At 63.0% G+C, this 57671-nt stretch carries 47 protein-coding genes (2 of these 47 cut by a window edge); 20 read left to right on the top strand and 27 right to left on the bottom strand.

Features of this window, described 5'->3' with window-relative positions; all coding sequences use genetic code 11:
• The 4 genes from pyk to tkt form a co-directional block, all read right to left on the bottom strand.
• On the bottom strand, positions 1-276 hold the 5' end (the start) of the coding sequence (pyk, locus tag VIZ63_RS10610; RefSeq protein WP_331609568.1) for a pyruvate kinase. The gene continues 1158 nt to the left of window position 1, outside the view; the window shows 276 of its 1434 coding nt (coding positions 1-276); its start codon is at positions 274-276; its stop codon lies beyond the left edge, outside the window.
• Positions 277-404: 128 nt separating this feature from the next.
• Complete coding sequence (locus VIZ63_RS10605; protein ID WP_331609567.1) at positions 405-1583, bottom strand: phosphoglycerate kinase; 1179 nt, start codon at positions 1581-1583, stop codon at positions 405-407.
• A gap of 122 nt (positions 1584-1705) precedes the next feature.
• Complete coding sequence (gap, locus tag VIZ63_RS10600; protein ID WP_331609566.1) at positions 1706-2704, bottom strand: type I glyceraldehyde-3-phosphate dehydrogenase; 999 nt, start codon at positions 2702-2704, stop codon at positions 1706-1708.
• A 112-nt stretch (positions 2705-2816) separates the two neighbouring features.
• Positions 2817-4823 (bottom strand): transketolase, encoded by a 2007-nt coding sequence (tkt, locus tag VIZ63_RS10595; RefSeq protein WP_331609565.1) that lies wholly within the window; start codon positions 4821-4823, stop codon positions 2817-2819.
• Positions 4824-5278: 455 nt separating this feature from the next.
• Here tkt and VIZ63_RS10590 point away from each other — a divergent pair, with 455 nt between their 5' ends.
• Both VIZ63_RS10590 and VIZ63_RS10585 read left to right on the top strand, forming a co-directional pair.
• Positions 5279-6079, top strand: coding sequence for a metallophosphoesterase (locus tag VIZ63_RS10590; RefSeq protein ID WP_331609563.1), 801 nt, complete (start codon positions 5279-5281; stop codon positions 6077-6079).
• Between the two features lie 52 nt (positions 6080-6131).
• Positions 6132-7019 carry a TraB/GumN family protein gene (locus VIZ63_RS10585; protein WP_331609562.1) on the top strand — a complete coding sequence of 296 codons (888 nt, stop codon included), beginning with the start codon at positions 6132-6134 and terminating at the stop codon, positions 7017-7019.
• A gap of 4 nt (positions 7020-7023) precedes the next feature.
• Here the strand turns inward: VIZ63_RS10585 and crcB are convergent, their stop codons facing one another.
• A complete protein-coding gene (gene crcB / locus VIZ63_RS10580) occupies positions 7024-7413 on the bottom strand; it encodes a fluoride efflux transporter CrcB (RefSeq protein ID WP_331609561.1) in 390 nt (129 codons plus the stop codon).
• A gap of 55 nt (positions 7414-7468) precedes the next feature.
• Positions 7469-7633 (bottom strand): rubredoxin, encoded by a 165-nt coding sequence (locus VIZ63_RS10575; protein WP_324316787.1) that lies wholly within the window; start codon positions 7631-7633, stop codon positions 7469-7471.
• Positions 7634-7772: 139 nt separating this feature from the next.
• Here VIZ63_RS10575 and hemL point away from each other — a divergent pair, with 139 nt between their 5' ends.
• Complete coding sequence (hemL, locus tag VIZ63_RS10570) at positions 7773-9041, top strand: glutamate-1-semialdehyde 2,1-aminomutase (RefSeq protein ID WP_331609560.1); 1269 nt, start codon at positions 7773-7775, stop codon at positions 9039-9041.
• A gap of 4 nt (positions 9042-9045) precedes the next feature.
• On the opposite strand, the gene VIZ63_RS10565 is transcribed toward hemL, so the two are convergent.
• The 3 genes from VIZ63_RS10565 to VIZ63_RS10555 all read right to left on the bottom strand — a co-directional run bounded on the left by VIZ63_RS10565 (position 9046) and on the right by VIZ63_RS10555 (position 12642).
• A complete protein-coding gene (locus VIZ63_RS10565; RefSeq protein ID WP_331609559.1) occupies positions 9046-10983 on the bottom strand; it encodes a capsule assembly Wzi family protein in 1938 nt (645 codons plus the stop codon).
• Positions 10984-11066: 83 nt separating this feature from the next.
• Complete coding sequence (locus tag VIZ63_RS10560; RefSeq protein WP_331609557.1) at positions 11067-12089, bottom strand: hypothetical protein; 1023 nt, start codon at positions 12087-12089, stop codon at positions 11067-11069.
• Positions 12090-12420: 331 nt separating this feature from the next.
• Positions 12421-12642 (bottom strand): hypothetical protein, encoded by a 222-nt coding sequence (locus VIZ63_RS10555; RefSeq protein WP_331609555.1) that lies wholly within the window; start codon positions 12640-12642, stop codon positions 12421-12423.
• Positions 12643-12794: 152 nt separating this feature from the next.
• Here VIZ63_RS10555 and VIZ63_RS10550 point away from each other — a divergent pair, with 152 nt between their 5' ends.
• Positions 12795-13682, top strand: a complete 888-nt coding sequence (locus VIZ63_RS10550) for a type II CAAX endopeptidase family protein (RefSeq protein WP_331609553.1) — start codon at positions 12795-12797, stop codon at positions 13680-13682.
• A 1-nt stretch (position 13683) separates the two neighbouring features.
• Here the strand turns inward: VIZ63_RS10550 and VIZ63_RS10545 are convergent, their stop codons facing one another.
• Genes VIZ63_RS10545 through VIZ63_RS10535 form a run of 3 tightly spaced genes read right to left on the bottom strand, consistent with a single transcriptional unit; the run spans position 13684 to position 16281 of the window.
• Positions 13684-14343 (bottom strand): LON peptidase substrate-binding domain-containing protein, encoded by a 660-nt coding sequence (locus VIZ63_RS10545; RefSeq protein ID WP_331609552.1) that lies wholly within the window; start codon positions 14341-14343, stop codon positions 13684-13686.
• Positions 14340-15734, bottom strand: coding sequence for a UDP-N-acetylmuramate:L-alanyl-gamma-D-glutamyl-meso-diaminopimelate ligase (gene mpl / locus VIZ63_RS10540; protein ID WP_331609551.1), 1395 nt, complete (start codon positions 15732-15734; stop codon positions 14340-14342). The genes VIZ63_RS10545 and mpl overlap by 4 nt, the downstream gene beginning before the upstream one ends.
• Positions 15735-15765: 31 nt before the next feature.
• On the bottom strand, positions 15766-16281 hold the full coding sequence (locus VIZ63_RS10535; protein ID WP_331609550.1) for a hypothetical protein: 516 nt from the start codon (positions 16279-16281) through the stop codon (positions 15766-15768).
• 27 nt (positions 16282-16308) lie between these two features.
• Between VIZ63_RS10535 and rnd the strand changes: the two genes are divergently transcribed.
• The gene (rnd, locus tag VIZ63_RS10530; protein ID WP_331609549.1) at positions 16309-17451 is read left to right on the top strand and encodes a ribonuclease D; all 1143 of its coding nucleotides are present in this window, start codon (positions 16309-16311) and stop codon (positions 17449-17451) included.
• A 95-nt stretch (positions 17452-17546) separates the two neighbouring features.
• On the opposite strand, the gene VIZ63_RS10525 is transcribed toward rnd, so the two are convergent.
• Positions 17547-18485, bottom strand: coding sequence for an adenylate kinase (locus VIZ63_RS10525; protein WP_331609548.1), 939 nt, complete (start codon positions 18483-18485; stop codon positions 17547-17549).
• A gap of 185 nt (positions 18486-18670) precedes the next feature.
• Between VIZ63_RS10525 and VIZ63_RS10520 the strand changes: the two genes are divergently transcribed.
• Both VIZ63_RS10520 and VIZ63_RS10515 read left to right on the top strand, forming a co-directional pair.
• A complete protein-coding gene (locus VIZ63_RS10520) occupies positions 18671-19942 on the top strand; it encodes a 6-phosphofructokinase (protein ID WP_331609547.1) in 1272 nt (423 codons plus the stop codon).
• A 147-nt stretch (positions 19943-20089) separates the two neighbouring features.
• The gene (locus VIZ63_RS10515) at positions 20090-22141 is read left to right on the top strand and encodes a sodium-translocating pyrophosphatase (protein ID WP_331609545.1); all 2052 of its coding nucleotides are present in this window, start codon (positions 20090-20092) and stop codon (positions 22139-22141) included.
• A 156-nt stretch (positions 22142-22297) separates the two neighbouring features.
• On the opposite strand, the gene VIZ63_RS10510 is transcribed toward VIZ63_RS10515, so the two are convergent.
• On the bottom strand, positions 22298-24610 hold the full coding sequence (locus VIZ63_RS10510; RefSeq protein WP_331609544.1) for an EAL domain-containing protein: 2313 nt from the start codon (positions 24608-24610) through the stop codon (positions 22298-22300).
• Positions 24611-25138: 528 nt separating this feature from the next.
• On the opposite strand from VIZ63_RS10510, the gene VIZ63_RS10505 reads away from it, so the two are divergent.
• The 3 genes from VIZ63_RS10505 to VIZ63_RS10495 all read left to right on the top strand — a co-directional run bounded on the left by VIZ63_RS10505 (position 25139) and on the right by VIZ63_RS10495 (position 27764).
• Positions 25139-25789 (top strand): protein-L-isoaspartate O-methyltransferase, encoded by a 651-nt coding sequence (locus VIZ63_RS10505; protein ID WP_331609543.1) that lies wholly within the window; start codon positions 25139-25141, stop codon positions 25787-25789.
• Positions 25758-26165 carry a rhodanese-like domain-containing protein gene (locus VIZ63_RS10500; protein ID WP_331609542.1) on the top strand — a complete coding sequence of 136 codons (408 nt, stop codon included), beginning with the start codon at positions 25758-25760 and terminating at the stop codon, positions 26163-26165. Before VIZ63_RS10505 ends, VIZ63_RS10500 begins: the two co-directional genes overlap by 32 nt.
• Before the next feature lie 150 nt (positions 26166-26315).
• Complete coding sequence (locus VIZ63_RS10495; protein WP_331609541.1) at positions 26316-27764, top strand: TolC family outer membrane protein; 1449 nt, start codon at positions 26316-26318, stop codon at positions 27762-27764.
• A 15-nt stretch (positions 27765-27779) separates the two neighbouring features.
• On the opposite strand, the gene waaA is transcribed toward VIZ63_RS10495, so the two are convergent.
• A complete protein-coding gene (gene waaA, locus VIZ63_RS10490; RefSeq protein ID WP_331609540.1) occupies positions 27780-29054 on the bottom strand; it encodes a lipid IV(A) 3-deoxy-D-manno-octulosonic acid transferase in 1275 nt (424 codons plus the stop codon).
• Positions 29055-29225: 171 nt separating this feature from the next.
• Here waaA and VIZ63_RS10485 point away from each other — a divergent pair, with 171 nt between their 5' ends.
• Together VIZ63_RS10485 and lpxL are read left to right on the top strand one after the other, a co-directional pair.
• Positions 29226-30197, top strand: coding sequence for a hypothetical protein (locus VIZ63_RS10485; RefSeq protein WP_331609539.1), 972 nt, complete (start codon positions 29226-29228; stop codon positions 30195-30197).
• A gap of 54 nt (positions 30198-30251) precedes the next feature.
• Entirely contained in the window at positions 30252-31163 is a 912-nt protein-coding gene (gene lpxL, locus VIZ63_RS10480) for an LpxL/LpxP family Kdo(2)-lipid IV(A) lauroyl/palmitoleoyl acyltransferase (protein ID WP_331609538.1), read from the top strand.
• 71 nt (positions 31164-31234) lie between these two features.
• Here lpxL and VIZ63_RS10475 read toward each other — a convergent pair whose 3' ends face one another.
• Positions 31235-31951: a 3-deoxy-D-manno-octulosonic acid kinase gene (locus VIZ63_RS10475; RefSeq protein WP_331609537.1), complete on the bottom strand. Its 717-nt coding sequence runs from the start codon at positions 31949-31951 to the stop codon at positions 31235-31237.
• 164 nt (positions 31952-32115) lie between these two features.
• Here VIZ63_RS10475 and VIZ63_RS10470 point away from each other — a divergent pair, with 164 nt between their 5' ends.
• On the top strand, positions 32116-33180 hold the full coding sequence (locus VIZ63_RS10470; RefSeq protein ID WP_331609536.1) for a glycosyltransferase family 9 protein: 1065 nt from the start codon (positions 32116-32118) through the stop codon (positions 33178-33180).
• A gap of 69 nt (positions 33181-33249) precedes the next feature.
• On the opposite strand, the gene VIZ63_RS10465 is transcribed toward VIZ63_RS10470, so the two are convergent.
• On the bottom strand, positions 33250-34281 hold the full coding sequence (locus tag VIZ63_RS10465; protein ID WP_331609535.1) for a CDP-glycerol glycerophosphotransferase family protein: 1032 nt from the start codon (positions 34279-34281) through the stop codon (positions 33250-33252).
• 64 nt (positions 34282-34345) lie between these two features.
• On the opposite strand from VIZ63_RS10465, the gene VIZ63_RS10460 reads away from it, so the two are divergent.
• From VIZ63_RS10460 to VIZ63_RS10450, 3 genes are read left to right on the top strand one after another with little or no spacing between them, the layout of a single operon-like run.
• Positions 34346-35164 carry a glycosyltransferase family 2 protein gene (locus VIZ63_RS10460; RefSeq protein ID WP_349261167.1) on the top strand — a complete coding sequence of 273 codons (819 nt, stop codon included), beginning with the start codon at positions 34346-34348 and terminating at the stop codon, positions 35162-35164.
• Positions 35165-35178: 14 nt separating this feature from the next.
• A complete protein-coding gene (gene asnB / locus VIZ63_RS10455) occupies positions 35179-37185 on the top strand; it encodes an asparagine synthase (glutamine-hydrolyzing) (protein ID WP_331609533.1) in 2007 nt (668 codons plus the stop codon).
• Positions 37146-37538 (top strand): DUF6165 family protein, encoded by a 393-nt coding sequence (locus tag VIZ63_RS10450; protein ID WP_331609532.1) that lies wholly within the window; start codon positions 37146-37148, stop codon positions 37536-37538. The genes asnB and VIZ63_RS10450 overlap by 40 nt, the downstream gene beginning before the upstream one ends.
• Before the next feature lie 76 nt (positions 37539-37614).
• Here the strand turns inward: VIZ63_RS10450 and VIZ63_RS10445 are convergent, their stop codons facing one another.
• Together VIZ63_RS10445 and glnE are read right to left on the bottom strand one after the other, a co-directional pair.
• Positions 37615-37818, bottom strand: a complete 204-nt coding sequence (locus tag VIZ63_RS10445; protein ID WP_331609531.1) for a zinc-finger domain-containing protein — start codon at positions 37816-37818, stop codon at positions 37615-37617.
• A gap of 231 nt (positions 37819-38049) precedes the next feature.
• The gene (gene glnE, locus VIZ63_RS10440) at positions 38050-40917 is read right to left on the bottom strand and encodes a bifunctional [glutamate--ammonia ligase]-adenylyl-L-tyrosine phosphorylase/[glutamate--ammonia-ligase] adenylyltransferase (RefSeq protein WP_331609530.1); all 2868 of its coding nucleotides are present in this window, start codon (positions 40915-40917) and stop codon (positions 38050-38052) included.
• Positions 40918-41492: 575 nt separating this feature from the next.
• On the opposite strand from glnE, the gene VIZ63_RS10435 reads away from it, so the two are divergent.
• The 3 genes from VIZ63_RS10435 (at position 41493) to VIZ63_RS10425 (ending at position 44117) form a co-directional block, all read left to right on the top strand.
• Entirely contained in the window at positions 41493-42434 is a 942-nt protein-coding gene (locus VIZ63_RS10435) for a trypsin-like peptidase domain-containing protein (protein ID WP_331609529.1), read from the top strand.
• Between the two features lie 183 nt (positions 42435-42617).
• Positions 42618-43151: a glycine zipper 2TM domain-containing protein gene (locus VIZ63_RS10430; protein WP_331609528.1), complete on the top strand. Its 534-nt coding sequence runs from the start codon at positions 42618-42620 to the stop codon at positions 43149-43151.
• 165 nt (positions 43152-43316) lie between these two features.
• Positions 43317-44117, top strand: coding sequence for a Sir2 family NAD-dependent protein deacetylase (locus VIZ63_RS10425; protein WP_331609527.1), 801 nt, complete (start codon positions 43317-43319; stop codon positions 44115-44117).
• Between the two features lie 112 nt (positions 44118-44229).
• Here the strand turns inward: VIZ63_RS10425 and VIZ63_RS10420 are convergent, their stop codons facing one another.
• From VIZ63_RS10420 to VIZ63_RS10390, 7 genes are all read right to left on the bottom strand, one after another.
• Positions 44230-45534 carry an amidohydrolase gene (locus VIZ63_RS10420; protein ID WP_331609526.1) on the bottom strand — a complete coding sequence of 435 codons (1305 nt, stop codon included), beginning with the start codon at positions 45532-45534 and terminating at the stop codon, positions 44230-44232.
• Positions 45535-45611: 77 nt separating this feature from the next.
• A complete protein-coding gene (locus VIZ63_RS10415; RefSeq protein WP_331609525.1) occupies positions 45612-46640 on the bottom strand; it encodes an FAD:protein FMN transferase in 1029 nt (342 codons plus the stop codon).
• Positions 46641-46699: 59 nt separating this feature from the next.
• A complete protein-coding gene (locus tag VIZ63_RS10410; protein ID WP_331609524.1) occupies positions 46700-48148 on the bottom strand; it encodes a hypothetical protein in 1449 nt (482 codons plus the stop codon).
• 108 nt (positions 48149-48256) lie between these two features.
• Positions 48257-49855, bottom strand: a complete 1599-nt coding sequence (locus VIZ63_RS10405) for a c-type cytochrome (RefSeq protein ID WP_331609523.1) — start codon at positions 49853-49855, stop codon at positions 48257-48259.
• Positions 49836-51932, bottom strand: a complete 2097-nt coding sequence (locus tag VIZ63_RS10400; protein ID WP_331609522.1) for a hypothetical protein — start codon at positions 51930-51932, stop codon at positions 49836-49838. Before VIZ63_RS10400 ends, VIZ63_RS10405 begins: the two co-directional genes overlap by 20 nt.
• A 21-nt stretch (positions 51933-51953) precedes the next feature.
• Positions 51954-52853 (bottom strand): hypothetical protein, encoded by a 900-nt coding sequence (locus tag VIZ63_RS10395; protein WP_331609521.1) that lies wholly within the window; start codon positions 52851-52853, stop codon positions 51954-51956.
• Between the two features lie 65 nt (positions 52854-52918).
• The gene (locus VIZ63_RS10390) at positions 52919-55498 is read right to left on the bottom strand and encodes a hypothetical protein (protein ID WP_331609520.1); all 2580 of its coding nucleotides are present in this window, start codon (positions 55496-55498) and stop codon (positions 52919-52921) included.
• Positions 55499-55706: 208 nt separating this feature from the next.
• Between VIZ63_RS10390 and VIZ63_RS10385 the strand changes: the two genes are divergently transcribed.
• The gene (locus VIZ63_RS10385; protein WP_331609519.1) at positions 55707-57473 is read left to right on the top strand and encodes a sensor histidine kinase; all 1767 of its coding nucleotides are present in this window, start codon (positions 55707-55709) and stop codon (positions 57471-57473) included.
• A gap of 18 nt (positions 57474-57491) precedes the next feature.
• Here the strand turns inward: VIZ63_RS10385 and VIZ63_RS10380 are convergent, their stop codons facing one another.
• Positions 57492-57671: the 3' portion of an OmpA family protein gene (locus tag VIZ63_RS10380; RefSeq protein WP_331609518.1), read on the bottom strand. 906 nt of this gene lie beyond the right edge of the window; 180 of the gene's 1086 nt are visible here — the last part of the coding sequence; the start codon falls outside the window, past its right edge; the stop codon is at positions 57492-57494.

The following is a 57671-nucleotide window of genomic DNA, read 5'->3' as shown; positions in this document are numbered from 1 at the left end:
CGTGAAGCGCTCGCCTTCGATCAACTGGATCGGCCCCGTGGCAAAGCGCTCGATGCGGATTTTGGGACCCTGCAGGTCGCCGAGGATCGCGATCTGCTTGCCGACCTGCTCGGCCACCTCGCGCACCATCTGTACGCGCTGCGCGTGCGCCTGCGGCTCGCCGTGGGAAAAGTTGATACGCACGACGTCGGCGCCGGCGACCAGGAGGTCCGCCAGGACCTTGGGGTTATCGGTGGCCGGACCGAGCGTAGTCAGGATCTTGGTGCGACGGAGCATGAGGATAGAACCCGCTGGATGAGTCAACAGCGGACAGTCTAATCCGTCCGCGCCGGCGCAATAAGCACGGATTGCAGGATCGACCGATCAGACGCAGCGATATGCACCCGCCGCGGCAGCAACGGACGTCAGCCGGCCGCACGCTCTTCCAGAACAGCAACCGCCGGCAGCGTCTTGCCCTCGAGGAATTCGAGAAAGGCGCCGCCGCCAGTCGAGATATACGAAATATCGTCCTCGACCCGGTATTTTTCGATCGCGGCCAGCGTGTCGCCGCCGCCGGCAATGGAGAACGCCGAACTGCGCGCGACCGCGTGCGCGAGGGTACGCGTGCCTTCGCCGAACTGATCGAACTCGAATACACCCACCGGGCCGTTCCAGACGATGGTGCCCGCATCGGCACATAGCCTGGAGAAGTGCTCGGCCGTGTCGGGGCCGATATCCAGAATCATTTCGTCGGCGCCGACCTGGCTCACTTTCTTTACGTCGGCTTCGGCGTTGGCAGAAAATTCCTTCGCAACGACCACGTCGGTGGGCAACGGAATCTCGACCTTGAGTTCTGCAGAGCGCTTGAGCAGGCCTTTCGCGATGTCCAGCATCTCCGCCTCGACCAGCGACTTGCCGATGGGATGTCCCGCCGCCGCCAGGAACGTATTGGCAATGCCGCCGCCGACGATCAGTTTGTCGACCTTGGACAGCAGCGTCTCGAGCACGGTGAGCTTGGTCGACACCTTGGAACCCGCCACGATCGCCACCAGCGGCCGCTTCGGTTTCTGAAGCGCGGTCTCGAGAGCCACGAGTTCATTCATGAGCAACGGACCAGCGCAGGCGACCTTGGCGAACCTGGCCACGCCGTGAGTGCTGGCCTCGGCGCGATGCGCCGTGCCGAACGCGTCCATCACGTACACATCGCAGAGTGCCGCCATCTTGCGCGACAGGTCTTCCTTGTCCTTTTTCTCGCCCTTGTTGAAGCGGACGTTCTCGAGCAGCACGACTTCGCCAGGCTCGCAGGCAACACCTTCGAGCCAGTCCTTTTCGAACCTGACCTTGTAGCCGAGCAGTTCCGACATGCGCTGCGCCACGGGCGCGAGCGAGAATTCCTGATCGTAGACGCCTTCCTCGGGACGACCGAGATGCGACATGAGCATGACGCGGGCACCCGCCTTCTTCGCCGCCTGAATCGTCGGCAACGAAGCGCGAATGCGCGCATCGCTGGTCACGACGCCTCCCTGCACCGGTACATTGAGATCCTCGCGGATCAGTACGCGCTTGTCGCGCAGGTCGAGATCGGTCATGCGGAGGACGGGCATGGGAGCTCCAGGAAAGGCTGGCTGGCCAACTGGCGGACTGGCCAGCCGGCCAGAGGGAAGAACAACGCTCTGCGAATTCGCTCTGGCCAACTGGCTGGTGAGCCAGTTGGCCAGTCAGCCGATTACTTCGAAATGACGCGAGCCATCTCCAGAACCTTGCTGGAATAACCCCACTCGTTGTCGTACCACGACACGATCTTCACGAAGGTGCCGTCGAGCGCGATGCCAGCCTCCGCATCGAAAATCGAGGTCCGTGCGTCACCGCGGAAATCGGTGGAGACCACTTTCTCGTCGGTGTAGCCGAGCACACCCTTCATCGCGCCTTCGGACGCGGCCTTCATGGCAGCGCAGATCTGCTCGTAGGTCGTGTCGTTCTTCAACTCCACCGTCAGATCCACTACCGAGACATCCGAGGTCGGGACGCGGAACGACATGCCGGTCAGTTTCTTGTTCAATTCCGGGATCACGACGCCAACGGCTTTCGCTGCGCCGGTCGACGACGGAATGATGTTCTCCAGAATGCCGCGACCGCCGCGCCAGTCTTTGTTCGACGGACCGTCGACGGTCTTTTGCGTCGCCGTCGTGGCGTGCACCGTCGTCATCAGGCCGCGCTTGATGCCGAAGCTGTCGTTCAACACTTTGGCGATCGGCGCCAGGCAATTGGTCGTACACGACGCGTTGGAAATGATCGCCTGGCCGGCGTAGGTCTTGTCGTTCACACCAAACACGAACATCGGCGTGTCGTCCTTCGAGGGCGCCGACATGATCACTTTCCTGGCGCCGGCGCTGATGTGCTTCTGCGCGGTCTCTTTCGTGAGGAACAACCCCGTCGATTCGACGACGATATCGGCGTCCACGTCGCCCCACTTCAATTCAGCCGGATCTTTGATGGCGGTGAGACGGATCTTCTTGCCGTTCACGACCAACGTGTTGCCGTCGACCGCCACCGTGCCCTTGAACTGACCGTGCACGGAATCGTACTTCAGCATGTAGGCGAGATAGTCCGGCTCGAGCAGATCGTTGATGCCGACGATCTCGACGTCCGGAAAATTCTGCGTGGCCGCACGAAATACCATGCGCCCGATGCGGCCGAACCCGTTGATACCGACTTTGATGGGCATATTCGTTCCTCTCCAGGAAGGCACTAGGCGCTAGGCGCTCGAGCGCTAGCCGGAAACGATTCCGCTACCTTCCGTACTCTGGACTAGCACCTAGGGCCTAGAGCCTAGGGCCTTATTTTTCACTCAGTACCCGCTCCACGGTCGCGACGACATTGTCCACCGTGAAACCGAAATGCTTGAACAGATCCTTGCCGACGCCGGAGGCGCCGAAGCTGTGCATGGCGACGACGTCACCGTGCGAACCGACGTAGCGCCACCAGGTGTCGGGAGCGGCGGCCTCGACGGCCACCCGCTTATCCACCGCACGTGGCAACACCTGTTCGCGATAGGCAGCATCCTGCGAATCGAACACGTTGTTGCTGGGCATCGAAACCACGCGGATGCGGCGACCTTTTTGCTGCAGTGCCTGAGCGGCGTCCATCGCCAGGCCGACCTCCGAGCCGGTCGCGATCAGGATCGCCTCAGGCGTTCCTTCGCAATCCTTCAGCACGTAGCCGCCGCGGCGCACGGCTTCGATCTGCGCGGCTGTGCGGGTCTGCGCCGGCAGGCCCTGGCGCGTCAACGCCAGCACTGACGGACCATTGCGACGTTCGATTGCATCTGCCCAGGCAACGGCCGTTTCCAGCGTGTCGCAGGGGCGCCAGACCGTCATGTTCGGGATGATGCGCAGGCTTGGCAGATGTTCGACGGGTTGATGGGTCGGACCGTCTTCACCCAGGCCGATCGAGTCATGCGTCATCACGTAAATGACGCGCTGCTTCATGAGGGCAGACATGCGCATGCCGTTGCGCGCGTAATCAGAGAACACCAGGAACGTGCCGCCGTAGGGAATTTCACCGCCGTGCAGCGCGATGCCATTCATGATGGCCGCCATGCCGAACTCACGAACGCCGTAGTGCAGGTAGTTGCCGGAGGCATCGTCGCCGGTAAGAGACTTCGAATCCTTGCGATTCGTGTTGTTCGAGCCGGTGAGGTCCGCAGAACCGCCGAACAACTCCGGCACCGTCGGGCCGTACGCGTTCAATGTCTGCTGCGAAGACTGTCGCGTTGCCAGGTTGCCGCCGGCCTTGTCCACCTGCGCGACGTAGCTACGCACGAGCTCGGGCCACGCGGCGGGCAGATCGCCCTTCATACGACGATCGAATTCGGCGGCGAGCTCAGGAAACTGCGTGGCATAGACCTGGTAGCGAGCCTGCCAGCCGGCCTCGGCCTTCTTCCCACGTTCGCGGGCATCCCAACCCTGACGGACTTCTTCAGGAATGACGAAGGGTTCTGCCGTCCAGCCAATATGCTTGCGGGTGGCGGCCACTTCATCCGGACCCAGTGCGGCACCGTGGGTCGCCTCCGTCCCCTGCTTGTTGGGAGCACCCCAGCCAATCACTGTCTTGCAGCAGATCAGGCTCGGCCGATCGGTCACGGCCGTGGAGGCGGCAATGGCCGCCTCGATCGCCTGCGGATCATGGCCGTCGACGTTCGGCACGACGTGCCAGCCGTAGGCTTCGAAGCGCTTCGGCGTATCGTCGGTGAACCAGCCATGGACTTCGCCGTCGATGGAAATGCCATTGTCGTCGTAGAAGGCTATCAGCTTGCCGAGCTTGAGCGTGCCGGCGAGCGAGCACGCCTCGTGCGAAACGCCTTCCATGAGGCAGCCGTCACCGAGAAATACCCAGGTGCGGTGATCGACGATCTCGTGTCCCGGCCGGTTGAACCTGGCTGCCAGCATCTTCTCCGCCAGCGCCATGCCAACGGCGTTCGCGAGACCCTGGCCCAGCGGACCGGTCGTGGTTTCGATGCCGAGGTGTGCATCGTGTTCCGGATGCCCTGCCGTGTGCGACCCCAACTGGCGGAAAGCCTTGAGGTCGTCGATCGTCAATGGATAGCCGGTCAGGTGCAGCAGTGAATACAGCAGCATCGATCCGTGGCCATTGGAGACGACGAAACGATCGCGATCGGACCACTGCGGATTGCCGGGATTGTGCTTGAGGTGGTCGTTCCACAAGACTTCGGCAATGTCGGCCATGCCCATCGGCATGCCCGGATGGCCGGAATTGGCTTTCTGAACAGCGTCCATCGACAGTGCCCGGATTGCATTGGCAAGTTGCCTGCGCTGCGATGTCATCGACCAAACCCCTCAAGGAATCCAAGCTTTCAAGAGCCGCGCATTCTGGACCAAGGGGGCGTCAGCAGCAATGGAACTTGACGATGGATCGCGACCATTCAGCGGCACAGATTCGGGAAACCCTTGCGAGCGGCGCAGCGTATCTCCGTCCGCCCTGTCGGCGGGGCACTAGCCTGGGCCGGCCCGGGGAACCCCTCTGAGCACACCCTGTCGGAACAGTACGCACGGTCGCGTTCGCAGTGGCGAGGCAACCGGATCCGGATTGGCAATGAGACGGACCGCAAAAAATCCGGCGATGGGCAGGAAAGCGGTCGGGCGATTAGAGATCGATCACCTTTTGCGATCGCACCGCATTGTTAGGATTCGCACGCAATCGGAGGGCCCGATGATTATGTCGAGCGCGAGCAACGCACGACATTGACGAGCCGCCTTCCGCACCACGACCAAGGGCACTGATGAAGTCGTTTCGCCTCATTCATTTCACGGACACGCATCTGACAGGCGACGCATCCGCGACCATTCGCGGAGTGTCGAGCTTGCCGGCGCTGCGTGCCGTCGTCGCGGACGCGCAGCATCGTTGCCATCGTCCGGATGGCCTGCTGCTGACGGGCGATCTGGTGCAGGACGATCCAGCAGGATATGCACTGATCCGCCAGGTGTTCGGCACCTCGACCGTGCCGGTCCTGTGTCTCGCCGGCAATCACGACCTGCCCGACCACATGCGCGCCACATTGCGCGAAGCACCTTTCCAGGTCGGCGGCGAAGCGGAGTTCGGCCGCTGGCTCGTCGTCCTGCTGGATACGTGGGTCGACCACAGCGCCGTCGGTCGCATTGGCGAAGTGCAGCTCGCACGGCTGCGCAAGACACTGCTCGAGCATCGCAATCATCATGTGCTCGTGTGCCTGCATCACCATCCCATCCGGATGCGTAGCGAATGGCTCGATCAGGTCGGCCTCGAAGACGCAGACGAATTCCTGGCGATCGTGCGTACGCACTCGAATGTGCGCGGCGTGCTCTGGGGGCACGTCCATCAGTCCCTCGATAGTTTCGTCTCCGGCGTGCGCTTCATGGCGAGCCCGGCCACGTGCGCCCAGTTCCTGCCTCACAGCGATGAATTCGCCATCGACGATCGCCCGCCGGGCTATCGGGTGCTGGAGCTGCTGCCGGACGGCACTATCGCCACCGAAGTGATCTGGCTGGAACGGTACGCGCAGCGCGGCTTCGCCGCGCTTCAGGCTGTAGGCCCTAGGCTGTAGGCTGTCGCCAGAGGGGTCGCACATCCGCGATCAAGTCATCGCACCACACTCAATGCGCAAGCTCACTAAGTTCGCGGCTTGGATCCTTCTAGGATCGATCTACGGCCTACAGCCTGCAGCCTACAGCCAGTCGACGCCTCCCGCGTCGACTCTCTGGTCGGTGCAGGGCAAGACCAACACCGTTTACCTGCTGGGATCAGTCCACTTCCTCAAGCCCTCCGATGAGTTGCCGCAGGCGATCGACGCCGCGTACCGCGATGCCGAACGGATCGTGATGGAAATCGACATGGACGATCTCGATGCAGGGGCCGCCCAACAGGCGACGATGGAACTGGGTTTGCTGCCTGACAACACGACGCTTGAGTCCGAGCTGGGCTCCGCCGCGTACGAGCAGGTCGCGAAACAGGCGCGGATCATCGGCATCGACCCGGCGCTGCTCAATCGCTTCCGGCCCTGGCTCGCCGCCATGACCCTGGTGCAGCTGCAGCTCATGAAGCAGGGGCTGGACCCCCAGTCAGGCGTCGAGCAACGGCTTACTGCACGGGCAGTCGCCGATAAAAAGGAAATCACCGGCCTCGAAACCATGCGGCAGCAATTGGAAATGCTGGCCGGATTGCCGCCGGTGCAGCAACGCGAGTTCCTCATGTACAGCGTCGAGGACGCGGAACGCGCTGCGGAGGAGATCGATGAGCTGATCAGCGCATGGCGCCATGGCGATACCGCCGCGCTCGCACGTCTTCTGGAAGAGGGCTTCGACCAGTATCCGGATCTGTATCGTCCGCTGACCGTCGATCGCAACAAGCAATGGCTGAAGCCGATCGAAGCACTATTGACGTCGCAGGACGACTACCTGGTCGTCGTCGGCGCGTTGCACCTGGTCGGCAAGGACAGCGTCATCGACCTGCTCGAAGGCCGGGGACACAAAGTCACCCAGCACTGATGGCTCAGGCCGAGGCGCCCCTGAGCGCGGCGCCGAGCACAAAGCCCAGAAAAACGGCAAGCATACAAACGACCAGGGACAGCGCCACGTTGAGGGCAGCACCAGCCAACCTGCCGTCTCGCATCAGCATCAGCGTCTGCAAGCTGAACGCAGAAAAAGTCGTGAAGCCGCCCATCACCCCGACCATCAGGAAATCGCGCGCCAGCTGAGCGGTCTGCGAATTCCTGAATAGAGTGAAGGCGGCGATCAGACCGATCAGAAACGATCCGATCCCATTGACCAGCAGCGTCCCCCACGGCATCGCCGTGCCCCAACGGCTCGCGACAGCCAGACCGCACCAATGCCTCGCGACGCCCCCCAGGGCGCTGCCGATGGCAATGGCCAGCCAGTTCACGTCATTGCCCCGCGGGGAAAACCTGAACCAGGGAAACGATCCAGGGCGCGTTCATTCAGACCTCGACCATCTCGAAATCTTCTTTGCCGGCGCCGCAATCCGGGCAGCGCCACGACAGGGGCACATCATCCCAGCGTGTACCGGGGGCGATGCCGGAGATGGGGTCGCCCTTCTCCTCTTCGTAGACATAGCCGCAGATCACGCACATGTAAGCTTTCATCAACAATCACGCCGGGAAGTTAGGAGAAGGCGGCGATTATAGGGAAATGACCTCGCCGCCGGGTCGAAAAGCGCGTTTATCTCCCCTTCCCCGCGCGACCCTCTTACTATCGCGCCCCTGATCCCGCGGAGTTCCAGCCTTGACCCTCTTTACCGATGCCTCGCAGTACATCCCCGGCGGCGTGAATTCGCCCGTCCGCGCGTTCCGTTCCGTCGGCGGAGATCCGATCTTCATCGAGCGGGCCAAGGGACCGCACGTGTTCTCTGAGGAAGGACGGCAGTATCTCGATTACGTCGGCTCGTGGGGTCCGATGATCCTCGGCCACGCGCATCCCGACGTCATCCGTACCGTGCAGGAGCGCGCGGCGCTCGGACTCTCGTTCGGCGCGCCGACGCAGATCGAAACCCGGCTGGCCCGCAAAGTCTGCGAACTCATGCCCTCGATCGAACTGGTGCGCATGGTCAGCTCGGGAACCGAAGCGACCATGAGCGCGATACGCCTCGCACGTGGCTTCACCGGACGCAGCAAGATCGTGAAGTTCGAGGGTTGCTACCACGGTCACTCGGATTCGCTGCTGGTGAAAGCAGGTTCCGGCGCGCTGACCCTGGGCGTGCCCACCTCACCCGGAGTACCGCCCGAATTGGCAGCGCAAACGATCACGCTCGCCTACAACGACATCGCGCAGGTGCAGCAGACCTTCGCCGACATGGGCCGCGAAATCGCCTGCATCATCGTGGAACCGATTGCCGGCAATATGAACTGCGTGCTGCCCGTTCCAGGATTTCTCGAAGCACTGCGTGCCGCCTGCGATCGCTATGACAGCGTGCTGATCTTCGATGAAGTTATGACCGGCTTTCGTGTGGCGCTCGGCGGAGCACAGGCGCTGTACGGCATCAAACCGGACCTGACGACGCTCGGCAAGATCGTCGGCGGAGGCATGCCGGTCGGCGCCTTCGGCGGCCGACGCGACATCATGGAAAAGATCGCGCCGCTCGGCCCCGTCTATCAGGCGGGTACGTTGTCAGGCAATCCGGTCGCCATGGCCGCGGGGCTCGCAACACTGGAAGCTATCAGCGCACCGGGCTTCCACGCCGATCTGGGCGAGCGCACCAACCAGCTCATCGAAGGTCTGGATCGCGCTGCCCGCGCAGCCAACATCCCTCTCAGCACCAACCATGTCTGCGGCATGTTCGGCCTGTTCTTCACCGACAAGTCGCCGGTGCGCTACTTCCGCGAAGTCATGGACTGCAACGTCGAGCGCTTCAAGCAGTTCTTCCATGCGATGCTGGACGAAGGCGTCTATCTCGCGCCCTCGGCATTCGAAGCGGGATTCGTATCGGCGGCGCATTCGGCCGCCGACATCGAGCAGACGATCGCAGCAGCGAAACGCGCGCTGGCGAAAATCTGATTCCTCAGCGGAATCTGTAGCTCAAGTACAGATTGGCGCTGTAGATCTGGTAGGTCACATCACCCCACGCGCTATTGGGATCGCCTGGGACCAGCGGCGCGTCCCGCGCCACTTTGTCGGTAGCGCGCAGATCGAGATTGACGTCCATGCGCGGCAACGCGTCGCGCCAGTGGGCACCGGCGCCACCGTAATAGCCATACGCGGCCGTCGGCCCGTCGTAGCGCGTGGCGCCTGCAAAGGCGCTTACCGCGAACTTCTTGCCGAACCGGTAGCGATAGTCGATGGCGCGCACACCGATCATCGACTGACCATCGACGGTGTCGAACTCCGCGCGCACGCCAAGATCCACTGAGCGCGACATTGCGCGGCGCGCGCCGACAGCCAGATGCGGCCCGGTCGTGCTCACATCGGTTTCCGGCGTGACACCCTTATCGGACGGGTTGTACTTCAGCTGACTGGCGTTGATGCCGGCATCGATGAAGATCTCCACGCTGTCAGCGATGCGGCTGCGGGAATCACTGAGGGGCACCGCGATGCGATCGAATGCCGGTTGTCCGGGCACGTAACGGGCGAATGCAGCGAAGCGACCGAAGTCTTCGCCGAACACATCCTTGCCGGAATGCACCTCTGCGCCGAACACGAAATCGCGCCAGGCGCGTGAGTAGCGCAGTGCGAGCTCGTACTCTCGCTCGTAGTCGACGCCGTAATATTCCTCGTTCTTGAGCGATCGGAAGCGCATCTCGAACTTGCCGCCGAAGCGCGGTACCCAACCCACGCGAAGACTCTGGCTCTGCGCTCCGACGGCATTCCCGAGCACCCGGTCATCTCCGCCCCAATGACCGATGACGTGTCCGTCGTTCGATGTGCCGTCGGCGTAGACGTTGTTCACGTACCAGAGGTTCTGCCAATCTGAAATCTCCAGCGTCAGGTCGAACTGATCCCAGATTCTGGGAATATCGATGCCGGCCGACAACGACGCGTTACCCAGCCGCCAGCCTTCGCCGCGCGAACTGTCTTCTCCGGCGTACTCGAAGTAGACGGCAAACGGCGTACGTGCCGGGAATACGAAGCGCGTCGCCAACGCGGCGACCTGATTGCCGAACTGATCCTGCGTCGGGTCTGCAACGTTGTCGTACTTCACCGGATTGAAGAAGGCATCGATGAAATCGCCGAACGAATCCGGTCGGGGTCCGCCGCCGTACTGCAGCAGGCGACTCACCGACAGCGACCAGCCAGGCGCGGGCTCGATCGCCACCAGCGCGCCGCCAATGCGAGGCTTGCCAGTGACCGGCTCTCCCAGGTACGTGAAGTTGTCACGGTGGGACATCTCGGCCGCGTACAACTCGTATTGAAAGCCGAAACGCGATATCGGCTTGTAGTTGGAAATCGTTATGCCCGGCATCGTGGGCGCATGCGTGGAGATCAGCATGCTGCTGTCCGTCATCGGCGACCACCAGTGATCGCGATAACCGATGTCGACCTGGGCGTATTCGAAGCCCATGCTGATCCACGAACCTACCGGACTGGTTTCATCGGGATACGCCAGCCCCCCACCCTGGATGAGAATGTAATCACTGAACTGGAACAGCCCCTGCGCCGATGCATTCCAGGTGTCTTCGGCGCCCATGCCGTGCCGATTCGGCAACGTCTTGTCCGAGTCGCGCGTTGCGGCGATCTCGACGCTCGCGTGCGTGAGCGCGAGACGATTCATGTAGGCATCCAGATAACGACGCACGGCAGTGCAAAGCGCCTTGTCCACGTTGCACGCCGCCGGCAGCGCATCGAGCACTTCGGCAGCGGCAAACGGCCGCTTGATGATCGGACGCCCCGCCAGCAGCATCACCTGCTCGACCTGACGCTCGATTTCCGGAGAAAGGTTCAGCGGCAGATACGGCGATGCGCCGCGAGCCTGCGCCGTCGGTGAAAGGCAGACGGCCAGCAAGAGACCGGCACATGCCCCGAGAGTGTTGCGAATCAGGATGATGGCTCCTTGGATTGGCGCGTAGCTTAGCCCGTTCTTCGCCTTCAGGCGCCGGACTCCGCCAGAGCCTCTACTGCCTCGCGAAGACGCTGTGGAAAAGTCCGCTGATTCTCCAGGAACCAGCGGCGCGAATTCTGGCTCAACTGCGTCCGCTGCGCCTCCGTGAGCGCGAGCAATCCTGCAACCGTCGCCTCGAAGTGTCCTTCATCGAAGTAGTAAGTCGTCGCGAGTCGCTGAGCACCGACACTCTCATGCCGTACCAGCGCGCCTCTATCACAGGTGACCAGTTCGTTCATCGGCGCAGCGTCGATCGTCACGGTGATCGCGCCCACACCGAGCGCCTCGACGATGTAGTGTCCCCAGCCCTCGGTCAGTGACAGGCACAAGTGGAACTGACTGGTGTTCTGCAGTCGCCGCAGTTCGCCATCGTCCACGTAGCCAACACGTCTGTCGATATTGGCAGCAGCTATTTCGGGTGCATTGGTATCGGCCTGGTGCTGCACGACCGTGAGAACCGGCCATTCAGGATGACGCGCCCAGACTCGCAGCAGCCGATCCGTTCCCTTCATGGAACTCTTGCCAGCCAGGTGAAAAAACGTCGCGTGTCGCGGCACGGCCGCATCGTGGCGATCATCGCTGTCGAAGCCTGTATAGCGAACCCGCGAGCCATGGGACTCGAACACCTGCTGGGTATAGGCGGTTTTCGCCCACACCACATCGATCGCACCGAGCATTCGCCGGTCATGCACGTCGAACCATTCTGGATTGGGGATGGCAACGTTCACATCCGCCGCAGACAGGTATTCGGACCATACGTGTTCGAGCATCACATTGATGCTGGCGTCGGTCGGATGGCGGCGAAAGAAGCGGCGACGGAGCAGCGCACATCGCACCAGCAACTGCGACCACGGAGAACGGCGCCGGCGCGCCTGGGCCGCATCGATTTTCGTTACCCGAACATCGTAGCCGGACTCCCGTAAAGCCGATTCGAGCAACGCAAGATCACGAGAGAGCCCGACGCCGTTGGCCTTGCCGATGATATTCAGAGTTGGCTTTGGGATCGCCACGTCGTTTGAGTCCGCCGCGGGGAACGGGCGAGCCGCGTCCCCTCGCCAGCCGCACCGGAGAGATTGAGTGGGTGAAATCTATCATTCACTCCCCGGCAAGAGCGACCCGCCGCGGTTCACGGTCGTCACGACGACGCATGAACTGCTGTCATCAGCGACTGGTCGCCTCGCCGGATGCTCCGGAATGCCAGCGATCGCGATTCCTGCTCGTTGCGGACGCCTGCAGCCTGCCATGCTTTTCCAGCCTGGCCTGAATGCCTGCCGGGGTTCTGCCATGAGCCTGCGCCAGGTCGGTAACGCTGACGCCGCGATCAAACTCGCGCAGCAGCTTCTAATCCTCATCCGCGGTCCAGGGCTTGCCGGCATTGCCGGGTGTCGCAGGCCGCTCGCGGGCTTTCGTGGGCCTGGCTTCCAGCAGGCGCGTGACCAGAAACAACGCGCGGACCACGTCGGCGCTCTGGTAGGGACTGTCCCCAGGGAAAATCTCGCCGGTCGACGGATTGACGCCATTGGCGAGTGCCGACACGATAGCGATGGCTCTTGCTTCTTCCATGATTCGTTCCCTCTCAGGATGAATGACGCAGACACCTGTCTTCGCCAGGCATTCTGACCACGTCGCAGCGACCCACATCGCGCGATAACTGGCGTCTTCATCGAGAAACGCGGGATCAGGATCGCCCTCGCCTGGCCGAAGGATTTGTGACGATGCGATCGTTTGGTTCCGTCCTGCTGCTGTTTGCAGTCTGTCTGCTTGTCGCTGCTGCGCTTTCGTATCCCGCCTGGCTCCTGGTGGGCCTGATCGATGAGCAACCGATTCACCGCGTTCTGCATCGGCTCGCAATGCTGGCCGCCGTCATCGGCCTGGTCTGGCTGGTACGTCGTTGGCGCCTGACAGACAAACAGTCGGCAGGGTTCGGCGCACCTCGCCGCCGGTTCGGGACCCAACTACTGGCAGGACTCTTTGCAGGAGCTGTGATCATCACGCCCCTGCTCGTCGCACTGCAGGTGCTGGGTGTGCGATATGCCGACCCACAGGTCGAACTCACCGCCGCTCTCGCCCTGAAAGTCCTGGCGAAGGGTCTGGCCACTGGCCTGGTGGTCTCGCTCATCGAGGAGATTTTCTTTCGCGGCTACCTTTTCAGTGCGGTCGAGCGCGAATCCGGCCGCGTGCTGGCGGTGGTGCTGCCGAGCTTGCTGTACGCCGCCGTGCATTTTCTGGACGGCCGGTTACGGGTGCCGGCGGACCAGATCGACTGGAGCAGTGGCTTCACGGTGCTCAGTCGCATGTTCATCGCCTACAACGAACCACTGCGGATTCTCGACTCGTTCCTCGCGCTGTTCGCCGTCGGCGTGCTGCTGGCGCTGGCCAGGATACGCACGGGCAACATCGCGCTCTGCGTCGGCATGCACGCCGCCTGGGTCTGCCTTCTCTACTATTACGAAGTCATCACCCAGTTCAATGCCGGCGCGCCCATGGGCTGGATGTCCGGCTCGTACGACAACGTGATCGGCTGGGGAACGGTGCTATGGATGGGTGTCATCGCTGTCAGCTACCTGCTCTTCGCGCGTCGACCACAGGCGGCGACGCGCTGATCTATTGCAGATCCTTTTCCTGCTCGACCGCTTCGACCTTTACCCGCATGCGCAGGTGATCGAGGCGTTGCAGCGGATCCTGCATTTCCAGGCAGTGCTGCTTTTCGTCCAGCGGCAACGGCAGAATTTCGACGAGCCGCGCACTCACCCAGGCCGCATCGTCATAGCGGATCGGCGTGAAATCGTAGATCGGCGCGAGCTGCGGCAGCGCGTGCTGCAACAGACGCACGAGGTACTCGCAGTCGGCGGGCACAGGCAGTGCCGCCGCGGCCGGCAGCCACTCGACCGTCGCGACATTCAATCCATCCGGCTGACGCGAGACCGAGCGGATTTCAAACGAACGCTCGCCGAGCGCAGTGACGCCGAGCAGTCCGTCCTGCAGCTTTTCGAAATCGACGATGCGGGCGGACGTGCCGATCGATGCCGCCTGTGCTTCACCTCCAGCCTCCACCCCCTCGACGATGAGAGCGATGCCAAAGCTGGTCCCCTCGCGCAGGCAACGTCCGATCATGTCCACGTAGCGAGCTTCGAAGATGCGCAGTTTGAGGGGCCCCTCCGGGAACAGGACCGCATTCAGCGGAAACAGCGGGATGCGCGTCAGGACGGCGCTTGCAGAATCGGCAGGCGATTGTGGTGCCGGCTCCTCCCCTCGCGCCTTCATCGGGAATGGGATCGCCCGGCAGCGCGCTCGCCCAGATTCGCGAGCAGCTTGCCGTGAATTCCATCGAAGCCGCCGTTCGACATGATCAGCACGTGATCGCCTTCGCGCACGGCCTCGCCGATCTCGCCGACCAACGCATCGATGTCATGGACGACGCGCGCGCGGTCACCGAGGCTTGCCACCGATCCGGCCACGTCCCATTTCACAGCCTCTCCCTGATACAACCAGACTCGATCCGCATGAGCGAGCGATCCCGCAATGGCCTCCTGGTGTGACCCGAGCTTCATCGTGTTGGAACGCGGCTCCAGGACGGCGAACAATCGCGCCTTGCCGATACGCCGTCGCAGGCCATCGATGGTCGTGGCGATGGCCGTGGGATGATGCGCAAAGTCGTCATAGACCGTCACGCCATCCACCAGGCCCCGCACCTCCATGCGCCGACGCACCCCTTTGAACTCACGCAGGGCCGCGACGGCTGTCTGCAATTCAACGCCGGCATGGCGGGCTGCGAGAACGGCGGCGAGGGCATTCTCGGCGTTATGACGGCCGAGCAGCGACCAATCCACTTCAGCCGTCTTGCGATCGCCTTCCATGACCGTGAACGCGGAATAGTCGCCGCCGGGTTCAACGGCCACGTACCAGGCGGTATCGCCCTGCACGCCGCTCGCGAAGCGCTCGACGGGCGTCCAGCAACCCATGTCGATCACGTGCATGACATTGGCGTCGCCAGCGTTGGCAACGACGAGACCATTGCGGGGCACCATGCGCAGCAGCTGGTGAAACTGCCACTGAATGGCGGCGACATCGGGATAGATGTCGGCGTGATCATGCTCGAGGTTGTTGAGGATGGCGGTGCGCGGCCGGTAGTGCACGAACTTGGCGCGCTTGTCGAAGAACGCGGTGTCGTATTCGTCGGCTTCGACGACGAAATACCGGCCACCCCCGGCGCGGGCCGTCACATTGAAATTCCCCGGTACGCCGCCGATGAGAAACCCCGGGTTCAAGCCAGCGTACTCGAGAATCCAGGCCAGGATGCTCGACGTCGTGGTCTTGCCGTGGGTGCCGGCGACCGCGAACGTCCAGCGATCCGCCAACAAGTGGCGCGACAGCCATTCAGGACCGGAGGTGTACGGGATGCCGCTTTCGAGCAGCGCCTCGATCAGCGCATTGCCGCGACTCATGACGTTGCCGACGACGACCACATCGGGTTTGAGCGACAACTGCTCCGGATCGTAGCCCTGGATCAACTCGATGCCGAGCGCGGCCAGCTGGTCGGACATCGGCGGGTAGACGTTCTGGTCCGACCCCGTGACGCGATGGCCGGCGGCGCGCGCCAGCGCGGCAATGCCCCCCATGAATGTGCCGCAGATACCAAGAATATGAACGTGCATGTGTCGATTCTGTTATGTGTCCGTGACGGCCTCAGCCATGCAGGCGAGTGACGATCATCTGCGCCACCGCACCGGTCGAATAGACGATGGCGATGGTGAGTGCCATGCCGGTCAGCAGGCCACGATCGAGCGCGTGCATGAAGATACGCCCCATGATCAGGGCAATGGCGAAGAAACGCAGCATGAGCCAGAGGCTCGAAGGATTATCGACGGGGCTGCCGGCCAGCAACTGCACGCCAGCCACGACGATATCGATCGCAGCCAGCAAGGCGCCGACACCGAACATGGCTGTCAATGTCTGGATGAAGCGCTGGCTGCGCGCGAAGAACGCCAGCACGACCCAAAGCCACACCATCATCATCGTGACATCGACACCGACAATGACGAATGCTGTACTCAGCCGCAGATCCAGCAGTTGCACCTGCACGAAGCTCGAGGCGATGTAGATGACCAGCACCAGCGTCAACAGGAAACGCGAGGCCGGCAAATCCTGCGGACCCTTGCGCCACAGCGCAATGTCGATGAAGGTTTGCAATAATTTCAGCATGAGAATTCACAGTCGATTGTACACGTCATGACACCCGCACTCAGGATCGCGACCAACGAAGAACTGCGCGCTGCGCTGGAAATGCTGTCGGGCAGCACCTTCGTGGCGCTGGACACTGAATTCATGCGTGAGCGGACGTACTACGCCGGCCTGTGCCTGATTCAGTTGGCCACGCCCGATGCATGCGCCATCATCGATCCGCTCGCCCGGATCGATCTGCAACCACTGTGGGAATTCCTCTGTGATCGCAGCCGTCTCAAGGTCCTGCATTCCGGCCGCCAGGATCTGGAAGTCCTGTCCTTCGCCATGGCGCCACCGACCACCGAAGGCGCTGTCGGGCGGGTTCCCGGTCCGCTTTTCGACACGCAGGTGGCGGCCGCCTTGCTCGGCTCGCCCGCACAAGCGGGCTACGCAACGGTGGTGTCGGAACGGCTCGGCCACACCCTGCCCAAGGGCCAGACCCGCACGGACTGGAGCCGTCGGCCGCTCTCGCCGGAGCAGGTCGAATACGCGGCCGACGATGTGCGCTACCTCGTCCCGCTCTACCAGAACCTCACAGCGGCCCTCACCGCGCGCGGACGTCTGGACTGGCTGATTGAAGAATCCCTCGAGCTGGAAGATCCGACGTTGTACCGGATCGATCCCACGGATGCCTGGCGTCGACTCAAAGGTCTCGATCGCCTGCGACCGGATCAGCGCGCCGTCGCGAAGCTGATGGCGCAATGGCGCGAAGCACGCGCGATGCGCAAGGACAAGCCGCGAGGCTGGATTCTTGCGGACGAGTCGCTGCGCGACATCGCCGAACGCGTACCGGCGAATCGGACGGAACTGGATGCCATCCCGAGCCTGTCGGCCAATTTTCTGCGTAAGCGCAGCGAGGAGATCCTTGGCCTGATCGCCCAGGGGCGCACGAATGCAGCCACGGAGGCGCCTGCAATGATTCCAGCACGGCCGGATCCGCGACTGGTCGCACAGGTAACGAGACTGCTGGCGATCGTGCGCGAAGAAGCGCAGCGACAGGAGATCGCACCGGAATTGCTGGCGACACGCCGTGATGTCGAACGGCTCGTGTTCTCCGGGCGAGCGGATCATCTGCTGCAGGGCTGGCGACGCGATGTCATCGGCCAGCGGCTGGTGACGCTCGCTGCCGAGCCGGCGGCGAGCGGCTGAAGGAGGCAAAGCCGGAGATCCCTGCAGAGGGGAAGCCGGACCCACAGACTGGGTTATCCGGCAACCCGCTTCCTGTGGGTTCGACGTTGGCCGATCTACTTTTTGCGGGCCGCAGCCTTGGCGCGCTTCCTGGCAACCTTGCTGCGACTGACCGTCTTCTTCGCCGCCGTGCGAACCGTCTTCTTCACGACTTTGCGTGAAGCGACCTTCTTGCCCGACTTCACCGCCTTCTTCCTGGCTGGTTTCTTTGCGGACTTCCTGGCAGGCGTGGTGATCACCTTTTTCGGCGCCTTCTTCGCAGATTTCTTCCCGGATTTCTTCGCCGACTTCTGCGCGCCGGCCTTCTTCGCCTGCGGGCGAGCCTTGCGCACCTTCACGCTGGCGGCGGACACCGGCTTCGCCAATGCAGCAGCTTCCATGCGCTCGAACACCGAGTCGAGTTCGCCTTCGCCGGCGACCGTGCGCAGCAGGCCGAGCTTCGAGTAGTACTCGATCAGTGGCTGTGTCTGCTGTGCGTACACCTCGAGACGCTTGCCGATCACTTCTTCCTTGTCGTCGGGGCGCTGGTACAACGCCGTGCCTTCCTTCGGACAGGTGGTCGCACCGTCGAGCGAATGCACGTTGTAGACCGAGCCGCACGTCGGACAGAGGCGCCGGCCAGCCAGCCGCTGCATGAGCGTTTCGTGCGGCACATCGAGGAGCAGCACGGCTTCGAGCGGCTGGCCGATGGAAGTCAGCAATTCATTGAGTGAATCGGCCTGGTCTTCGTTGCGGGGAAAGCCGTCGAGGATGAAGCCCTTGGCCGCATCGGGGCGACTCAGACGATCGCGAATCAGGCCGAGAACGATATCGTCCGACACCAGCTGGCCGGCCTCCATGACGGCTTTGGCCTTGAGGCCAAGCTCGGTGCCGCGAGCCACGGCATCGCGCAACAGGTCGCCCGAGGACACCTGAGGGACCCCGTACTTCGCCTGCAGTCGCTGTGCCTGTGTGCCCTTGCCCGATCCGGGCGCTCCCAACAGAACGATACGCATGATGTCGACCGCGACCTCCCAGCAAAGGGGCGATACCCTAACCGAAATGCGGGCCGAGTGGCCAACTCTGGACGACAGGTCCGTTGCCCGGAATGCCGGCCGACCGGCCCGCCAGCGCTGCTATCCGCTGCGCTATCCTCAACTGCAAAACCACCAGCCATCGCAACCATTCAGAGAGACCTGCCATGCCGACCCGCAAGCCCCGCAACGCCTTCTATGCACAGTCCGGCGGTGTCACCGCCGTCATCAACGCATCGGCCTGTGGGGTCATCGAGACCTGCCGCAAGCACAAGAGCCGGATCGGCAAGGTCTATGCCGGACGGCATGGCATCGTCGGCGCCCTGACGGAGGACCTGATCGACACCAGCAAGGAACCCGCCGCGTCGATCCGGGCCCTGCGACATACGCCGTCGGGCGCCTTCGGGTCCGCGCGTTACAAGCTCAAGAAGATCGAAGACAACCCGGCCCAGTACGAGCGGCTGATCGAGGTCTTCAAGGCGCACGACATCGGCTACTTCTTCTACAACGGCGGCGGCGACTCCGCAGACACCTGCCTGAAGGTGTCGCAGCTTGCCGAAAAGCTCGGCTATCCCATCCAGGCCATCCACGTGCCGAAGACCGTCGACAACGATCTGCCGATCACCGACTGCTGTCCGGGCTTCGGTTCCGTGGCCAAGTACGTTGCCGTATCGATTCGCGAAGCCGGCTTCGACGTGGCGTCGATGGCCAAGACATCGACCAAGGTGTTCGTCATGGAAGTGATGGGTCGCCACGCCGGCTGGATCGCCGCCGCTGGCGGACTCGCCTCCGAGAAAGCCGGCGATGCCCCGCACATCATTCTCTTTCCGGAAATCACCTTCGACGAAGAGCGGTTCTGCGCGCGCGTGCAGGAGTGCGTCGAGAAGTACGGCTATTGCGCCATCGTCGTCTCCGAAGGCGTGAAGAACAGCGACGGCAAGTTCCTGTCCGATGCGGGACTGCGCGATGCATTCGGCCATGCACAACTGGGCGGTGTCGCACCGGTGATTGCTCAACTGATCAAATCGAAGCTCAACTACAAGTATCACTGGGCCGTGGCCGACTACCTGCAGCGTGCCGCACGGCATATCGCCTCGAAGGTCGATGTCGAACAGGCATACGCGCTCGGCAAGGCGGCTGTTGACCTGGCACTGAAGGGTCACAACTCGGTGATGCCGACCATCGTGCGTACGGCGCACAAGCCCTACAAGTGGAAGCTCGGTATCGCGCAACTCACCGACGTCGCGAACCAGGAAAAGATGCTGCCGCGCGACTACATTACAGAAGACGGTTTTTTCATTACTGCAAAAGCACGCCGCTACCTGAGCCCGCTGATTCAGGGCGAAGACTATCCGCCTTACAAGAATGGCTTGCCGCAATACGTGAAGCTGCGCAATGCGCCGGTGAGGAAGAAGATCAGAAAAACCTTTGTGGTATAGTCAACCGACATTTTCCGATAGCGATTTTTCTGCGGAAAATGCCTGTTTTCACGATGCAAACCGACCGTGGCGTCGCACTCGAGACGACGCGGCCGCCCTCGTGCAAGCCCATCGATAATCAGAACCCATTTCCGGGGGAGGGAATTCATGACCACAGATGTCGCGCTCTGGCTCGCGATCGGCGCCGGTGTGCTGGCCGTCCTTTACGGCCTGTTCTCCGTCAGCTGGATCAACAAGCAACCCGCGGGCAACGAGCGTATGCAGGAGATCGCCGCAGCGATCCAGGCGGGCGCCAGGGCCTATCTCAATCGTCAGTATTCGACCATTGCCATCGTCGGCGTCGTGCTGCTCGTAGTGCTCGGCGTCGCGCTCAACTGGGCCACGGCCGGCGGTTTCGCAGTCGGCGCCATTCTCTCCGGGCTTGCCGGCTACATCGGCATGAATGTTTCCGTGCGCGCCAACGTGCGCACCGCGCAGGCCGCCAGCGTCGGACTCAATCCGGCACTGCAGGTCGCGTTCCGCGGCGGCGCCATCACCGGCATGCTGGTCGTCGGCCTCGGCATGATCGGAGTCGCCGGTTACTTCGCACTCATGCGCGGTTCGATCGGCGATGACGCAGCGCTGCACTCCCTGATTGGCCTGGCGTTCGGCGGTTCGCTGATCTCCATTTTTGCGCGTCTCGGCGGCGGTATCTTCACCAAGGGCGCCGACGTCGGCGCCGACCTCGTCGGCAAGGTCGAAGCCGGCATTCCCGAAGACGATCCGCGCAACCCCGCAGTGATCGCCGACAACGTCGGCGACAACGTCGGTGACTGCGCCGGCATGGCCGCAGACCTGTTCGAAACCTACGCAGTGACCGTGGTCGCCACGATGGTGCTCGGCGGCCTGATGTTCACCGCGGCCGACGGCAGCCTGGATATGCGTTACATCCTGTACCCGCTGGTGCTGGGTGCGGTCTCCATCGTCGCCTCGATCGTGGGCACGTTCTTCGTGAAAGCCCGCGAAGGCGGCAAGATCATGAACGCGCTCTATCGCGGTACCGCGGTATCCGGGGTGCTGGCGCTGATCGCCTTCTACTTCGTAACTCCAGTGGTCATGGGCGAAGGCGAGATCGCGACCGACCTGTTCTGGTGCTCGGTCATCGGTCTCGTGCTGACGGCCGCGCTCATCTGGATCACCGAGTACTACACCGCGACCGAGTACGGCCCGGTGCGCTATGTCGCGGCCGCTTCGCAGACCGGTCACGGCACGAACGTGATTGCGGGCCTTGCAGTGTCGATGAAGTCGACCGCCTTGCCCGTCCTTGCGGTCTGTGCCGCCATCTGGGGCTCGTATCACATTGCCGATCTCTACGGCATCGCGATTGCCGCCACGGCCATGTTGTCGATGACCGGCATGATCGTCGCGCTCGATGCCTACGGCCCGATTACCGACAACGCGGGCGGTATTGCCGAGATGGCCGGCCTGCCGAAGGACGTACGCAAGATCACCGATGCGCTCGACGCGGTCGGCAACACCACGAAGGCCGTCACCAAGGGCTATGCGATCGGTTCAGCCGGGCTCGCCGCGCTGGTGCTGTTCGCCGACTACACCCACAACCTGGAAGCGGCCGGCAAGCTGGAAGTGTTCAGCCTCTCCGATCCGGCAGTCATCATCGGCCTCTTCATCGGTGGCCTCGTCCCCTACCTGTTCGGCGCCATGGCGATGGAAGCCGTCGGTCGCGCCGCGGGCTCGGTCGTCGTCGAAGTGCGCCGCCAGTTCAGCGAGATCAAGGGGATCATGGAGGGCACGGCCAAGCCGGACTACTCCAGGGCCGTCGACATGCTGACCAAGTCCGCTATCAAGGAAATGATCATCCCGTCGCTGCTGCCGATCCTCGTACCGATCGTCGTAGCGTTCGGCATGAATTTCCTGATGGGTCCGGGAGCGGGCATCCGGGCACTAGGCGGCTTGCTGATCGGAACCATCGTGACGGGCCTGTTCGTCGCGATCTCGATGTGCACCGGCGGCGGCGCCTGGGACAACGCCAAGAAGTACATCGAGGAAGGTAACTTCGGCGGCAAGGGTTCGGAGACCCACAAGGCCGCAGTCACCGGCGACACCGTTGGCGATCCCTACAAGGACACCGCCGGCCCGGCGATCAACCCGTTGATCAAGATCATCAACATCGTCGCGTTGTTGTTGGTGCCGCTGCTGTAATGGCCAACTGGCCAGCTGGCCAGCTGGCCAGAGTCAGAAAAGAGAAAGGCGGCGTCGTGAAAGCGACGCCGCCTTTTTTATTGCGGTGAACTTCGACGCGCGAGTTCGCCCTCTCCATCTGGCCAGACCACCAGTTGGCCAGTCGGCCAGACGCCGCTAACTCGCGCGCGCGATCACGCGCGCAAGCGGCTGCGGCCTCCCCAGGTGATATCCCTGCACGAAGTCCACACCCATCCGCGTTGCGGCCTCCAGCGCGCCGACGTCCTCGACCTGTTCGGCCACGACCTGGAAGTTCAGCGTTCGTGCGAGCTTGATCATCGCGGACACCATCGCCTGGTTCACGGTGTCGAGCGCAAGGTTGCGAATGAACGAGCCGTCGATCTTGAGATAGTCGAGCGAGAGGTTCTTGAGGTTGCCGAACGAGGAGAGCCCCCGACCGAAGTCGTCGAGCGCGAAGCGGCAGCCCATGCTGTGCAGGACGCCGATGAAGCGCTGCGCATGTTCGATGTTGGTGATGACGGAATTCTCCGCGACCTCGAAGCACACCTGGTCGGCGTCGACGCCGGTGCGATCCAGCACTTCAACGACGAACTCCAGAAACTGCGGATCGCCGAGGGTCTGGCCCGAGAGGTTGATGGCGATGCTGCGATCCGGCGGCACACGGATGGCGCCGCGTGCGAGCGCCGTGAGTGCGGCCTGCACCACCCAGCGGTCCACATCGGTCATCAGGCGGTAGCGCTCTGCAGCGCGCAGAAACTCCGTAGGCGAGATGCCGCCCGGAATCGTGTCGTCCTGCAAGCGCAGCAACAGCTCGAGCGCCGGCCCCCCTGAACCCGGCACGGTGGCGATGATCGGTTGAGCCACCAGTTCGAACCGGTTTTCCTTCAGCGCCGTCTGCAACCGCTGCAACCACTGGATCTCGCCGCGGTGGCGCGCCAGCGATTCGTCGCGGGCCGAATAGACATGAACGTGATTACCGTGTTTCTTGGCGACATAGCACGCCGAATCGGCAGCGCTCATGACTTCGTCAGCGGCGCCACTGTCGCGCGAGATTTCGACGAGACCGACACTCACGCCGATATTGAAGATCTTGTCCTTCCAGACGAAGCGGTACTCGCTCACCTTGCGCACGACGTCATCGGCAATCTGTCGCGCCTTCTCGAGCGGGCAGCCGACGAGCAGCAGGCCGAACTCATCGCCGCCGAGCCGGCCGACGGTGTCCGAATCGCGCACTGCCTGCTTCACCAGCGCCGCCACTTCACGCAGCATCGTGTCGCCAGCCATGTGGCCACAGGTGTCGTTGACGACTTTGAAGCGATCCAGGTCGAGGTAGCACATCACATGATGGGCCGTCGACACGTGCGTGATTTCCAGCGCCTCGTCGAGCCGCCGCTCGAACTCGCGCCGATTGACCAGGCCCGTCAGGGCATCGTGACTGGCCTGGTACGACATCTGCCGGGTAATGCCGCGCAGTTCACTGACGTCGCGCACAGCGACCACGGTACCTGCCAGGTCCCCACGCGGCCCCTTGAGCGGCGTGACCGTCAGCTCGACCGAGCGCTCGTCACTGCCGTCGCGCGAGATCATCAGGCCGCGCCGGCCGACCGTGACTTTCGATTGCGTACTGAGGCACTGACGCACCGGATCACCGAGGGAGCGACGGTCGGTTTCGTCCACCAGCACGAAGATTTCCGTGATCGTCTTGCCGAGTGCGTCGGCTCCGGAGATACCGATGAGCTGCTCGGCGGCACGATTGAGATAGTCGATACGGCCGCTGATTTCGGTGGTGATGATGCCTTCACCAAGGGAATCGAGCGTATCCCACGCGGTCGGACGGCCCCGCGCGATCGTGGCTGGAACGGATACCGGGCGTGGCCCCATTTCCAGCATGGTGAGCAGCAGGGCGGGCCCTCCCTGATAGTCGATGCGCACAGCGGACAGCTCGACGCGGATCGGCTGATCTCGCTGCGGCTGCAGTTCGACCTCCAGCCGATCCATCGCTGGCACGGCGTCCAGCACGCGGCGCAGCTGTTCGCCGACGAGTTCGCGGTAATCGGGATGGACCAGTTCGGCCATCGATCGGCCGATCAGTTGTTGCGACTGACCGTGGCCTGCCAGGGCGGCGAAGCGTGCGTTGGCGAAGACGATGCCGTCGCGGTGTACGGCCACTGCCTCATGCAGTCCGCCGAGCAGACCCACCAGCGCGCGTTCGCGTTCGCTGATCAACAGATCCTTGACCGCGATCTGCTCGAGCAATTTGTTGGCACTGGCGGCGAATGGTTGCGCGGGGCTGCCGACACTCTGCAAACGCTCCGCATACCGGCCATCGCGAACGATGCCGTCAAGTTCGCTCGCGGCTTTCGACAACACGCGTGCGCGGCGTTCACGCCACACCAGGACGACAGCGAGCACAGCGATCGCCGCGATGAGCATCACGCTGAGTGCAGAAAAATTGACCGCCCCTAACATGGCGCAGGAGCCTTCACGAACGAATCGTCATGCTTGCCCTTCATCCCGTATCGCGCATTCGGATCACCCGTCGACCGATGCACTTTTTCAGTGTGTTGCCGCCCGCCGCCACGGAATCGACAACGTTGCCGCAGCATAGCGAACCGCGGGGATTCTGCTGCGGAGATTGACCATATTGCGCAGCTGAATGATGTCGAGAGAACGCAATCGAAGGGCCCGTAAAATCACTGTCGGGTTTTCTTGCAGATCGTTGCAGTCCGCTCGGGGAAACGCCTCGCGCCAGCCACCGGGAGCCTCGGCAAATCTGCTCGGCCGTGGTTCGTTCGAAGCGCTCGATGGCCAGTCGGCCATCAATCCCGTGCTCCGCCGGACAGGCGACGTAACCTTGTTTGCTGCTATCAAAGCCCGTACCCTTTGCCGCCCGCATTTTCCGGCCACATCGCCCGGGTATGCCGGGTCCGCCGCCGTCTGTCGACGCCGGCGCGACAAACCTCAAGTCCTTGATCCGAAGCGATTAGATTGCGACGCATGAATATCGAACTGGCACGCGAACAGATGATTGGACAGCAGGTGAATACCTGGGATGTCTTCGATGAACGAGTGCTGGCGGTCATGCGCGAAATTCCGCGCGAGCATTTCATTCCAGCTGCCTGGCAGGGCGTTGCGTTTGCAGACGCACCCATCCCCCTGCCGCACGGCCAGTGGATGCTGCCCCCCAAGGTTCACGGCCGTATTCTCCAGGCGCTGGAGATCGGACCGAACGACCTGGCACTCGAAGTGGGCACCGGGTCCGGCTATCTCACGGCCTGCATGGGCCGGCTGGCCTCCCGCGTGCGCTCCCTCGAGATCGTTCCCCAACTCACCGACTTCGCCAGGACACAGTTGCTGGCCGTGGCCGTCAACAATGTCGGGGTCGAGACGGCGGACGCCATGCAACTCGACGATCAGGCCCGTTATGACGCCATTGCCGTCACGGGATCGCTGCCCCTGTACGACGAACGGTTTCAGCGCGCGCTCAAGATCGGCGGACGCCTGTTCGTCGTGGTCGGACAGGCCCCGGTCATGGAAGCCTGGAAGATCACCCGGCTCGGTGAACGTGAGTGGCAGCGCGAAGGTCTGTTCGAGACCGTCATCCAGCCCCTGACGAATGCGGCGCGCCCGCCCGAATTCGTGTTCTGAGGACGCCGTTCACCGAACTTCACCGGCCGTTCGCCGCAATGCTCTTCTCTTCCCGATGAACATCCCGGAAATTACACCCGCTGAATTTGTGGCCCGTCGCGATCGCGGCGATGCAATGACGTTGCTGGACGTGCGGGAGGGCTGGGAAATCGGCGTGGCAAACGTTCCGGGGACCGTGCACATCCCGATGGGCGAAGTCGCCGCCCGCGTGGGTGAGCTCAATCCCGCCATCGACGTCGTGGTGCTGTGCCGTTCCGGTCGTCGCAGCCTGGAAGTAGCGAAGTACCTGCAACAAAACGGTTTCAACACGGTCAATCTGGCGGGCGGCATCCTGGCGTGGTCTCGCGACCTCGATGCAACCATTCCGACGTACTGACGCGTCCAAGGTTCGTTCGCCGGAAGGCGGACATCCGGCGCGACGACCACCTGGAATGCGCCCGACGCTGACATCGACCATAGAAGTGCTCGCGCCGCGGTAACAAACGAATCAATCGCGGTGTTCTGCAGACAAAAACGGGAAGTCATAATGAAATTGCGCGCGCAGATCCTGGCCTGCCTGAAAAATCACAACCGCATGCCGGCGGCCGTACTGGGCGGACTGACTGCCCTGTCGCTCGCGGCGCCAGCCTCGGCGGCGGACCTCATCGAGGTGTATCAACGCGCGGTACAGAACGACCCGTTGATCCGCGAAGCAGACGCCAACCGCCTGGCCAGCCGCGAATCGAAGCCGCAGGCACTGGCGGCTCTGCTGCCGCAGCTCAATGCGAACGGGTCGTACGAGAAGAGCAAGTCGGAGGGAGCCAGCCTGTTCGCCGATCCCTCCGACCCTAGCAACATCATCTTTCTGGCCGCGCAGCGCGAGCAGGATCTGACGACCAAGTTCTATCAGATCCAGCTGCGCCAGACGCTGTTCCGCTGGGATCAATGGTCGACCCTGAAACGTGCGGACGCACAGGTCGCGCAGGCGGAGGCCGATTATCAGGCGGCCCAGCAGGATCTGATTGCACGCACTGCGGCTCGCTACTTCAACGTTCTCGCTGCGCAGGACACAGTCGATGCGGCAGCGGCCACGCTGGAAGCGTTCAGTCGCCAGCTCGAGCAGGCTGACAAACGCTTCGAAGTCGGACTGATCGCGATCACGGACGTGCAGGAAGCACGCGCCGCGCACGACCAGGCAGCAGCGGGCGTGATTCTCGCCAAGCGTCAGCTTGCAACGGCGCTGGAACTTCTGCGTGAACTGACGGGTGAGTCATTCGGAACGCTCGCGGCGCCTGTCGAAGACATGCCGCTCAAGTCGCCTGACCCGGAAAACGAAGAAACATGGGTTGCGACTGCGCTGGACCAGAATCTGCAGATCATCTCCGCGCGCCTGGCGACGGACATAGCGAAGCAGGACGTCCGGGTCGCCCGCTCCGGCCACTTTCCGGCGATCGATCTGGTCGCCGGACGTTCCGGGAACGACATCGCCGGCGATACCGAGACGCAACCGCAGGGCGGTATTCGTTCGACCTCGCCCGCCGACAGCGACGGCAACGAGGACTCTATCGGCCTGCAAGTCACCATCCCGATCTACTCGGGTGGCGCCACGTCTTCACGCGTGCGCCAGCGGGTCTACCTGCACCGGGCAGCACGCGAGCGACTCGAGCGCGCAAACCGCGAAACCGAGCGTGCTACACGCGACGCATACCTGGGCGTGATGAGCGAGATGTCGCGCGTCAAGGCGCTGAAGCAGGCCCTCGAGTCGAGCAAGACCGCCCTGCAAGCCACCGAGGCGGGATTCGAGGTCGGCACGCGTACGACGGTCGATGTCCTCGATGCACGTCGTCGCCTGTTCGAAGCACAGACCAACTATTCGCGCAGCCGTTACGACTACATCGTGAACGTCCTGAGCCTGCAACTGGCCACCGGCACGCTGAAACAGGCAGACCTGCAGGAGATCAACGGTTACCTCGAGGAACGCATCATCACCAAGTGATGCGACGGACCGCCGTCACTGAGCACGACGGTGCAGGGTTTCTTCGACGAGCGCCATGACGCGCGCAAGCGCGCCGCGATTGCTCTCCAGCATCGCGAGCGCCACCTGCCCCATCTGGCTGCGCTTGCCGGGATTCGCTGCGAGATCCGCTAGCGCCTGAGCCAATCCCGGTGCTGACTCGACCTGCAGCGCGGCGCCACTCTCGAGCATCAGTCTTGCGATATCCGGTGCATTGAAATTCTGCGGTCCCGTCAGGATGGGCCGCGCGAGCGCAGCGGGTTCCAGCAGGTTGTGACCACCGATGGGCACGAGGCTGCCGCCGACGAAGGCGACATCCGCTGCCGCGTACAACATCAGCAACTCACCCAGTGTGTCCGCCAGCAGGATCTGCGTGTCGGGCGTTACCGCCTCGCCTCGCGAACGGCAGGCAAACGTCACCTGCTGCCCGGACAGCCACTGACGCACGCGCTCGAATCGATTCGGATGCCGCGGTACCAGGATCAGCAGGCTATCGGCGCGCGCCGCGAGCAAGCCCCGATGCGCTTCGAGGATGACGTCCTCTTCACCTTCGTGAGTACTGCCGGCCACCCAGACGAACCGACCCGGAAACTGACCCGTCCGCAGCGCCTCACCCCGGGCGCGCGCCTCGACCGGAGTCTCCAGATCAAACTTGATGTTGCCGGTGACGTGCGTACGCGCCGGTGCCGCGCCGACAACAATGAATCGATCGGCATCCGACCGGGTCTGGGCGCCGATGACCAGACCCTGATTCAACGCATCGCGAAACAGGCCGGCGATGCGGCGAAAGCGGCGCACCGATTTCTCTGATAACCGCGCACTCGCGAGCACGATGGGAATCTGCCGTCGGCCGCATTCCCGATACAGATTCGGCCACACCTCAGTTTCCAGAATGACCGCGATGCGGGGTCGAATCCGTTCCAGGAATCGGCGGACGGCCCCCGGCAGGTCGTACGGCAGGTACGCGTGATGAACCCCCTGGGGAAACAATGCACGGACACGCTGAGCACCGGTGGGTGTCGCTGTCGTCACGATCAGGGGCGACTGCGGAAAGCGTCGCTGCAAGTCCCGGATCAGAGCAGCGGCTGCCTGCACCTCACCCACCGAGACCGCATGGACCCAGATCGAAGCATCGAGTTTCGTACGCGAGAATCCAAACCGTTCCCCACGCCGATCGCGATACAGCGGATCGCGCATCCCACGCCAGAGCAGCACCGCGAACGCAAGCGGTGCAGCCACATAGAGCAGGGCCGTGTAGATCAGGCGAAGCATCGAATCATCTTCAGTCCAGCTGGATTGGATCGGTTAATCCGCCGCGGGAGGCTACAGGGAGCAATCGGGAAGGCCAACTGGTCGGCCGGCTAAGGCGATGGAGATCTTTCTTCACTCTGGCCAGCTGCCAGTGGCCAGCTTGCCAGTCTGGCCCGTACCATTCGTGCCCCGATGAGCACACCCGACCCACACACGGCCACGCGGCCCGCCCTTGAAAAACATCGCGAGCCCGAACCTGTCCCGCTCTACCGGTTTCTCGGTCCGCGTTTCTGGGGCGTGTGGTTCGGGATCGGCGTCGTGCGGCTGGTCAATCTGCTGCCGCTGCGGGTCCAGATGCTCATCGGACGGGCGACGGGCCGGCTGGCGTATCTGATCAGCCGTCGCGATCGCCGCGTCGCCGCGATCAACATCGATCTGTGCCTGCCGGAACTCGCTCCGGCGCAACGGCGCCAGCTGCTGCGGCGGCACTTCGAGTCACTGGGTTGTGCGCTCTTCGAAACCGGCCTTGTCTGGTGGGCAAGCGATGCGCGCCTGCGGCGGCTGATCCGCTTCGAAGGCACGGAAAATCTGACGGCGGCGCTTGCCCAGGGGCACGGTGCGCTGATGCTCAGCGCTCATTTCACGACCCTGGAAATGGGTGCCCGCGGCCTGACCTTGCTGGGCCCCACCAGCATCATGTACCTGACGCCGAGTAACGACCTGATCGCCGAGCTGTCGCGCCGCGGCCGGACGCGTCACACGGTGCAGGCGATTTCTTCGGACCAGATTCGCGATCTGCTGCAGAACCTGAAGAACAATCTCCCCGTGTGGTACGCGCCGGATCAGCGCTTCACGGACAAGAACAGCGAGCTCGTGCCGTTCTTCAATCAGCCCGCAGCGTCCAATGTCGCCACGTCGCGCCTGGCGAAAATCTCGAAGGCGCCGGTGCTGCCGTACTTCCCCGCCCGTTGCCACGACAATCGCGGCTACGTCATTCGCATTCACCCGGCGCTCGATCGATTCCCCTCGAACGATCCGATCGCCGATACACGGCGCTTCCACGAATTGATCGAAGCGCAGGTGCGCGACTATCCCGACCAGTACCTGTGGGCGTACAAGCGATTTCGCAGAGAGGGCTTCGATCCCTACAGGAGGAGCGTGTAGTGTCTGACGGCAGGGCCATGCTCGCCGCCACACGCATCACCTCGCACCCGCATCATGTTTCATCCCCGCTATTGGCCCACCTGGTTCGCGCTCGGCTTGCTGCGAATGTTCGAGCCGCTCCCCTATCCGCTGCTACTGTGGCTGGGACGCAGGATCGGCGATCTGATGCACATCCTGCCGTTGTCATTCGTGCGGATCGCACGGCGCAACCTGGAGCTGTGCTTTCCCGACCATTCCGCCGCCGAACGCCAGCGAATCCTGCGCGAGCATTTTCGCAGCGTCGGCATCGGGCTATTCGAGACGGCGATGAGCTGGTGGAGCCCGAACGAACGCATCCACAAACTGACGCGACTGGAAGGCGAAGAGCATTTGCAGGCGGCGCTGGCGCGCGGCAAGGGCGCGATTCTCCTGAGCGCCCACTTCACTACGCTGGAAATCGGGGCCCGCGCACTCGCCTCGCGCCTGCCGACGAACATCATGTATCGGCCGACCAGCAACCCGGTGCTCGAGCGCTTCCTGGCGAAGAACCGCAGCCGGCGCGCGAAGCGTGCCATTCCGCGCGATGACATCCGTGCCCTGATCTCATCGCTCAAGGCCAATGAGCCGGTGTGGTATGCACCCGATCAGAGCTATCGCAAGAAGGGCGCGGAGATGGTGCGGTTCTTCGGCATTCCGGCAGCGACCAACACCGCGACATCGCGGCTCGCGCGCATGACGGGTGCCGCGGTGCTGCCGTATTTTCCCGAGCGCCTGCCCGGCTCGCAGGGCTATCGCATGGTCATTCAACCGATGCTGGACAATTTCCCCAGCGACAGTCCGGTGGCCGATGCGGAGCGCTTCAACAAAATCATCGAGGCGCATGTACGGGCGGTGCCCGCGCAGTACCTGTGGATCCATCGGCGTTTCAAAGGACTGACGCCGGATTACCCGAACTACTATGAGAAGAAACGGATAGTGGAAAGTTGATAGTTGAAAGTGGATAGCGGTCCGTGGCTTGCCACTGTGTCCAGTCAGTGCATGGCTTCAACTATCAACTATCAGCTACTCGCGTATCCCGCCATCAACGCACGCCAGCACCCGTCATCGAAAAGCGCGCCCTGCTGTGCGCTGATCTTCTCGAGCGACCGCTTCAGTCGCGACAGCACACGGGCTTCCCAGGAGCCGCGACCACGGATACGCCCGCGATCGAAGTCGAGCACATACACCGCGCCGTCTGCGCCAAGCAGAATGTTGTGCGCGTTCAAATCGGCATGGTGAACGCCGTTGCGATGGAATCGAGCCACCGTGCGCCCCACCGCCTGCCAACGTTCCTCGGGGATTCGCGTAGCCATGGCCTGCGCCAGCGTGCTCGACGCCGGCAGTTCGGCGGTGATCAGATCCGCTTCATACGTCAGCCCGTGACGTCGGTAGGCGGCAGCGATCGGCATGGGCACAGGCAGGCCGAGGCGCACCAGGTCGGCGAGCAGACGCCACTCCCGGAAGGCGCGTGTCCGGGCTTCGCCGGTCCACAGATAACGATCCTTGCAGAGCCGGGCCACCAGGCCGCCGCGGCGATAGTGCCGCCACACCCAGCGACCGGTATCGGTCTCGAGAAAACAGACCGACCCGCGCCCACCGGCGACCTCGCTCAGCGCATGGCGCTGCGTCCAGTATTCGCGGGAAAACCACTGCGGCTCTGCCTTACGGATTCGCGCAGCGTCGTATAGGATGCCGCCGCGCTCGGTGGCCTCGCGCTGTTCGTGGATCGGGCTCATGCGGACCGGGCGACGGGCAATGAACCGCGGGCTCTGGCGGAGATCAACAATGTCATGCCGTACATGCTAACGAACAATGCGGGTATCGATGCGCTGCCGGAGAGCTTACCCCGGATGGCGGCCTCATCGCCTTGTCCGGCACACCCTCGCAGCCACGCGTTCTGATGGCCGCCGATTTCACGACTGCCCCGCGTTCCGTCTGCATCCTGCGTCTGTCCGCGATCGGTGATACCTGTCATGTGCTGCCGGTCATTCGCACGTTGCAAAGCGCATGGCCCGACACGCAGTTCACCTGGGTGATCGGCCGCGTCGAGGCGAAGCTGCTGGGCCACATTCCCGACATCGAATTCATTCCGATCGACAAGGGCAGCAAGCTCCAGGCGTACCGGACGCTGCGCAGCGCGATGCGCGGTCGAAAGTTCGATGTCCTTATGCACATGCAACTGGCATTGCGCGCCAGCCTCATGTCCACGCTGATTCCTGCCAGGATCAAACTCGGCTTCGATCGGCGCCGGGCTCGCGAGCTGCAGTGGCTGTTCACGACCAATCGGATCCGTCCGGCCCACAACCAGCACGTCATGGATTCGCTGTTCGGTTTCGCCGAAAAATTCCAGGTGTTCGACAAGCTGCTGCGCTGGGACATCCCGATTCCGGAATCCGCACGTGAGTACGCGCGCAAGCTCATCCCGGACGGCGTACAGACGCTGGTCATCAGTCCGTGCTCCAGTCACGCCCTGCGCAACTGGCGCGCCGAGTACTACGCGCAGGTCGCGGACTATGCCTCCAGTGCGCTCGGGCTGCAGGTCGTCCTGTGCGGCGGTCGCAGCGAACTCGAGCGACAGACGGGACAGCAGATCGAAGCGCAGATGCAGCAGGCCTGCGTGAATGTCATCGGCAAGGACACGCTGCTGGAGTTTCTCGCCACGCTCCAACGCGCCACCGTATTGCTCTCACCGGATTCCGGCCCCGCGCACATGGCCACGACAGTCGGCACGCCCGTCATTGGTCTGTATGCGGCGACGAATCCCGCACGCAGCGGTCCCTACCTCAGCCGGCAATGGTGCATCGACAAGTACGATGTCGCCGCCCGCCGCCTGCTCGGCAAGCCAGCTGCGCAGCTGCCGTGGACGACGAAGATCGAAAAACCAGGGGTCATGGATCTGATCACGCCGGATGAAGTCACGAAGAAACTTCACTCCGTGTTGCTGGCGCTGCGGCGAAAGCGCTGAGAAAGATAGAGAAAAAGATTTTCCACGGGGGATCTTCTTCATCTCTCTTCCCGCCGACTCGATATTTCGCTAGAACCCCCAATACCCCAGGCGCTGACGCGCCTGCACTCGCCGCCACACATTGAGCGGCTTGCGCGTCAGTCCCGCGCGACCGACTTGAATCGCGTGAGACGTTGCATCGAGTACGCGCTCGCTGGATCTGCCATCGCGATAGGGGTGAATGCGATTCGCGTAGTCACGGATGGCATTCATTAAAGATTCAGGCTGTTGCAGCGCATGCTCTACCGCCGGGATGACCTCCGCGATCTCCTGAACGTCGAGCAGATGCGGACCGGGACGTCGATTGCGCAGCGTCACGACCGGACGGTGCTGGGTGAGAAATTCCGGCACGACGGATGAAGTATCGGATAGCAACACATCCGCCTGCGCGTATAAGGCGAGGATGTCATCCGTCATCGCGAATCGCAGATCAGGCCCCTCGAGCGCGCGGTAGGACTCGATGATGTCCGGCGCCATCTTGGGATGCAGCGTGACGAGCCACTGCCAGTCACCGCGCTGGGCGCTGGCCGCGATCGTGTCGCGCAGTACGCGCGCTGACGTAATGCTTTCGGTGAACGTGGATGCGTACAGAACTACAGGCCGGGTCCGTTGGTCTCTCGGGTATCGGCCATTGAACAGAGGATCGAGCTTGGACCAGCCCGTTTCAACGACGCGGAAAAAACCCAGCTGCTGCTGCAGTTGCTGGAAGGGCTGCGTTGTATCGGGCCCCTGTGTACAGTACAGATCAAAGGAACCCCGCACCCGGAAGTGCCCGCGCGCTTCGCTGCGTTTGCCAACGCTGAATCCATGGAAGACTTCGACCTTCAACCCGGGAAAGAACTGCGGCACCCAGTTCCCCGGGACGAATACCGCGTCGGGTCGCCAATCGATGACAGCCTGGACCGATGCCAGCCGCACCTCCTCCGGGCGAAGGTACTCGCTGAGCGATTCGCGCTCGCAGAACCATGCGGCTTCATCGCCTCGCGCACGGACTGCTTCCTGCAACGGACGCAGGATCGCCAGCGCATAGAGCTCGGAAACGAAGAAAAGATATCGGGACACAATGCAACCTCTCCCGCGCCAGCCCATGTATGACAGCCCCGCGCCCGTGTGTGAAACTCGCGGCATGCCGACTACGGCGACATTGCCCATCACACTGCTGGTCATCACTCGCAACGAAGCGGGAGTCCTCGGCCGTTGCCTGGATAGTGTGCCATTTGCCGCCGAGAAACTCGTCGTCGATTCAGGCAGCACCGACGGCACGCCCGCCATCGCCAAAGCGCACGGCGCGCACGTCGTCCATCAGGACTGGCTCGGTTTCGGCGCACAACGTAACTTCGCCACCACCCAGGCCAGCCATGACTGGATCATCGTGCTCGATGCCGATGAGGTGCTGTCGCCGGAACTGGCGCGCGAACTCGAGGACAAGCTGCCCGACCTCATCAAGTCGCAGGCCGCCGGCGCCTTCATCCGGCGGCAGACCTGGTACATGGGCGAACCGATGCGCTGGTATCGGCCGATGGTCGCGGAAAAGCTCGGACGCATCTATCACCGCCAGCGTGCCCGCTGGTCGGACGTGCGCGTGCATGAATCGCTGAAATTCGCCGGCACGACCCGCTCGTTCCGCGGTCGCCTGGTGCATCACCACAATCCAACGCTGCGGCATCGGCACCTCAAGATCCTGCAATATTCCGAGCTGAAGGCGCGCGACTGGCTCGATCGCAAGCGACCCGCGCGACTGTGGGCATCGCCTTTCGTCTTCGTTGCGGCCTTTCTCAAGGACTACGTGCTGCGACTGGGATTTCTCGATGGCGGACGCGGCTATGTCGTCTCGCAGGTAGCGGCTTCGTACGCGGTGTACAAGCGGCTGCGCTATTACGAAATGCTCCGTAACCCGGCCTCCCTGGACTGCGCCGACAAATACAACGAAGGCTCCCTGTCGTGACGGGCGGGTGCTGAATGTGCGGGATCGCCGGGTTCCTGTTGGCAACCCCGTCATCGCTGCGGGGTGCCGATCCTGACCGCATTCTGGATGCGATGACGGATGCGCTCGAACATCGCGGCCCCGATGACCGGGGCATCTGGTACGACGACGACGCTGGCATCGGCCTGGGGCATCGCCGCCTGTCCATCATCGATCTCTCCGCCGACGGTCATCAGCCGATGTTCTCGGCGACGCAGCGCTACGCCATCGTATTCAACGGCGAGATCTACAACTACCGCGAACTCCGCGCCGAACTGACCCGGCTCGGGCAGCAGTTCCGTGGGCATTCGGACACCGAGGTGCTTCTCGCCGCGGTCGAGACCTGGGGACTGGACGAGACCCTGCGTCGCTGCAACGGCATGTTCGCCATCGCATTGTGGGACCGCCGTGAGCGCCGCCTGCACCTGGCGCGCGATCGCATCGGCAAGAAGCCGCTGTACTACGGCTGGCTCGGCGACACGCTCGTCTTCGGCTCCGAGCTGAAAGCGTTCTTCGCTCATCCGTCGTTCGAGCTGCGCATCGACCGGGATTCGCTCGCGCTGTTCCTGCGGCACGGCTATGTGCCCGGACCCTGGTCCATTCTGCAAGGCATCTACAAGCTGCCGCCTGGCAGCAGCCTGACACTGAGTGCCGCTGACGCCGCCGCTGGCGGCAAGGATCACTCGCCGCACGATGCATGTCAGCGCTACTGGGATTCGCGCCACGTGCTCGGCACTGCTGTCGCCAATCCGGTCAGCACCGATACGGACGCAACCGTCGATACGCTGGATACGCTGCTGCGCGATGCGGTGGCCACCCGCATGCACGCGGATGTGCCACTGGGTGCGTTCCTCTCAGGAGGTGTCGACTCGTCGCTGATCGTGGCGATGATGCAGGCTCAGTCGTCACGCCCCGTGCAGACGTATTCGATCGGCTTCCACGATTCGAAGAACAACGAAGCGCCCGAAGCACGCGCGATTGCCACGCATCTCGGCACCGATCACACCGAGCTGTACGTCACGGGAGAAAGCGCCCTCGAACTGGTGCCGGACTTGCCCCGCCTGTTCGACGAACCCTTTGCCGACTCGTCGCAGATTCCGACCTGCCTGGTCGCGCGACTCGCACGACAGAGCGTCAAGGTGGCGCTCTCCGGCGATGGTGGCGATGAACTTTTCGCGGGTTATATGCGCTATCAGCGCGCCCTGCGCGTTGCGAAGCTGCTCGATCGCATTCCGGGGCCGGTGCGCCACGGACTGTCCCGGGCACTGCGATCGCACGCCAGACGCGAAGCGCGTGTCAGCAAGCTGGCCATGGTCGCAGGCGAACTCGGCACCCGCTCCCCGGCCGACATCTATCTGAACCGCATGTCGCGCTGGCGCAATCCGGAAGCCCTGGTCCGTGGCAGCACGGAACATCCGACACCCTTCACCCGGACGGACTGGCAACTGCCCGGCAAGGATGTGGCCCATGGCTTCATGTATCTCGACCTGGTCACGTACCTGCCCGAGGACATCCTGGCGAAGGTCGACCGCGCCAGCATGTCAGTCGGTCTCGAAGCGCGCGCCCCGCTGCTCGATTACCGGGTGGTCGAACTGGCGTTCCGTATTCCCACCGCGTTGAAACTGCGGGACGGGCAACAGAAATGGATCCTGCGTGAGTTGCTGCGGCGCTACCTGCCGGAATCCCTGATCAAACGCCCCAAGACGGGATTCGCCGCGCCGGTAAGTGCGTGGCTCAGCGGACCGCTGCGTCCCTGGGCCGAGGCGCTGCTCGACCCTGCACGCATTGCGCGCGAAGGCTACCTGGTGGCCGAGCCGATCGCGGCACTCTGGGCCGAGTATCTCGGCGGACAGAGAAAGTGGCACACTCACCTATGGAATGTGCTCATGTTCCAGGCGTGGCTGGAATGGGCTCAACAGCAGCAGTCGCTGCATCAACGATCGGCCCACGCCGGATATTTCTCATGCAAGACATCCTCGTCCCCATCTCCCCCGGCGAACTGATCGACAAGATCACCATCCTGCAGATCAAGTCGGAGCGCATCTCCGACGCGACGAAAGTCGCCAACGTGCGCGTCGAACTGCAGCTGCTGGAATCGACCTGGCGCGACTCAGCGCATGGCAAGCAGGACATCACCGCCGAGTGGGCGGCATTGAAGACGATCAACGAGAAGCTGTGGGTCGTCGAGGACGACATCCGCGACAAGGAGTTCGCGAAGGAATTCGATGCGAAATTCATCGAACTCGCCCGCGCGGTCTACGTCACCAACGACGAGCGCGCAGCCGTGAAGCGGCAGATCAATGCGAAGCTGGGATCGCGGATCGTCGAAGAGAAGAGCTACAAAGACTACAAGTGAGAGCGAGTTGAAAGTGGATAGTTGAAAGCGAAGAGACAGCTGCACCGCTGTCCAACTATCCACTATCAACGATCCACTACCTCTGCAGCGTGTACTCCGCGCTGCAGTAAGGGCACTTCGCCCAGCCGGTCTTCTCGATCGGCAGAAACACCTTGGGGTGCGAATTCCACAGATACATGCCGGGCATCGGGCACGACAGGGGCAGATCCGCGGTCGTCACCGTGTACTGGCTCTGGGCGTTGGACTGGATCAGCTTGGCGGCAGGTTCGGGAGTGGACATGGACGGGGCTCGGCAGGGCGACGGCGCATTATTGCATGGAGCCGCGGAGCAGTTGAAAGTTGATAGTTGACAGTGGAAAGCGCGGGATAAGTGGGTAGTTGACGGTGGAAAGTGGATGGCTGCGGAATCGATGTTTTCTCGTCGCGCTGAAGAATTGACAGTGAACAGTGGGAGCACGGTGCCGTTGCCTCTCAACTATCAACTATCAACTTTCCACTGTCAACTATCCACTTATCCCTCCCCCATTACCTCATCCCAGATCGCCACCACCCCGCGCCGTTCCTCGACGAATTCCGACGCATCGACGATGTTTTTTGCGCCGTTCAGTGACAGGCGATGCAGGCGTTCCCGGTAGCGCCGATAGGTGTTCACCAGGAAGTCCACCCGCGATTGCGGCACCAGGTTGCCTGATGCCAGGCTTTCGAGCTGGCGGATGTTGTCCGAGAAGATCACGATCTCCGGATACTTATCGGCCCATTTCAGCATCCAGTACTGCACCAGGAACTCGAGATCCGCGATACCGCCGGCGTCCTGCTTGAGGTCGAATTCCCCGGGCTGCGCCTTGGACAGGTTCTCGCGCATTTTCGCGCGCATGTTGCGCACTTCATTGCGCAGATCACCGCGCCGCACTGCGTTACGCAACACTTCGACGCGCGCACTCTCGAATGCTTCACGCAGCGCGGGTTCGCCCACGATGGCGCGAGCGCGCAGCAGCGATTGATGCTCCCAGGTCCAGGCTTCCTGAAACTCGTACTCGCGAAAACTCTGCAGCGTCTGCGCCAGCAGTCCGCGATTCCCACCCGGGCGCAGACGTGTATCGACTTCGTAGAGCCGCCCCGCCGAGGTGTGCACGGTAAGCAGGTGGATCAGCCGTTGTGCCAGCCGCTGAAAGAACACCGTGTTCTCGATCGAGCTGGCGCCGTCGGTACGCTGCACCTCGCCCACGGAATCGTGCAGGAACACCAGATCCAGGTCCGAGCTGTAGCCCAGCTCGAGACCACCAAGCTTGCCGTAGGCGACGACGATCAGGCTGGCAGTGCGGCTTGTGCCCGTAGCATCTTCATATATCGGCCGCCCGTGCTTCGCGGTCAGCTGCGCCCACGCAAGCGACAGCGCCTCGGCCACGATGAGTTCGGCGATATCGGTGAGTCGATCGCTGACCTTCATCAGCGGCAAGCGCCCGGTCAGATCGGCCACGGCCACGCGAAACAGCGCCGCCCGCTGAAAGTGCCGCAGCAGCTCCACTTGGCGCTCGGCGTCCTCGCCGTATAGCGCGCCGCGTCGTGACTCCATGTCGCCGACGAACTGCGCACGGGTGGGTGGCTCTTCGACCAGGCGCTCGTCGATCAACTCATCGAGCAGCAGCGGATGGGCTGCAATCTGATCCGCCAGAAACTGGCTCTGCGAGCACAGCCGCACCAGGCGTTGCAGCGCCGGCGTGTTCTCGTTGAGCAGGGCGAGATAGACCGTGCGACCGCCGATCATCTCCAGGATGCGCGCAATGCGACCGAACGTGAGTACCGGCTCCCTGGTAGCCGCAACACTGTTCAGGATACGCGGCAGTGCATCGCGCAAGCGTCGTCGGCCAGTCTCGTCCAACCGCCGGTAATAGCTGGAGGCGCGCAACTGTTCGAGCGGCTCGAACAGCGCTTCGTCGATATCGAACTGTCGCAGTGCCTTGGCGAAATCATCCGGCTCCGCGTCCAGATCCAACGCAGCGCTGGATTCGGGTCGCTGATCCGGCGTGCCTGCAACCGGCCCGAAGACAGTCTGCGCAAACCAATGCGAAACCCGTTCGCGGTGCATGCCCAGCTCTGTCGCCACGGACGACCAGTCGGCCCTGTCCAGCGACAGCGCCAATCGTTGCCGTGCTGTCTCCTCGGATGGCAGCTGGTGCGTCTGTTCATCATTCCACTCCTGCAGGCGGTTCTCGACCAGCCGCAGAAAGCGATAGGCCGCCTGGAGATCCGCCACCGCATCTCGCCCCAGCAATCGCTGGCTGGCCAGCAGCGGCAGTACAGTCTGCAATTCACGATTCTGCAGCCGGCGATCACCGCCGCCGCGAATCAGCTGAAATGCCTGCACGATGAACTCGATCTCGCGGATGCCGCCGGGGCCGAGCTTGACGTTGTCACTCAGTTCGCGGCGCTCGACTTCGCGCGCGATCATCGCCTTCATGTCGCGCAGCGATTCGAAGACACCGAAATCCAGATAACGCCGGAACACGAACGGCCGCAGCACTTCTTCGTACAGCGACGGAAAATGCTCCGTCGCAGTGATCGCACGCGCCTTCACATAGGCGTATCGCTCCCAGTCGCGCCCGTGCTGCTGCAGGTAGTGCTCGAATGCGCCGAACCCCAGGGCCACCCGGCCGCTGTCGCCGAACGGCCGCAGACGCAGATCGACGCGATACACGAAGCCATCCACTGTCTGGCTCGACAGCAGCTGTGTGATCTTCTGGCTGAGGCGCAGGAAGAACTCGGTGTTGTCGATCGAGCGGGCGCCATCGGTCTGACCTTCCTCGGGATAGAGAAAGACCAGATCGATATCGGAGGAGTAATTCAGTTCCCGGGCGCCGAGTTTGCCCATCCCCAGGATCATCATGGGCTGACGCGCTCCATCGGACTCACCGATGGGAAAGCCGTAGCGGGCTCCCAGCAGTTCGTAGTTCTTCCGGTAAGCAAACCCGATGCAGGCATCGGCGAGGGCCGACAGATCGCGCAGCGTTTCGGCAATGTCCGCCCAACCCGCGATATCGCGCCATGCAATGCGCACCATGTGCCGGCGGCGAAACTTCCGCAGCGCTTCCATCCATTGCGCTTCCGACTCACCGCAATTCCACGCCTGCAGATCGGCGGCGATCCATTCGTCGTCACAGGCTTCGAGCAAGTGACCATTCCCGATCAACGCCTGCAGCAGCGACGGGTCGCGCAGGCACGACGTGGCAACGAATTCGCTGCAAGCCCACACGCGCACCAGCGATTCCTCGACCGCCGGCTGCTCGCGTATCGCGGTCCATTCGTCCGCGTGCAGATCGCGGGCCTCGTCGAGTCGGGCGGTCGCGGCCTTCAGCAGGGCCTGTACGTTTTCTGCAGTCATCGCATCCGGTGTCCAGGGAGGTCAACGCGGCAAGTGTAGTGGGTGGTTGGCGACGACGCACAGAGTGCTGCCCGGATAATCGCGTCGATCTCTCAGAGCCTGGTGCATTTTTTGACCGCGTGCGCCTGTCGGCCGTGCGCCTGTCGAGGACAGGACAAGTGTCTTGGCGAGACCTTCGCCAGGTCCCTCTCCCTATCCTCACCAGTCGCAAAGAGCGCGCTGCCTGGTGACTGGTGGCGATCACCTTCCTGACCGGCCAGTAACGATCTCAACGCGTTCGCGACACGCCAGGCCGGAGCGGCAACGCTTCGGCCTTTTTGTGCGTCCATCAATCGCTGGATTCTCGATCCGCGTCTCAGAATTCGCAGATTCCTTGCGTCGAAGTTTGATCTTCGTCACCGCTGTGCCGATTCACCCATCATAGGCTCGACAACAACCTGCAATTCGACACGGACTTGCAGGCAAGCCAGGGCGCTGGCGCCAGTGCTGGAGAAACCCCTTCAGGAAACTCCTTATCCGCATCTGGTGCCTCGTCGCAGTGACTTGGGTATCGCTGACGAGGTTAATGCTTGACCATGCGCCGCAGATCACTCACGACCGCTTCCGCCTGGCCTGGTGCGCCGCGCCATGCCCTTTGGTTCACTGCTGTTCTCGTGGCATTGGCCGGCGTTGCGCTGGTGCAGCCGTCACACGCCACATCCACACTGTGCAGCACGGGCAAGCAGTGTTCGAGTACACCCGTCGCTGCAGTGACCGTCCCCGAACGTTCGCTGCTCGAATTCGCTGCGACACTACAGGTGTCCGGCACCATCGCGCGACGCGACGAACTGTCGAGCCAGGAATATTTCTCGTTCAGCGGCGTGGGCGCGATCGTCTGCACCGTCGACGGTAAACAACGCATGTCGACGGCGGTTCTCGTCGGCGGCTTCGACATCGGCGTCACTGTGGCGCACACCTTCGAAGGCCAGGACAGCACCACGGAGGCCGACAACTGCATCTACACCAGCAGCGATTCTCTCGGCCAGATCCGCGAGCGCATCCCGGTGTCGTACATCAGGTCACAATGGAAAACGGAAGCTGGCGCCAGCGGCCACGCCGCGAAAGACTTCGCCGTCGTGCGGCTGCGCGAGCCGTCGAGCTACGCTCAGCGCACCATGCCAATGGGCAAGTTCTCCGGATCAACCGGACCGGTGGTGATGATCGGCTTCCGCAGCGACATGGAATCCGACCCGCTGAAAGCCAAGAGCCGCGGCACGGTCTATGACCGCAAGGTCAACGGCGTTTCGCTCGCAAGCCTGGAAGGTTTCACTCACGACATCGACACGCGCGGCATCGCCGCGGGCGCACCGGTGATCGATGAACGCAGCGGCATCATCATCGGTATCCATACGGTCGCCACGCAGCGCACGGACGGCGCAACGCGCAACACCATGATCACGATGAACGAGTGGCTGGAGCAGACGCTGCTGGGCGAGCTGCAGGCCAACGACAAGAAAGACGCAAACTCCAGGCTCTGAAATCACGGCGCCAATTCGCCACAGCGCCGTCAAAAACTTTTTTCGCGGTCTTTCGATGCGCCGCCGTGCGGCGCGCCCCATGCGGGAACCCGCATCCCTGCCTGCGACGTTATACGATACGCACAGTTCCGAGCGCAGCTCACGTCTGCGATTCGCGACATCGAGATAATCAGGAGCAATTGTATGAACAGATCTTTGGTGACCGGATTGGTGGTTGGCGCTGCAGTGGTCACAGCGGGCGCGGCCCTTGGCGGCCTCGACATGTTCGACCGCAAACCGAAGTACGCCGACGTACTCAATGTCGAGCCGATCTCCGAGACCACCCGTACACCCCGTCAGGAGTGCAACGAGCAGGTCGTCACGCGCCAGAAGCCGGTGAAGGATGATAAGCGCATTGCCGGAAGCGTGGTCGGCGCGGTGGTTGGCGGCGTGCTGGGCAGCCAGGTGGGCAGCGGCAGCGGACGCGACGTCGCGACCGTCGCTGGTGCGGCGGCCGGCGGTTACGCCGGAAACAAGGTGCAGCAACGTGTCCAGAACAACGCCACGTATCAGACCACCGAGACCAAGTGCCAGACGGTCTACGACGAGAGTCAGAAAGTCATCGGCTACGACGTGAAGTACCGGTTGGGTGACGAGACTCACACGGTCCGCATGGACGAGAAGCCCGGTGACCGCATTCCGGTTGTCGACGGTGAGCTGGTACTGCATCAGGGTTGATGATGCAGGCGAGGTCCTTCCCGTCATGGGCCCTTCCGTCATGAGCCCTTTCCGGCCATGAACCCTTTCCGGCCATGAACCAGGGCCTCGCATTCAGACCTGGCGTCGCACCTGTCCCGTCATCGAGATAGAGTGCGACGACCAGTCCCGCCGATCATCGCCCCCATGCAAAACGATCCCAACGATAGCGACAACCCGGGGCGCTCTGCCTCACCCGATCCCGAACCTGCCCAGGCCGAAGCCCTTCGCAAGCTCCTGGATGCGAGCCGTCACGTCGTGTTCTTCACCGGCGCCGGCATCAGCACCGAATCCGGTATCCCGGATTTTCGCAGTCCCGGCGGCGTGTGGACGAAGATGCAGCCGATCTACTACCAGGAATTCATCGCCTCGGAAGCAACACGGCGCGAGGCCTGGCGTCGACGGTTTCAGAACACAGATGGTTGGGTCGGCGCCGAACCGAACGCGGGACATCGCGCCATCGCGCAACTCATCAAAGACGGCAAAGCAGCGTCGGTCATCACTCAGAACGTCGACAACCTGCACCAGGCCTCCGGCGTGCCTGACGATAAAGTCATCGAGCTGCATGGCAACTCGACGTATGCAACGTGTCTCACCTGCCATGCGCGTTACGAGTTGGTGGATATCGAGAAGGAATTCCGCAGCACCGGCACGGTTGCGCCTTGCAGCCGTTGTGGCGGCGTCATCAAGTCGGCGACGATTTCCTTCGGCCAGCAGATGCCGGCATTGCCGATGCAGCGCGCGCACGATCAGACCATGCGCTGCGACCTGTTTATCGTGCTCGGCTCATCGCTCTCGGTATTCCCGGCCGCGGACTTCCCCTTGCGCGCACGCCAGAAGGGTGCCGCGCTGGTGATCGTCAATCGCGATCCCACCCAGGTGGACGACGCCGCCGACCTCGTCATTCACGCCGGCATCGGCGCGACGATGACGCGTGTGGTGGGATAGACCAGAAGAAAATTCAGCATATCCACGGGAACACGGGGCAACTCGGGGTCAAAGAAGAACCTTGTCCCTGTGATACCCCGCGTTGCCCGTGGAGTTCTTGCTCTTTCATTCTTCATTCTGCTTGCAGGTAGTCCACTGCCACCGCAAGCAGCGCGCGCGTGGCGATGCCGATTGCAGGTTCGTCGATATAGAAAAGCTGTGAGTGATTCGTCGGAGCGTTCGCAACGTCCGTGGTCGTGGGGGTGACCCCGACGTAGAAAAAGAAGCTGGGAACCTGCTGCGCGTAGAAGGCGAAATCCTCCGCGCCGGTCTGCAATGGCGTGATCACGACCTTGTCCTTGCCTGCCGCTCGCTGCAATGACGGCAATGTGCGGGCCACCAGCTTGGGATCGTTCACCACGATCGGATACGAATGATCGCTGACGGTCAGTGTCGCCTTGCCGCCACCCGCTGTCGCGATGTTCTCGGTAGTGCGCTGCATCCGCTCGATGACGTCTTCGCGGACCTTCGTATCGAACGTACGGATCGTCCCGCGCATGCGCGCAGTTTCCGGAATGATGTTCTGGCGCACGCCGCTCTCGAACTGCCCCACGGTCACGACCGCCGGCAACTCGGTGATGTCGACCTGACGGCTCACGATCGTCTGCAGGCCGACGATGATCTGCGAGCCGATGACGATCGGATCGACCCCCGACCAGGGCCGCGAGCCATGAGCCTGCCGGCCGGTGATGTCGATCTGGAAAGTATCTGCGCCGGCCATGAAGGGTCCGGACCGATAGCCCACGACACCGCTGGGAATCGCGGCCGCGACATGCAGACCAAACACGGCCTCGGGCTTCACTTTGGCAAACAGTCCTTCCTTGATCATCATGGACGCGCCACCCTCCTCACCCTCCGGTGGCCCTTCCTCCGCTGGCTGAAAAATGAAGAGCACGGTACCCGGCAGGTCGGCTCGCACCGATGCCAGCGTCTGAGCGATGCCCATGAGGATCGCGGTATGCGCATCGTGACCGCAGGCATGCATGACGCCGACCTTCTTGCCCATGTACTCGGTCGTCACGGTGGACTTGAACGGCACATCGGTCTGCTCGACGACCGGCAGCGCGTCCATGTCGGCGCGCAGGGCGATCGTCGGTCCCGGCTTGCCGCCGCGAAGCACCGCGGTCACGCCGGTGTGCGCAATATCGGTCGTCACGTCGAGCCCAAGCTTCTTCAGGTGCGCCGCGACCAAGGCAGCGGTCCGGGTCTCGCGATTGCCCAGCTCAGGATGCTGATGGATGTCGCGGCGCCAGGCGATGACGCTGGCATCGACCCTGGCCGTAGCCGATTCCAATTGCGCCTGCGAAACCTCACCGAGTGCCGCACCCGAGACCAGCACGGCGATGACGCCGGCCACCTGACGAATCGTGGAAGACATGCGGGTTCCTTGTTCTTGTTGGTTAGGCAACCGACTATAGCGTGGCCGGCCGCTTCCGACACTCCGCAGCAGAATGTCTATCGGGGAGCGACTGCCAGATAGCGCTCGAAACCGTCGGTCATGCGGTATTCGAAGCCCTGCCCTGCAGCGACGATGAACATAGCGGCAATGCCCCGCTCCGTGGCCAATCGATAGCCTGCCTCTTCGCCCAGTACATTGAGCGCTGTGGTCCATGCATCGGCATCGACAGCGGCCGCTGTCACGACGACGACGGACGCCAGCTTGTGTTCGACCGGCCGGCCCGTGCGCGGATCGATGGTGTGCGAATAGCGATGACCGTCACGCATCACGTAGTGACGATATTCGCCCGACGTCGTCACCGCGGTGTCGTCCAGCTTCACGATCGCGTAGGGCTCGGGCTCGGCATCGACCGGTCGTTCGATGGCGATCCGCCACGATTCGTTCTGCGCATTGCGTCCATGCGCGCGCACTTCACCGCCGATGTCGATCATGAAATTCGCGAGGCCCAGCGCAGTGAACCGCGCCGCGATCAGATCGACAGCGTAACCTGAGGCAACGGCGTTCAGATCCACGGTCAACCCAGGCAGCTCCTTGCGCAGCGCCGCCGGTTCGCCGCGAACTTCCAGCCTGCGATAGCCGACCACCGCGCGGGCCTGCTCGATCTGCTGTGTACCAGGAAGCTCCCGCAATTCTCCGTCGGGCCCCATGCCCCACAAATTTACCAACGGCGCGATCGTGATATCCAGCGCGCCCTGTGAAAGCTCACTGACACGCGCCGCGGCGGCGACCGCCTTCGCGACATCGGGCGACACGTCGAACCAGTCCGTTGATCGAGAACGATTGAACCGGGAAATCTCGGAGTCTGCGCGATACCCCGACATCTGTCGGTCGATGTCGCTCAGCACCTGATCGATCGTCGCCTGCAGGAGTGCACGATCAGTCGATGACGACGCCACGACCTTGATCGAGTACGTCGTGCCCATGGTTGGGCCGGACAGCACGATGAGTTCGGGCGAGCGGGCGCAGCCGGCGAGCACGACGAGGATCAGCACCCAGGGTGCGAAGAATCGATGGATGGCATTCACGCGACGCAGGGTAGCGCATCGGTTCGCGCTACCGCGACGCCGCTGAGCGCCGGAAGCCCTCAGAGCGTCTTCAGATACTCGACCAGCAGATCCTTGTCGGCCTCCGGCAGCGTCGTGCCGAAGAGGTGGCCGCCGTTGCCGTTCGAACGGTCTGCGACGTCGTGTTGCGTGCCGACCTCCTGCGCACGCGTATCCGCAGCGGAGACGAAGCCGACGTTCGTCGGGTCATACACGTCGTAGCCGCGCCAGAACAGCGCGGGACGGTCGGCCGGCGGCTTCAGCAGATCGCGGAGTGTCGGTACCGAGCCGTTGTGAAGATAGGGCGCACGCAACCAGATCCCATCCAGAAACGGCGGGTTGTAGCCGATGAGATCCTCCTCGACGAGGCCCGGGCGATCGATGTCGAACTCCTTGACCTTGTTGTTGGCCGCCACCGCGTGCGCCTTCTTCCACGTCCACAGGCGCTCCGGATCGGTATCGACTCCACGCAGCTCCATCCGCGCGCCGGTGAGATCGCTGGCATGGCACCGCGCACACTCGCGATCGAAAACCGCCTTGCCGGAGGCCGCGCGCACCTCATCGATCGCAAACGGATACTTCGGCGGGGCCTTCGCCGATAGGTAGTCCTGCAGCCATTGCACTTCCTGCAGGAATTCGTCGTTACTCTTGGGCGCCGCGCCGAGCAGTCCCAGCGCCGAATCGATGATCACTGAATACTCGTCGTGACTGTCGCCCGCCCAGTTGAGGGTCGTGCCTTCGCGATCGTATTTTTTCAGGTTCCAGATCGACGGCATGTCCGTCGGCCCGATCGAATCGTCCATCGGCGACCCCACCAGGAAATACTTGGTGAGATTCATGGCATCGTCGCGGCCGCGCCCCCACTCGGGAAAGTCGTGACGATAGATCCACTGGAACTGCGACTCGCGCTCCAGCAGCCGCTTCCTGGTGATCGGAATCAGCACGAAGCGATAGATGGCGCTGTCGATCCACGACAGGTCGGTCACCAGGTCGATCTCGTGCATCAGGTTGTCGCTGTTGAAACGCGGATCCTTCGCGCAATCGACCAGGAAGCGGAACATCGCTTCGAGATTGAAGGCGTGGCCCGGACCTGCGGTAACGAACGTCGGATTCGCGTCGTCGCTGCGTCGATAACTCGCCGTATGGCAGATCGCGCAGTTGTTGCCGACGCGCTCGAAGCCGATCGTCTTCTTGACGAAGCCGATCGGCAGCTCCTGACCCTGCTCCCAGGCGAAGCCGAACGAAGCGAAACCGTTCGGACCAGGGATTTTTTCCGGAAACATGCGCGGCATCACATAGAAGATCCAGTAAGGAATCCCGGCGTCGCGCTCGCCGCCGATGGAGCCGTACTTGAAACGCATCTCCGGATCACCCGTGATCCATTGCGGCTGGGGTTCTTCGCGAAAGAACTGGTACCACGTGAACAGCGCACCGGCGCCGATGACGACAGCCAGGATGGCGACGGTGCGGATTAGTTTTCTATGCTTCATGTGTGCAGTTTCGCGTTGTGATCCTGTTCTCGTGGGTTCGACTTCAGTCGAACGTAAGCGAAGCACGGCCGTCGGCCGGGCCCGGCTGAAGCCGGACGCATTTCCTTCTCAGAACGTTTTCAGATACTCCACGAGCGCATCCTTCTGCTCCGGCGCCAGCAACGTGCCGTAGCGCGCGCCTTCATGGCCGGCGTTGGAGTTTCCTGGCAGATTCGTGTCGTAGAGGAACAGCTTGCGGCCGTCGCGCTGCGACTGGTCATGGACGAAGCCCATGCGCTTGCCGTCGTAGACGTCGTCGCCGCGATAGAACTCCTGCGGCCTCGCGTCGGCAGGTTCGAGCAGATCCCGTAATGTCGGCACCGAGCCGTTGTGCAGGTAAGGAGCGCGCAGCCAGATGCCATCGAGCGGTGCGTTGGCGTAGCCGTAGGTCTTGCGATAGTGACAGTAGCGATGCGGATAGCCCGCGTAGATCGTGCCGAGCTGCACGGCGAGGTCGTAGCTGAAGGAGTCGAGTCGCTGCCGGTCCGTACCGATGTCGTCGACCGGCGTGATGCGACCGACGTGCGCAGCGTACAGCGCTGCATCGTTTGGATTGCTCTTGAGGCAATCGCGCGAGGTCTCACCTTCTGGCGGTGCGAACTCGCGACCGTTCGCGCCATGACAGCCGGCGCAGTACTCCGCGTAGATCGGTTGTCCCCGCTGCGCCAGCGCCGCATCGATGGGTTGCTGGAACTTCGGCGGTTCGGCCGTCAGCAACCATTGCTCGATGCGGCCGATGGCGTGCAGATCGATCGTGGGTGGCGTCGTTCCGGTACCGAAGGCGGCGTTCTTGTTGCGCTCCTCGGACATGATGTTGTTACCGTCCCAGTGCAACTGCATGCCCTGGCGCTGCTTCTGCAACCAGATCGATGGAAAGTCGACCGCCGCATTGCGCTCGCGCGCCGGCAACCGATCCAGGGGAAAATTGAACAGCACCTTGTTGGGATTGAACGTGTCCGTGCGTCCCGGCCCCCAGGGAGTGTCTTCGAGCAGCGGACCGAAGCGTCCGGCCAGCATCGTGAGCCGCTCACGCATCAGCCAGACCGCGACTGGATAGACAATGTAACGGTCGAGGATGCCCAGATGCTGGCCCCGTTCCTCCATCAGTCGCGCGATTTCCGGCACGACGACATCCTTGCGAAACGCCGGGTCCGCTGCGCATGCGAACAGGAATCTCTGAAACCCGAACAGATCGAAGGTGTTCGCCGGCATGCCCAGCACGATCCGCGGTTTGTCATCCGGAGTATCGCGCACGGTGCTGACGTGGCACACCGCGCAGTTGATGAACGTCCGATCCATGCCGAGGTTGCGCCGCATCGACATGCCGATTGGCAGATCATGCCCGTCCTCGTAAATGAAGCCGAGCGACGCATAACCACCTGGCAGATGCTGCGAACAGACGCGCGGCATGACCTCGAATACCCAGTAGGGCAAGCCGGACTCGCGCTCGCCACCGGTCGACCCGTACTTGAAGTGCTCGCCGACATCGCTGTACTCCACCGGCCGATCGGCCATGAAGCGCAGAATCACCAGCAACGCAGTGACAGCGACGAACACCAGCAACAGCGTCAGGAGCAGGAAGACGACGCGCGCCCAGCGTCGCTGCAGCAACTGCGTCATTGCCGACGGCGGCTGCACGGGTGCTGATTCACGAATCCGTTCGGCCATGACCGGTCTCCCTCGCTGTAGCCGGCGGCAGGCAGGGTCGCAGCGCCTCATAGCCATGACGCAGCAGTTCATCCAGCGCGACATTACGTCCGTACTCACGACGCAGCACCGCACTCACGGCGACCTGCAACTCGACGAGCGCTCGTGCGTCAGCCGGGTGTGGCTTGAACGCACGTGCCGTCGCCGTCGGCAGTTCCGGCGGCATGGGTGACTTCGCACGCCGCTGCGACGGCACATCGCGCATCGCGAGCCGCGCGAAGATCCGCGGCGCGCAACTGGCAATCGCCGCGTTCACGCGTTGTGGACTCCCGCTGAGAAAATTGGGCGGCGTGCTCTCGGCCGTGTGGTGACAGGCGCCGCACTGCGACTCGAACTGCAATGCCAGCTCACCCGACTGGGCCGCGGCGGGCGCGTACGAGTCGACCTGGGCAACGGGACTGACATTCCTGGCGGCGGCGAATTCGTGTCCGTCGAGTTTCGCGATCAGTGTGTCGATCAGCGATGAGGCCAGCGGTCCCTGCGCCGTATCCACGTTTGTGACGAGATCCACCAGCGCGGCAAAGTCCTGCCTGACTTCGATCGACGCCTCGCCATTCATGTCAGTCGCCGCCATCATCCATTCGAGTGAAATCCGCTCCAACGCATTGCCGCTCGGCAAGCGTGCCCGGCGTCCCGCACTTCGTACCCGCCATGTTGCAGTTCCTGCGCGCCGGCTTACTCCCGCGATTGGCAGATGACGCACGGGGTCGCCGTCGCCAATCGCGACTTCATCGAGCGTACCGCTGCCGCGATTCAGCGAACCACGAATGCGGCCATCCGGAGCCTTGCAATCGAACTGTTCGAGTCCGGCCGGACCGGAGATATGACAGGGCAACCTGATGCGATGGATCGACGCACTGCGCCGCTCCAGGACGTCCGCCAATGCATCACGGCTGCGTGCAGGCCAGAAATCAGCGACGCCCCGCACCAGCCGATCGCCCAGGGACGAGACATCGATGACCTCTGGGGGCCGCGGCACGAGCGGGTCGAAGCGCGTATCGATGTTTGCTGCTGACAGCGCGGTCACGCCCGGATGCAGGTCGAGCGGATCACGATTTGGAATGTCGGCGCGGGGCAATGCCAGTCCACCGGGCCAGCGGGTATGCGAGTTCTCTGCGATCGTCTGCGACACCCTGCCGGCAACGGACTCGCCGGACCGCTCGTAGCTGCGCTGACCGGTCAGGGCGAACTGCAGCGATGCGAGCAGCGCCGCACGACGACATGCATTCCCTGGCGCGCCGTCACCGCAGCCGTCCATCCACAATCGCTGCGTCAGGGCGAGGCGACCGGCCCGGTCGGTGGCGTCGTCGATCGATTGCGCGATGTCCGTGTTGCCCTGCGCCGCGACGCCGAAGAACGCAGGCTGCGTTTGCGCCAGCCGCTCGGCCACTGCGGGATTGGCATTGGTCTCCAGCCAGACCGGTTGCGAGAATATCGCTGCCTGATTCTGGTGACAGGACAGGCACACCGTGCGACGCGCGTAGATCACTTCGGCGGTCCGGTCCGCTGCATAGTTGCGGACGATCTGAAACTCGAATCGGCCCAGCGTCTCGTTGTAGCTGATGACTTCGATGACGCCCGTCTTCTGCTGGAAGCCAACGAACAGGCGATCGCGCAGCAACTGGCCATGGCCTTCACCGACGACGGCCGCGACGACGCGCGGGTACTTGAAGAAGTCTGGTGAAGCCGCGACTCGTTGCAGCGAGCGTCCCAGCGGGATCAGCACGGCGCGCGTGCATGGCTGATCGACGCTGCAGCCGGCCGCGGCTTCGATGCGCGCGATCAGGCGGTCGAAGGGAAATGGGATCTGTTGACGTCCGTCGGCGGCGATGGTGATGCGATCGAACAACGACGCGCCGGCCTGCGGCATGTCCGCGCCCGGCACGGCAGGATCGACGACCCAGTGCGGTGAAACAGATTCAGCCGCCGCGCTCACGAACAAAGGCGCGAGCGTCAGCACGAGTGCCGCCTGCCATTGACGAGGATTGCGCGTCGGGCGTTCCTGCGGTGACTGTGGCGGCGCATACGATGCAGGCATGCAGGTGCGGCAGCAATGCCATCAGTGGGACGTGGCGGCCAATAGCGTGCGGTCCTGGGTGCCAGGCCAGCAATCCTCCGTGATTTGCCCCGTTTTCACGAACCCGTCGCCCTCCGCCTTCGCGATCGCGTCGTTGTAGAGCACGAAGTTGAGCAGGAACGCCTTGCCCACATACGCGCGCCCCAGATAGAAGCCCGGCCGCACCATGCGGATCTCGTCGCGAATCTGGAATCCATTGCGACCGGCGAGGTAGTCGGGCCGTTCGCGGTAGCCCGGCAGTTCGTCCGTGAATGCGTAGTCGATGATGATGGACTCGCGTCGTGAGTCGAGCAGACTCTGTCCGCAATACAGGCGCGCCGGGAACATCAGCCATTGCTCGCCATTGCCGAACTTCGTCTTGGGGATCTGCGACAGATCACCGTCGATGATGGGCTGCAGCGCCCCGATATCTTCGATGCGATTGCGCAGCAACCGCTCATCACGATAGAAAACCTTGCCGCGCCAGAGATGCCGGCCGAGCGTTTCCAGCTGCTGCGACTTGAGCTCCACCGCGAGGCCCGGCAAGCCACCGACGATCTCGGCGATACGCCGATCACCCTTCGCGTTCTTCGGAAAGAACAGTCTGCCGTCGAATGCGCCATCCGGAATCGGGCCCGCAGTGAGCCGCGCATAGATCTGGTCGACCTGCTCCTGGGAATAGTTCGCGAGGTTCTTCGGCGTCAGTTTCTGCAAATCCGCAGGAGCGAGCGGGTAGTCGTGCTCGACGCGCGCGAAGTCGGGCTTGCTCAGATAGGGATCGCCGGCCTCGGCGAACCTGAGTTGGGGTGCGCGATTGAGCTTGGCGTTGATCCAGTCGCAGCCGGCGAGCGGCAGCAGCAATACGATTGCTGCGAGGGCCCACGAACGTGTACCGCACTTCATGCCATTTGCTCCGTGTCTCATTCTGGCCAGCGGCCAGCAGTCCAGTTGGCCAGCTGCCAACCTTTTCAGATCGTCGCCAGAAACGCTGTCAGCGCCTTCTTGTCCGTCGCCGACAACCCTTCACCGAACCGGTGTCCCTGATTCTCGACTGTCGCGGTGCACGAGCTGTAGACCTCGAGCAGGAAGGGCCGCTTGCGAATCTCATCCACCATGGCCGCGGGATCCTTGACGATCTCGGTGCGCACCTCGTTGAGCGCAGTGAAGACCTGTGCGCCCTGCTGCTCACCGAACTGCTGATTGAGGCTGGCACGCAGATCGTCGGGGTGCAGCGCCGACGCCACCAGGTCGCCTGCAAACCGTTTGTGCTGGAAATTGCCCAGCGCACCGGCGGTCGCGCCTGCGGGAATGGTTACGGAGAAGCCCACGACCCGGTGCTCCTCCGTCCCATCCCACAGGCGCGGTCCGAATGAGATCGGCACGTCATCGCTGAACCGCGTGATCTTCGGCACGCGCTGCTGCGGGTTGAGCAGATCCTGCATCGATGCCTTGTAGAGTTCGAAGCGACCTTTCACGCTCGGATCGAACTTCCAGCACGCTGGAGCGGCGGCGCGGTCCAGCGGCTTGCCATCGGCGGTGGCATAGGGCGACCGGTAGAACTCGTTCGCGGCATTGACAGGATTACCACACAGCTCGGGGCCGAGGGCGTTGTTGTGCAGGAACGGCGCATGCGCCCACAGGCTCAGCAGCGAGATGTTGCGGTAGTAGCCGCGACCGCCGTCATGCGGTTCGTGCAACGCCGCATCCGGTGGCCGATTGCGCAGCGTTTCAGAACCGTACTCCTGCCACACATGGTCCTTCATGTGATTCGAGTGCAGGGCACGACAGCGGAATGTATCTACGCCACTGACTGGTGTCGCCTTGTCGTTGCCCATCCAGTCGGCGCGCAGGTTCGTCTTCGGATCGATGGCCAGAAAATCGCGATTGGCGAAGGCACCGCCATTGGCCTCATCGATGCTCGAATGGCAGCGTGCGCAGTTCTCCGCGAAGACCTCGCGACCGCGGTTCACTGCACCGGCGCCGAACTCGCGGTCGAGTTCGGCGATGAACGACGCGACGCCACCGCTCGCGTTCGGGCTTCTCTTCTTCAACTCGTTGTCACGCGCCACCTGCAGATCGGTCGCGTGCGTCTCGGCCGACGTCAGGAAGCTCATGATGTTCGGCAGGCGATCCTCGATGGCGCGGAAGTTGGGACAGTCGCGACGACACTGGCCGATGTCGAATGGCGTCTGACCGAAGTTGCGCTGGTGCGGATCGATCTGGCGCAGGTCGGTGAGGTGATTGACCCAGCACTGTTCCGCGCACGAGCCGATGTTGAAGTACACGCGCTGGATCGCTTCCAGCGCACCGATCGAATCCTCGCCGCCCTTCAGGATGTGGTGAACCGTCTCGGTTCGCGTGCTGCGTTGCCAGCACTTGCCATCGCGACCCGGTTCGCACCAGCACGCATCCGTGCTGTCCTTGCCCTTCTCACCCGTGGGACAGGCATTGACCTTGCGCCACTTGTTCACGACCTCGTTCTGAAACGTCGGCCGCTGATGAATGTTGATGAGGGCGTTGATGGTCCCAGGGTTGTTGATCTGATCCGTGGGTACGGCCGAGGTATCCGACGTGCCGGGCCGCGCGTGCGAGAACACCTGGAACTCGAGCGACGAGGCCGTCATGCCGGAGCTGAGGATTTCCGAAATGCGCGTGTACTGGTTACCGACCGCACCCTTGATGTTGGTCCATTGCGGATGCGCCGGATCGTCCGGTGGATTCAGCGGATCGAAGGCAATGTGACAGGAGCCGCAGGAGATGCCGATGAGGAACGGCGGTTCGACCGACCCATCGGCGAGGTGGCTGACATTCGAATCGCTGTTGGCCTTGTCCGTCGACAGCTTGTGCCCGAAACCCTCCCAGCTCGCCAGCGTGCCATTCACTGCGAGCCAGCGTTCGCGGTCGAAGCGCGGATTGGGAAATTTGCGGATCCCCAGCGCGCCGGTCGACGTACCGAAAGCCAGGTCACACGGTGACTGACGCTGATCCTTCGCACCGGAATGCACATCATCCGCGTCCGGGGCAGCATCCTTGAAATCGCACGCCGGGTCGCGATAGTCGCTGCGACCGACGGATCGCAGCAGTTGCTCGTCGCCGGGACACCAGTCGAACCCGTAAGTCTCTTCGGGGGATTTCGCCGGGCAATCCGCGCTGCCGGGAACGCAGCAGCCGGGATCGTTGATGATGCCCCAGGCCGCGAATCGGTCATCGCGTTCGTCGCTGCGCAGGACCCGATACCAGTCGATCAGTACACCGATGCGCTGCTGAAACGTATAGGTGTGGAAGCGCGCGTTGCCGGCGGTTGCCTTGTACCAGATCTCCCGCCCTGCCCGTTCCGGGTCGCTGAGGCTCGACTCGCCGATATAAAAGCCCGGATTGTCCAGGACAGGGGCGGCGGTCACAGGCGGGGGCCCATCCGTCTCCTGCATAGTCCCGGTCTGGGCATCGGCCTCGGCAAAGAATCGGTCACCAGCGGAATGATTCAGCATCGTGGCCAGCAGGAAGCTGGCCGAGATCAGGATGCCGCCAATGACTACGCCCTTCTCCATTGTCGCCACTCCCCCTTCCGAAGATCCTGCGGCTGCCCCACGACTCGCGCGTATCGGCCAGTTGCCCGCAGAGTAGTGATACCGGAAACCGCTGTGATCTGGTCTAAGGGGCATGCAATGCCCATGCAGTCATCTCGCAGGCGGACCTGCGTCCCGCAATTCCGCGCATGTTTTGACGCACTGCGCACAGGCGCTTTACTGTCAGCGCATGCCCACCACTCAAGCTTCCTTCGAGCTCAAGATGCTGGCCGGCTTCGTCGCCGGGGCCGCGATTCTGTTGCTCACGTTGAACGGTGCATGGATTTCGGCAGGAAGGTATGCCGACACATCGCGACAGGTGCGACACGCCATGGAAATCGTGTCGTCCATCGACCAGCTGCGCGGCGCATTTGGCGAGCTCATGGAAGGTCACTACGGATGGCTGGGAACAGCCGACCCGAAGTACCTCGCCGGGCGCGACGTCGCCGCCCAGACACTCGATGCACTCGGCACGACTCTGCTGGAGCGCATTCCCGCGGATGCCGGCGCGCGCTACGGAAGCGCCCTCTCGACCATCGAAGCAATCCGTTCGCAGGTCGCTGCCGTCCAGACAGCCGAACCACGAGCAACGAGCTGGCTCGATCTGCAGCAGGGCGCCGAGCGGATACGCTCCCTGATCGTCGCCCTCCGTGAACGCGAACAGTCGTTGTACGAACACAAGATCGCCACGGCACGCGCCTACGGCTTCTGGTTACGCGCCACGCTGATCGTGACTGCATCGGCCATGCTGGTGGTACTCGGCGGCCTGCTCTGGCGCATCCGTCGCGACATACGCATGCGGCGCGCAGTGGAGAACAATCTGGAAGCCGCCAACCAGTTGCTCGAATCGCTGATCGAGAACATTCCCGCGATGGTCTTCGCCAAGGACGCGCGGGACCTGAAGTTCGTGCGGATCAACCGCACGGGTGAGGCGCTGCTCGGCGTCCAACGCAAGGATCTCCTTGGCAAGACCGATCGGGACCTGTTCCCGCCCGACCAGGCGGAACATTTCATCGCCAAGGATCGCGAGACGCTGGCACAGGGCAAAGTCATCGACATTCCAGGGGAGGAAATCGACTCTGTGCATCTCGGGCGTCGCACGCTGCATACGTTCAAGGTGCCGATCCACGCCGACAATGGACGCCCCGATCTGCTGCTCGGCATCTCGCTCGACATCACGGAACAGAAGGCTGCCGAACGCCGGGTCGTCGCACTGAACGAAGAGCTCACGCGCCAGGCGCAGCTGCTGCAATCCAGCAACGAGGAGCTGGAAAGCTTCTGCTATTCGGTGTCGCACGACCTGCGCGCACCGTTGCGCGCCATCAACGGTTACGCGCGAATGCTGGAGCAACAATACGGACCGCGCTTCGACGCCGAGGGCACCCGCTTCCTGCAGACGATCTGCACGGCATGCGCACGCATGGCACGACTGATCGACGACCTGCTCGAGTTCGCGCGGCTCGGACGCCAGGCCCTGCAGCTCGAACCGATCGACATGACGTCCGTGGTCCGCAAGGTCATCGACGACACGGTCGAAGGGCGCGAAACGCCGCATCCTGTGATCACCACCGCTGCGCTACCTCGGGTCCACGGCGACCGCAATCTCCTGCACCTGGTGTGGATGAACCTGATCGACAATGCAGTGAAGTACACGACGGGCGTGGACTCGCCGCAAATCAGCATCGCTGCCGAAGTTACCGGGGACGCAGTGGTTTATTCGGTGACCGACAACGGCATCGGCTTCGACATGCGTTACGCGGACAAACTGTTCGGCGTGTTCCAGCGCATGCATTCCGATGCGAGATATCCGGGCACGGGCGTCGGGCTGGCCATCGTGCATCGCATCGTCGCCCGGCACGGCGGCAGGATCTGGGCGCACAGTGAACCCGGACGCGGCGCCACGTTCAGCTTCGCGATGCCGACGGACGCGCGCGCAGTCGACACCGGTCTGCCGTGAGCCAGAAGGCTGACCTTCCTATCTCATGTCGATGTCGACGCGACGCGCTTCCTCGTCGGTGCCAGAACCGGTAACGGAGCGCGGTGGGTCCATCACGATGCGGTCTGCGCTGACGCCTTCGCTGACCAGCGCCTGGCGCACGGCCTGCGCACGATTCTTGCCAAGCTCCAGATTCCGATTCCGGTCGCCGCTCTGATC

Source organism: Povalibacter sp. (assembly GCF_036520495.1).
Classification (GTDB): Bacteria; Pseudomonadota; Gammaproteobacteria; order Steroidobacterales; family Steroidobacteraceae; genus Steroidobacter.
The sequence above is the reverse complement of the archived record's forward strand: the minus strand, read 5'-3'. Positions and strand labels throughout refer to the sequence as shown.

What these genes read in the sequence shown, in the direction of transcription:
- tkt (WP_331609565.1), bottom strand. Translation starts at nt 4,823, where the DNA reads ATGACATCGCAGCGCAGGCAACTTGCCAATGCAATCCGGGCACTGTCG.
- VIZ63_RS10390 (WP_331609520.1), bottom strand. Translation starts at nt 55,498, where the DNA reads ATGGAGAAGGGCGTAGTCATTGGCGGCATCCTGATCTCGGCCAGCTTC.
- VIZ63_RS10605 (WP_331609567.1), bottom strand. Translation starts at nt 1,583, where the DNA reads ATGCCCGTCCTCCGCATGACCGATCTCGACCTGCGCGACAAGCGCGTA.
- VIZ63_RS10520 (WP_331609547.1), top strand. Translation starts at nt 18,671, where the DNA reads ATGCCGACCCGCAAGCCCCGCAACGCCTTCTATGCACAGTCCGGCGGT.
- gap (WP_331609566.1), bottom strand. Translation starts at nt 2,704, where the DNA reads ATGCCCATCAAAGTCGGTATCAACGGGTTCGGCCGCATCGGGCGCATG.
- VIZ63_RS10410 (WP_331609524.1), bottom strand. Translation starts at nt 48,148, where the DNA reads ATGAAGCATAGAAAACTAATCCGCACCGTCGCCATCCTGGCTGTCGTC.
- VIZ63_RS10475 (WP_331609537.1), bottom strand. Translation starts at nt 31,951, where the DNA reads ATGAGCCCGATCCACGAACAGCGCGAGGCCACCGAGCGCGGCGGCATC.
- VIZ63_RS10525 (WP_331609548.1), bottom strand. Translation starts at nt 18,485, where the DNA reads ATGCGTATCGTTCTGTTGGGAGCGCCCGGATCGGGCAAGGGCACACAG.
- VIZ63_RS10485 (WP_331609539.1), top strand. Translation starts at nt 29,226, where the DNA reads ATGAGCACACCCGACCCACACACGGCCACGCGGCCCGCCCTTGAAAAA.
- VIZ63_RS10495 (WP_331609541.1), top strand. Translation starts at nt 26,316, where the DNA reads ATGAAATTGCGCGCGCAGATCCTGGCCTGCCTGAAAAATCACAACCGC.
- VIZ63_RS10470 (WP_331609536.1), top strand. Translation starts at nt 32,116, where the DNA reads ATGGCCGCCGATTTCACGACTGCCCCGCGTTCCGTCTGCATCCTGCGT.
- VIZ63_RS10420 (WP_331609526.1), bottom strand. Translation starts at nt 45,534, where the DNA reads ATGTCTTCCACGATTCGTCAGGTGGCCGGCGTCATCGCCGTGCTGGTC.
- VIZ63_RS10515 (WP_331609545.1), top strand. Translation starts at nt 20,090, where the DNA reads ATGACCACAGATGTCGCGCTCTGGCTCGCGATCGGCGCCGGTGTGCTG.
- VIZ63_RS10385 (WP_331609519.1), top strand. Translation starts at nt 55,707, where the DNA reads ATGCCCACCACTCAAGCTTCCTTCGAGCTCAAGATGCTGGCCGGCTTC.
- mpl (WP_331609551.1), bottom strand. Translation starts at nt 15,734, where the DNA reads ATGCACGTTCATATTCTTGGTATCTGCGGCACATTCATGGGGGGCATT.
- VIZ63_RS10535 (WP_331609550.1), bottom strand. Translation starts at nt 16,281, where the DNA reads ATGCTGAAATTATTGCAAACCTTCATCGACATTGCGCTGTGGCGCAAG.
- VIZ63_RS10405 (WP_331609523.1), bottom strand. Translation starts at nt 49,855, where the DNA reads ATGGCCGAACGGATTCGTGAATCAGCACCCGTGCAGCCGCCGTCGGCA.
- VIZ63_RS10395 (WP_331609521.1), bottom strand. Translation starts at nt 52,853, where the DNA reads ATGAAGTGCGGTACACGTTCGTGGGCCCTCGCAGCAATCGTATTGCTG.
- VIZ63_RS10425 (WP_331609527.1), top strand. Translation starts at nt 43,317, where the DNA reads ATGCAAAACGATCCCAACGATAGCGACAACCCGGGGCGCTCTGCCTCA.
- rnd (WP_331609549.1), top strand. Translation starts at nt 16,309, where the DNA reads ATGACACCCGCACTCAGGATCGCGACCAACGAAGAACTGCGCGCTGCG.
- VIZ63_RS10445 (WP_331609531.1), bottom strand. Translation starts at nt 37,818, where the DNA reads ATGTCCACTCCCGAACCTGCCGCCAAGCTGATCCAGTCCAACGCCCAG.
- asnB (WP_331609533.1), top strand. Translation starts at nt 35,179, where the DNA reads ATGTGCGGGATCGCCGGGTTCCTGTTGGCAACCCCGTCATCGCTGCGG.
- VIZ63_RS10460 (WP_349261167.1), top strand. Translation starts at nt 34,346, where the DNA reads ATGCCGACTACGGCGACATTGCCCATCACACTGCTGGTCATCACTCGC.
- VIZ63_RS10555 (WP_331609555.1), bottom strand. Translation starts at nt 12,642, where the DNA reads ATGGAAGAAGCAAGAGCCATCGCTATCGTGTCGGCACTCGCCAATGGC.
- VIZ63_RS10400 (WP_331609522.1), bottom strand. Translation starts at nt 51,932, where the DNA reads ATGCCTGCATCGTATGCGCCGCCACAGTCACCGCAGGAACGCCCGACG.
- VIZ63_RS10500 (WP_331609542.1), top strand. Translation starts at nt 25,758, where the DNA reads ATGCGGCGCGCCCGCCCGAATTCGTGTTCTGAGGACGCCGTTCACCGA.
- waaA (WP_331609540.1), bottom strand. Translation starts at nt 29,054, where the DNA reads ATGCTTCGCCTGATCTACACGGCCCTGCTCTATGTGGCTGCACCGCTT.
- glnE (WP_331609530.1), bottom strand. Translation starts at nt 40,917, where the DNA reads ATGACTGCAGAAAACGTACAGGCCCTGCTGAAGGCCGCGACCGCCCGA.
- VIZ63_RS10575 (WP_324316787.1), bottom strand. Translation starts at nt 7,633, where the DNA reads ATGAAAGCTTACATGTGCGTGATCTGCGGCTATGTCTACGAAGAGGAG.
- VIZ63_RS10550 (WP_331609553.1), top strand. Translation starts at nt 12,795, where the DNA reads ATGCGATCGTTTGGTTCCGTCCTGCTGCTGTTTGCAGTCTGTCTGCTT.
- VIZ63_RS10435 (WP_331609529.1), top strand. Translation starts at nt 41,493, where the DNA reads ATGCGCCGCAGATCACTCACGACCGCTTCCGCCTGGCCTGGTGCGCCG.
- lpxL (WP_331609538.1), top strand. Translation starts at nt 30,252, where the DNA reads ATGTTTCATCCCCGCTATTGGCCCACCTGGTTCGCGCTCGGCTTGCTG.
- VIZ63_RS10505 (WP_331609543.1), top strand. Translation starts at nt 25,139, where the DNA reads ATGAATATCGAACTGGCACGCGAACAGATGATTGGACAGCAGGTGAAT.
- VIZ63_RS10545 (WP_331609552.1), bottom strand. Translation starts at nt 14,343, where the DNA reads ATGAAGGCGCGAGGGGAGGAGCCGGCACCACAATCGCCTGCCGATTCT.
- VIZ63_RS10450 (WP_331609532.1), top strand. Translation starts at nt 37,146, where the DNA reads ATGCAAGACATCCTCGTCCCCATCTCCCCCGGCGAACTGATCGACAAG.
- VIZ63_RS10430 (WP_331609528.1), top strand. Translation starts at nt 42,618, where the DNA reads ATGAACAGATCTTTGGTGACCGGATTGGTGGTTGGCGCTGCAGTGGTC.
- VIZ63_RS10510 (WP_331609544.1), bottom strand. Translation starts at nt 24,610, where the DNA reads ATGTTAGGGGCGGTCAATTTTTCTGCACTCAGCGTGATGCTCATCGCG.
- VIZ63_RS10590 (WP_331609563.1), top strand. Translation starts at nt 5,279, where the DNA reads ATGAAGTCGTTTCGCCTCATTCATTTCACGGACACGCATCTGACAGGC.
- VIZ63_RS10585 (WP_331609562.1), top strand. Translation starts at nt 6,132, where the DNA reads ATGCGCAAGCTCACTAAGTTCGCGGCTTGGATCCTTCTAGGATCGATC.